The organism is Pseudomonas sp. ASL4 (genome assembly GCF_056680395.1).
The window spans coordinates 4,342,326-4,399,996 of the sequence record NZ_CM155280.1 but is presented as its reverse complement, the minus strand read 5'-3'; the positions used below and the strand labels follow the sequence as shown (position 1 = coordinate 4,399,996).

The following is a 57,671-nucleotide window of genomic DNA, read 5'->3' as shown; positions in this document are numbered from 1 at the left end:
CAGGGAACGCGACATGCGTTTGAGTTCGTCCAGGGTCTGGGTCAGCTGTTCGCGTTGCGGCGAGTCTTCGGCGAGGGTCGAGCTGGCCGAGTTCAGGGTCTTGCTGACGTCCGCCAGAGTGGTCTGCACGCCGGGCAGAGTCTTGGTATTGAATTGCGCCAGGCTTTTGCGCAGCTCGACGAGGTTGCTGTCGAGGTTGCTGGCAATCCGTTCCACCGGCAGTTGGTTGATCTTGTTGACCATGGCCTCCAGTTTTTCCTGCAATTGCTCGAGGCTGCCAGGGATGGTCGGGATGCTGACCGGCCGGGCATTTGGATCGAACGTGACTTTTTCCGCTTTCGGGTAGAAATCCAGCGCGATGTACAGTTGACCGGTCAACAGGTTGCCGTTGCGGGCCTGGGCGCGCAGGCCGTTTTCAATAAAGGTGCCCATCAGGCGTATGCCTGCGGCCTCGTCATTGGGGTCATGCATCAAGGCCTTGATCATTTTGGTATGCGCCTGGCCGAGGCGTTGCGGGTAGATCACGATGCCGACGTTGACCGGAAAGCTGCGTTTCTTTTCGTCAAAATCCAGATTGATCGCCACCACCTTGCCGATTTCCATGCCGAGGAATTCAACCGGCGCATCGACCTTGAGCCCGCGCAGGGCCTGGTCGAAACGCAGGCTCAGGTACTGCGGTTTGCCGTTGGGCGGGGCGAGGGCAGTTATCTGGTCGTCGAACAGCTCGAAGGTTTTCTCCTCTGCGGCTGGCTGATCGTTGGGGCTGTAGTCCGGAGCACGAAAGGCGATGCCACCCACCAGCAATGAAGACAACGATTCGGTCTTCACCGCGAAACCGTTGGCGCCGATGTTCAGGTCGATGCCGCTGGCGTTCCAGAACCGGGTGTTCTCGGTGACATAGGCGTCATTGGGCGCGTGGATAAAGAGTTCGAGATTGACGCCTTTGCCGTCGGCATCCAGCGCATAAGCCACCACTTGGCCGACCGGGATCTTGCGGTAATAAATCGGCGAACCAATATCCAGCGAACCGAGGTCCTGGGAATGCAGGCTGAAGCGCTTGCCAGGCTCGCCATAGGTGATGGGCGGCGGGTTTTCCAGGCCTTTGAAGTTCTTCGCGCGACCATCGGCGTGCCCGATATCGGCGCCGATGTAGTCGCCGGACAGCAGAGTATCGATGCCCGAGACGCCGCCAGCCCCGATACGCGGGCGCACGACCCAGAATTGCGAGTCTTCTCGGGTGAAGGTTTCGGCCTGTTTGGACAGCTTGATCGTGGCATCGACACTCTTTTGGTCGTTGCTCAATTCGACATCCGAGACCTGGCCGATAACCACATTGCGGTATTTGACTTCGGTCTTGTTGGCGGTCAGGCCGCTGCCGGTCTTGAAGGTCACGATGATGGTCGGGCCTTCCTGCATCAGGCTGTGCACCACCAGGGAGATCCCCACCAGTACGGCCACAATCGGCACGATCCATACCAGCGATACGCTGAAACGACGGGTCTTGATACTGGCCTGACCTGGGGCTTGCGGCCCGTCAGTGGCTTGCGACTTCATCCATGACCTCCTCGTTATTTGGTTTATCTAGCTCGCTGTCCCAGATCAGCCGCGGATCGAAGCTCATCGCCGAGAGCATGGTGAACACTACCACCAGGCCAAAAAACAGAATGCCCGGACGCGGTTCGATATCGGCCAGGGCTTGAAACTTGACCAGGGAGGCCACCAGCGCCACCACGATCACATCGAGCATTGACCAATAACCGATAACCTCGACGAAACGGTACAGCTTCGACCGCTCCTTGCGCGCCCATTGGCTGTCACGCCGAACAGTCACCAGCAGCAACGTCAGGGCGACGAACTTGATGCCAGGCACCGCGATACTGGCGATAAAAATGATCAAGGCAATGTCCCAGGCACCGGATTCCCAAAACTCCAGCACGCCGCTGATGATGGTGCTGTCGGCGCCGTTGCCGACCATTTGGGTGTTCATCACCGGCAACAGATTGGCCGGGACGTAAAACGCCAGGGCCGTGAACATATAGGCCCAGGTCCGGCCAAGGGAATTCGTCTTGCGCCGATGCAGCGGCGCACCGCAGCGCTCACATTCGTGAGGGTCGTTGGTCATGTCGCAGGCCAGGCCACAGCTGTGACACAGGCACAGGCCGAGTTCGCTGGCGACCGGAGGCGTTGTCATAAAATGTCCCACAGTTCACGGATATCGCGCCCGGCGATGCGGATCATCATCAGGCTGAGAACGGCCAGGGCGAACAGGCCGATACCGGGCAGTACATCCAGCAACCCGGCGAGCTTGATGACCGCGACCATCGCACCCAGCAGGCAGACTTCCAGCATGCTCCAGGGCCTGAGCGCTTCCAGCCAGCGCATGCAGAACCTGAAGCCCGGCGCGCGCTGGCGTGCAAGGGCGAAGCTCAATACCCAGATCAGCAGCAATAACTGGAAGATCGGCGCGATGATCATGGCGATCGCCGCCACCATGGCGATGAACGTGATCGGCCCCAGACTCAGGGCCAGCACCGAGTCCCAAAGCGTGGCGCTGTTTTTCAGGCCTTTTAGGTTGATGCTCATGACCGGATAGAAATTGGCAAAAACCCACAGCACCAATGCAGTGAAGGTCAAGGCCAGGCGCTGCTCTACCGTCAGGCCGTTATAGCGCTGGAGCACGCCGCCGCAGCGGGTGCACAGGGTTTTCTGATGTTTGGCGAGCGTGACTTTTTCATACACGCAGTCGCAGTGCTCGCAGATGATCAACTGGTCAGTCGTGGCCATGGGTCGCATTCGCAAGGAGGCTGGAAAGTCAGAGCACCTCATCAATATAGAAGTGCCTTGCGATTGAGCAAATTAAAAGGCTGAAGACTGGCAGAGTCGCCATGTTGCAGGAGCCCGTCAGGTAAGGCGCAAAACTGTGGGAGCGAGCTTGTTCGCGATGGCGGCGTGACAGTCAACAAAAATGTTGAATGTTATGCCCTCATCGCGAGCAAGCTCGCTCCCACAGGGATTGCGGTGTTAGGTCCTTAACTGATCGGCCCGGCAGTGCCGTTGTTCAGGCGCCCCCGCAGCGAGAACAACCACCACAGATATCTTCGACGTTTGCACTGTCGACCCGTAGGAGCGAGGCTTGCCCGCGAAGGCGATTTCAAGGACGCCTTCGCGGGCAAGCCTCGCTCCTACAGGATTCGGTTTTACAGGGAGGAGGGGGAGTTAACCGAGCATTTCGCGCAGCCGATACCAGAACATACCCAGCGCCAGCAGCGGTGAACGCAGGGCGCGGCCACCGGGGAAGGTCATGTGCGGCACCGCGCTGAACACATCGAAACCTTGGCTGTGCCCGGCATGGATTGCCTCTCCGAGCAATTTTGCACACCAGTGAGTCACGTTCAGGCCATGGCCCGAGTAACCCTGGGCGTAGTAGACGTTCGGGTGCTGGCTCAAGCGCCCAACCTGAGGAAAGCGATTGGCCGAGATGCCGATCTTGCCGCCCCATTGGTAGTCGATGCGTACGTTCGCCAGTTGCGGGAACACCTTGAGCATCTGCGGGCGCATATACGCCGCGATGTCCGCCGGATCGCGCCCGGAGTAGTGGCAGGCACCGCCGAACAGCAAGCGTCGGTCCGCCGAGAGCCGGTAGTAATCCAGGCCGACTTTCTGGTCACACAGCGCCAGGTTCTGCGGGATCAATTGCGCGGCGACCTCGGCTGACAGCGGTTCGGTGGCGATGATGTAACTGCCCGCCGGAAGGACCTTGCCGCTGAGCTTCGGCTCGAGCTCTTCCAGATGCGCGTTGCACCCGAGCACCACGCTGCCGGCGCGGATCGTGCCGCCGGCACAGCGAACTTGCACGGTACTGCCGTGGATGATCTCCAGCACATCGCTTTGCTCGAAGATCCGCACGCCGAGGGATTCGGCCAGCCGCGCTTCGCCGAGGACCAGATTGAGCGGGTGCAGGTGACCGGAGCCCATGTCGATCAAGCCGCCGGCATACACCCCGGAATTCACCACTTGCTGGCGGATCTGCTCCGGGCCGACGATTCGGGTTTCATGGGCGTATCCGGATTGAACCAGCTCCTCTTGCTCAGCCTTGAGCACAGCGAACTGCGCCGGCGTATTGGCCAATTCACAGAAGCCCCAGCGCAGGTCGCAGTCGATCCCGTGTTCGCGGATTCGATTGCCCACCAGCGCCACGGATTCGACCCCGGCGCGTTCCATGTAATCCACGCCTTCAGCGCCGACATAACGAGCGAACCCGCTAACGTCATGGCCAATACCGCGAATCAACTGCCCGCCATTACGCCCGCTAGCCCCCCAACCAATGCGCCGGGCTTCCAGCAGGATCACCGAGAGTCCGCGCTGCGCAAGCTCGATGGCGGTGTTCACTCCGGTAAACCCGCCGCCGATCACGCAGACATCGGCATCAAGGTCCGAAGCCAGCGTGGGGTAGGGCGCCAGTTTTTTTGCACTGGCGGCGTAATAGGAACGGGCGTGTTCGTTGCGGTACTGATTCATTTATTGGACTTCACTTTGCTCCAGGAACGGGTCATCAGTCGCATGATCGCCTGGGGCGGGGTGGTGGAAATGTAGAGTTTGTCGAGCACTTCCTGGGAAGGGTAGACCTCTGGGTTGTTCACCAACGCCACGTCCATGTACTGCTTGGCGGCCGGGTTCGGGTTGGCGTAGCCCACCGAGGCGCTGACCTTGGCGATGACTTGCGGGTCCAGCAGGTAATTGATGAAGGCGTGGGCTTCTTTGGGGTTGGCGGCGTCGGCAGGAACGGCCAACAGGTCAAACCACAAGTTACTGCCTTCCTTCGGAATGGCGTAAGCGATGTTCACGCCGTTCTTCGCTTCTTTGGCGCGGTTGGCGGCCTGGAACACGTCGCCGGAGTAACCGAACGCCACGCAGATGTCGCCGTTGGCCAGGTCCGACACGTACTTGGAGGAGTGGAAATAGGTGATGTAAGGCCGGATGCTCAAGAGCTTGGCTTCGGCTTTTTTGAAGTCTTCAGGGTTTTCGCTGCGTGGGTCCATGCCCATGTAGTTGAGGATTGCCGGGAATACTTCATCCGCCGAGTCCATCATCGACACGCCGCACTGGCTGAGTTTCTTGATGTTCTCCGGTTCGAACAGCACGGCCCAGGAATCAATGTGATCGATGCCCAACACTTGCTTGACCTTGTCGACGTTGTAGCCGATGCCGTTGGTGCCCCACAGGTACGGCACCGAGTGGGCGTTTTCCGGATCGTTTTTCTCCAGCAACGCGAGCAGTTTCGGGTCGAGGTTTTTGAAGTTAGGCAGTTGCGAACGATCCAGTTTGAGGAACGCGCCGGCCTTCACCTGGCGAGCGAGGAAGTGGTTGGACGGCACCACCACGTCATACCCGGTGCGGCCGGCGAGCAGTTTGCCCTCCAGGGTCTCGTTGGAGTCGAATACGTCGTAAATTACCTTGATCCCGGTTTTGCCCTGGAAATCGGCGAGGGTGGTCTCGCCGATGTAATCGGTCCAGTTGTAGACGCTGACGGTGGGTTGGGCTTGCGCGACGGCGCTGAACAACAATGCCAGCGTGACCGGAACCACGGATTTCAATAGACGCATATCGACACCTCTTCGGGTTGTTGGATTTTAGGCGTTGGCATTCTCCCTGTGGGAGGGGGCTTGCTCGCGAAAGCGGTGTGTCAGGCGACATCAATGTTGACTGTGCCGCCGTCTTCGCGAGCAAGCCCCCTCCCACAGGGAGAATGCAATTTCATGCGGGAGATTGCTTAGACGCTAAGCAACAGGAACTCACGCTCCCAGGAACTGATCACGCGCTTGAAGTTTTCGTGTTCGGCGCGCTTCACCGCGACATAACCGCGAACGAATTTGCTGCCCAGGTAACGCCCGACGGTTTCGCACTCTTCCATCTGGGTCAGGGCGTCTTCGATGGTGATCGGCAGGCGCAAGTTGCGACGTTCATAGGCGCGGCCCTGCACTGCAGCGCTCGGCTCGATCTTTTCGACCATGCCGAGGTAACCGCACAACAGGCTGGCAGCAATCGCCAGATATGGGTTGGCATCAGCGCCCGGCAAACGGTTTTCCACGCGCATCGCGTCCGGGGTTGAGGTCGGAACGCGCAGGCCGACGGTGCGGTTTTCTTCGCCCCATTCGACGTTCACCGGTGCCGAAGTGTCCGGCAGGAAGCGGCGGAACGAATTGACGTTAGGCGCGAACATCGGCAGCACTTTAGGGATGTACTTTTGCAGGCCGCCGATGTGGTGCAGGAACAACTCGCTCATCTTGCCGTCGGCATCGGCGAAGATCGGTTGGCCGGTGACAATATCGACCACGCTCTGGTGCAGGTGCATGGCACTACCCGGCTCGTCGCCAATCGGCTTGGCCATGAACGTCGCGGTAACGTTGTGCTTGAGGGCCGCTTCGCGCAGGGTGCGTTTGAATACGGTGATCTGGTCCGCGAGGTCGAGGGCATCGCCGTGACGGAAGTTGATTTCCATCTGCGCCGGGCCGTCTTCGTGGATCAGCGTGTCGAGGTCCAGACCCTGGAGTTCACACCAATCGTAGACATCTTCGAACAGTGGGTCGAACTCGTTGGCGGCGTCGATGGAAAACGACTGACGACCACTTTCCGCACGACCGGAACGGCCCAGCGGCGCCTTGAGCGGCAAGTCCGGGTCTTCGCAGCGCTGGGTCAAGTAGAACTCCATTTCCGGCGCAACAATCGGCTTCCAGCCTTTGTCGGTGTAGAGCTGCAGAACTTTCTTCAGCACGTTGCGTGGCGACAGTTCGATCGGGTTGCCGAACTTGTCGAAGGTGTCGTGGATCACGATAGCGGTCGGTTCGATTGCCCACGGAATCACGTAGACCGCATCAGCAACAGGCCGGCAGATCATGTCGATATCGGCCGGGTCGAGCAGGTCGTAGTAGATGTCGTCGTCGACAAAGTCCCCGGTTACTGTTTGCAAAAGCACACTTTCCGGCAGGCGCATGCCTCGCTCATGCAGGAACTTGTTGGTGGGTGCAATCTTGCCGCGAGCGATGCCGGTCAAGTCGCTGACCACACACTCGACCTCAGTAATCTTGTGATCTTTCAGCCACGTGAACAGCTGATCGAAAGGGACATTCATAAAGACCTCGTTATTGGTTTTAGTAACGCCGGGGAGGGCGGTTTCATCCGACGGACACTTCCCCTGAGACGCGTTGACGACTATCTTGGGCGAGCCTTGCGGTTCCATCTATCCACTTTAAGCAGCACCAAAACGCACCAAACGAGTGCGTAAGGTCACCCATGACAGCGTGCAATCCGTTACAAGTCCAAGCGTTCAACACCGCCGATGTGGCCGAGCAAATCCGCGCCACCCCGGGTTGGGTACAGCATTACCAGCAGATGTCGCCGGGGCATTTCGCCGGGCTGGTGCGCTATCTGGATTTGCAAGGCGTGGAGATTTACGAAGAGCACATGAACACTCGGGTCGAGCAGAATTTCAGCGCGCCGCAAGGTTCGTTGGCGTTCTGTTTTGATCGCAGCGACAACTCGCTGTACGTGTTGAATGGTGAAAGTCGCAACATCTGGATCACCCCCGAGAACTACCAGGAGATCGCCGTGGTGTTCGGTCCGGAGTTCGTTCAGCGTCATGGTTTGAATGTGGCACGGCTGGAAGGGCTGTTCATGTCGGCGCTCAATTGCCAGCAGAACGCGCTGTTCAGCCGCTGGTTAAGCGCCACGTTGACGCAACTGGCGCAGACACTCGATCCGCCGAGTCGTGAGGCGTTGACCCTGCAACTGTTGGAAGACTGTCTGTACATCCTCGACAACGCTTGTGTGCGTCTCGACCGTGGCGGTTTGCAGCGCCGTTCCGAAGAGCGAACGATTATGAAACGCGTCGGAGAATGGGCCGCCGATGCGCCGGAAGAAACCCTCAACCTGCTGGAGCTTTCTCAGGTCGCAGGGGTGTCGCTGCGCCAGTTGCAGCATGCATTCAAGGCCTTTACCGGGATGACACCGACTCATTGGTTGCGCTTGCGCCGGCTCAACAGCGCGCATCGCGAACTGCTCAGCCGCACAGCGATGGAAACGACGGTCGCCGAAGTTGCGATGCATTGGTCGTTCTGGCATTTGGGGCGGTTTTCCAGCAGTTATCACGCCTTATTCAAAGAACTGCCGAGTGAAACTCTGAAGCGTGCAGGTCGGGTTAATAGAATGAAATTTTGATTGTTTATCCGGACTCTAATAAGCCCTGTCTGTAGGACTTGTCTTGCATATGTAGCTCAATGTTTCCATTGTTGATTGAGTACAGCGAGTATTTCCTTATCAATCAATCATCTGAAAGATTTTCACAGTCTTTCAGGTGGTTTGACGCAACACAAAGGTCATCTAGCTTTTGTTCATCGATACAACGGGTGTATCGATCTTAATGAACCGAGGCAAACTCCATGGCTGTTCTTTTGAAAGATTCAGAAAGTAGCAACGACCTTCCCAAAGCGGTACTTCATCTGATATCGGGTGAGTATCCCGGTGTTGCACGCGGTGCAGGGGTTTTCACCAAAGAAGATGTCATCAAAATAAAACAATATGTAAAGAAAGGCCTTTCGCTGCCCAGCGAATTACCGGAAGTCGAGGCCTACCTTAAATACAAAAAAATTGATATTGCCGGGCTTGAGCCAAGCGACATTCAGGTTTTGTTCAAGAAAATAAAAATCCATGCTTCCAGTTGGGATGCGGTGGAGAACAAGATTGTCCAGCAAAGCATCGACTTGAGTTCGGCGGCTAAAAACATCGTCAGCAGTGGTAGTGAGGCCATTTCCATCATCAAGGAAATGCCTATCATGGAGCGGGTGAGGACCACTCTGGGCGGGCTGAGCAATACTGATCTGGAGGGCCTCAAATACACCTCTGATGACGGCGAAGTGGCTACTTCGGTGACTGAAATAATCGAGTTGATGAAGGTCGATATCAAACGTCAGCAAAGCGCAACGAAAGAGCTCAAAGACCGTATTTCCAATTTCAAAATTGAACTGGCGGGCGGGGAGTTGTCGACTGGCAAGCGCGCATTTGGATTGCAGTCCGAGGTCAAGGGCAAATATGACTTGATGGAACGAAACAATTTGCTCGAATCCATCGCCAGTTCCAAAGAAACCATTCGTACAAAAAAAGACAGGATCACCCAACTGGACAAGGACTACGACTATTACGTCGGTATGTCGTTCTCCGGTGGCTTGCCGATTTTCTGGCCGATTTCTGGTTCGATATTTGGCCCGAAAGCGGAGGCCGCCCGCAAAGAACGCAACACGTTGAAGGGCGAGGTTGATGCCCTGGAGTTGTCCGTCAGTGGCAAGGAAAGTTTGCAGAGCGCCATGGAAAGCTCCCTGTCGAATTTTGGCGATATCGGTATTCGCATGGCCGGCGCCGAGGCGGCACTTAATATCCTGAACACAATGTGGCAAACCATCCTGAGCAAGATAGATTCCTCGGCTGAACAGTTTGGACGTATCAACAATGCCTTGCGCCTGACTTCATTTGTCGCTGAGTTCGCGCAGGTGATTGACCCGTGGCGCGATGTAAAGAACACCGCCGGTGAACTGGTGGCCGTTTTTAATGAAGCCCTGGAAGAATACAAGAAGAGCTTTAACTGACCGCGCGGCCAACCAGAGGATACTGCGATGAACACTGTGACAGCGATCGACACTCACCTTATTCCATACATTGATGTAAAGAAAATAATCCAAACCATCCGTGACGTCTCGAGACTCGCCAGTTTCAGACAGGACCGGGCTGACGTTTTGCAGGACCGGGCGCAACGAGTCGCTGCGTATTTGAACAATATCGATCAAACCATGCGCGAATCGTTTCCCGTGTTGCTGACCGCGCTGAATAGCGCATCCGGGCAGAGTTATTTTGATGCGCTCGCCGAGTTGAACGACGCCTTGGCCAGGAACGATCTGACGTCGCAAGATCGGGACATGGTCAGCGAAGAAATCCTGAATATCAAAGGCAACATCGAGGCGATGCTGGCGGGAGTCGAGGCAAAGTTCACCGATCGTTCGCGCTTTCTTGAGAACGAAGTGCGCAGCTTATATAAGGTCGAGATTGATGAGCGGGCGGATGAGCCGTTGAAAGTGGCACGGGAGCGTAAAGCCAGATTGCTGGTGGCGTTGAATGATCACAGCCTCAGCAAAGCGACGTGTGTGGAGCAGCGCGACACGCTTATCAAAGCGCAGGACGTGATTCGCGAATTTAATCTGGCCGACATGTATAAAGATTACATACCTGACAGCAAAGCACTCGATGGCCTGGACATGGAGAACCCGAAAAAAGAGGCGGTGAAGCAAGGGGTTGAACTGGTTAGAAAGGTCTTGGGCGTTGTATCCGGCGGTATTAAGTACATCGAGCTTGCGACGTCACGGAACAACCTGGACAAAGAAATTCAGGCACTCACCCAATTGATGGAGGGGTTGAACAAGAACCTTCAGACCGCAGAGGATGCTTTATCCGATATCAACGCCGTCGTAGAAATTGGCCGCCAGCGCCGAGTAGTCGGTGAGGAAGTCATTGCGGTGGTGGGTGTGTGGCTGGGCTTTTCCATGAGCCTCGATAAATTGAAAAGCACGGACTACACACAATCTGAGCTGTCCAGATTTCTGAATCGCTATAAAACACACCTGGAGGGACTGACCGCTGACTACAACAGCATCATGATCAACTAAGGCACAGCCAGGGTTGACTGTGAGAGCGGCGTGCCAGTTGCGCCGCCGCTCCCACGCCGCTCCCACGCCGATCACTCAGCGCCATCGATCACTGGCTCTGTTGTAGCCTCGGTCTCCTGATGGTGAGTCGAGCCAATGAACAAGTACATGGCGGGCACCATGAACAATGTCAGCAGGGTGCCAATAGAAAGGCCGGAGAAAATAACCAGGCCCATGTCATGACGTCCCGCCGCTCCCGCGCCGGAGGCCCACACGAGTGGCGCCACCCCCAGAACCATCGCCGCAGTGGTCATCAGGATCGGCCGCAGCCGTACGCCCGCCGCTTCTTCAATGGCCTCGCGCTTGCTGTGTCCGGCACGTTGCAGTTCGTTGGCGAACTGTACGATCAAAATCCCGTGTTTGGTGATGAGGCCGAGGAGGGTGACAAGACCCACCTGTGTGTAAACGTTGATCGAAGCGAACCCCATGGTGATGAACGCCAGCGCACCGAAGAGCGCCGGAGGCACTGAAAACAGGATCACCACGGGATCTCGGTAACTCTCGAACTGGAAGGCCAGCGCGAGATAGACGATGAGGATCGAGAACAACAGCAGGCCCACAAAGCCGCCGGACTCTTGAATGAATTGGCGTGATTCACCGGAGAAGTCGGACGAATAGCCGGAGGGCGCCACGTTTTTTAGAATACCGCCCAGTTTTTGCAGCAACTCGCCCTGAGCTGTACCACTGACCCCGGAAATGGTCGCCGAGTTGAGTTGCTGGAAGTGATTGACCGATTCCGGCTCCGTTGACGTCTCGATATGCGCCACGGTGCGCGCTGGAATCATTGCCCCTGATGGCGTGCGAATGTAGTAGTCGAGAATCTGGTCCGGGTTGAGCCGATTGATCTGCGCCACTTGAGGAATGACTTTGTACGAGCGCCCGGCGGTCGAGAAGTAATTGACGTAGTTGCCACCCAATGCGGCCGACAACGCTGCGCCAACGTCTGCTTGAGTCATGCCCAGGGCGGCAATTTTCTCCCGGTCAACGACCAGTTTGGCCTGCGGTTTGTCGAGTTTCAGGTCCAGATCCGAGAAATAGAACAACTGTTGTTTCGTCGCCTCGGCCAGCACTGCTTTGGCCACTTCATTCAAGTTCTCGACCGTGTCGGTGGTGGTGATGACAAACTGCACTGGCAATCCCTGAGCGCCCGGTAACGACGGCAACGGGAACGCCGCGATGGACGCGCCGGGTATCTGACTCCACTTCTGTTGCAGTTCCAGGATCAACTGCGCCTGGGACCGATCGCGGTCGGCCCAGGTCTTCATCAACACGCCGCCCAGGCCCTGGTTCAGCGCCGGCAAACCGGTCAACTGGAACATCTGCGCATACTCAGGCTCCTGTTTTGCGATCTGGAAGACCTGATCTGCAATCCTTTCCATCTGCTGGGGCGACGCCGTCGGCGGGCCTTTGATCTGCATGAACACCAGCCCCTGATCCTCGGTAGGCGACAGCTCGCTCTTGGCGGTCATGCCACTGGCCGCCACCAGCAGGAATAGCAGGAAGCCGAAGGTCACCAGCACCGGCCAGGCATCCAGCCCGGCGGACAGCACGCGGTGGTAGCGGCCACGGAGCCAGTCGAAATACTCATCAAGCTTGCGGGCGAATTTCCCTTCTTCCTGACCTGTTTTGAACAAGCGCGAGGTCATCATCGGCGACAGGGTCAACGCCACCACCGCTGACACCGATACCGCGCCAGCCAGCGAGAAGCAGAACTCCTTGAACAGCGCACCGGTCAGGCCGCTGCGAAGGCCGATCGGCACGTACGCGGCAATCAACACCACGGTCATGGCTACGATCGGGCCACCCAACTCCCGCGCCGCGTGCAGCGCAGCCTCCAGTACACTTTTGCCTTCCTCCTTGATATGTCGGTCAACGTTTTCCACCACAATGATCGCGTCGTCCACCACCAGACCGATCGCCAGTACCAGCGCCAGCAACGTCAGCAGGTTGATGGTGTAGCCCAGCAAAAACATGATGAAAAAGGTGCCGATCAGCGACAGCGGTATCGCCACCAACGGCACAATCACCGCCCGGAACGAACCCAGGAACAGGTAGATCACTATCGAGACAATCACCATGGCTTCGGCCAGGGTTTTGACGACTTCCTGAATGGACGTGTTGATGAACGCCGTGGAGTCATAAACGATTTCGCCACGAACACCCGCAGGCAATTGCGATTGCAGTTCGGGGAACACTTTGCGCACGTTATCGGCGACATTCAGGATGTTGGCCGTCGGCGCAGTCTTGATGCCGATGAACACTGAGCGCTTGCCGGAGAACGCTACGCTGCTGTCGTAGTTTTCCGCTCCGAGGCTGACGGTCGCGACATCTTCCAGGTACACCAGCGCATCGCCGTTCTGCTTGATCACCAGTCGCTTGAACTCATCCACCGTGTGCAAATCAGTCCCGGCGGTCAGGTCAACAGTGATCATTTGCCCTTTGGTCGAGCCGACAGCGGACAGGTAGTTGTTGTTGGCCAGGGCCACGGAAACGTCCTGTGCCGAGACGTTATGCGCCGCCAATTTGTTGGGGTCCAGCCAGGCCCGCATCGCAAATTGGCGAGCACCGAGGATTTCCGCCGTCTGTACGCCTTCCAGGGAATCGAGTTTGGGTTTGATCACCCGCACCAGGTAATCGGTGATGTTGTTGGTCGGCAAGGTATCGCTGTAGAAGCCAAGGTACATGGCGTCAGTGGTCTGCCCAACGGCCACCGTCAGCACTGGTTCCTGCGCCTGCGCCGGCAGCTGGTTCTTGACCGAGTTGACCTGGGTATTGATCTCGGTCAGCGCCTTGCTGGCGTCATAGTTGAGACGCAGCGTCGCGGTAATGGTCGACGTACTGGTAATGCTGGAGGAGGCCAGGTAGTCGATCCCTTGTGCCTGGGCAACGGCCGCCTCCAAGGGTTGGGTGATGAAGCCTGCGATCGTCGAAGCGTCTGCGCCGTAATAGGCCGTGGTGATGGTCACTACGGTGTTTTCGGTGCGTGGCCACTGATTGACCGGCAAACCGAAGATCGAGCGCAGCCCCAGTATCAGGATGAACAGCGAGATGACGACGGCCCAGACCGGTCGCTTGATGAAGGTATCGGTAAATTTCATGGGACACCTTATTGTTCTTGTGGCGTCGGGGCAGCGTCGTTCAGGGGCGCATCGGTGTTATCGACCTTCACCGACGAGCCGTTTTTAAGCTTCATCTGGCCACTGGTGATCACCAGATCGCCTTCCTTCACGCCGGAGACAATGGCCACCTGATCACCACGGGTCGGGCCTGTCTGGATGAAGGTCTGTTGCGCCGTGAGCACGTCCTCGCCCTTGTCATTTTTTGTCGTCGTGGCAATGAATACGGTAGTCCCGTAAGGGTTATAGGTGACGGAAGTCTGTGGAATGGTGAGGTAATGCTGCTTGTCGCCGGACTCGACAGAGGCCCGGGCAAACATGCCGGGCACCAGGCGTTGTGCGGGGTTGCCGATGGTTGCCTCGACAGTGACGTTGCGTGTGGTCAGATCAAACTTGGTGTCGATGGACGTGACCTGCCCGGCGAATGTCTGCTTGGGCAGACCGTCCGCCGTGACGGAGACGGGTTGTCCGATGGCAATCGATTGCAACTGAGTTTGTGGGACGTTGAAGTCGATGTAGATGGGGTCGAAGGTTTGTAGCGTCGCGATCTTGTCGCCGGGGTTGAGGTATTGGCCGGGATTGACGCTGGTAATGCCGATGCGTCCGGCAAACGGTGCGCGAATGCTTTTCTTCGCTACCAGCGCCCGTTGTTGCTCGGCGGCGGCGAGTTTGGCTTTCAGGTCGGCATCGTCGGCGTCGACCAGTGCTTGCGACACGGCACGCACCGCCAGTTGAGCCTTGTCACGTTTCAGAACCGTGCCGGCCAGGTCCGCCGTGGCTTCCAGCGAATGCAACTGGGCGATGTCGGAATCGGCATTCAACTGGACGAGGAGGGCTTGGGCCGCAACTTCTTGCCCGGGTTTGAAGCCGATAGTGCGAACAATGCCGCCGACTTCAGTCGTCACATCGACCCCGCGCACGGCCTTCATCGAACCCACCGCCGAGACGCTTGGCTGCCAATCAGCGAACTGTGCCTTGATAGCGGTCACTACCGACGCCGGTTGTGGCGCTTTTGATTGGGCGATCAGCTTCGATATCTGGGTGAACTTCACGCCGGCGATGATTGCGACGATGATCAGGACCACTGCGATCATGATGAGCATCGGTCGAAGCAGCCGCCGTTTGCGCGGGCTGCCTGGCTCGGGCGACCGAGGGGGCAGGGCGGTGTCAGTCTTGACGTCATCCATGGAAGTTCTCACTGGTTCGGTTGTTCGAGTCGGGCGGCAAGCGTTTTATCTGAAGACGTATTCCGTGCTGGTTGCTGAGTGCTGTCGGGCATGATGTCCTTTAGCGACGGCAGACCAAAACGGTCAGGCTTGCCCGCCGTGGCCGGATCGACGTCGGTACGGTTCCACCAACCGCCGCCCAATGCCTGGAAGAGTGCAGTGGTGTCGCTATAACGCGCGCCCTGAGCCTTGACGCGTGCGACGATCGCATTCTGGTAGGTTTGCTGCGCGGTGAGCAGATTCAGATAATCGACCGCACCGAGCCGAAACTGAGCCTGCGCCAGGTCCAGGCTCTGCTGGGCCGCACGTTCGGCGATAACTTGTTGATTGAGCGCATCGGCATCGGCTTGCAGAGCCCTCAGTGCATTGGCCACATCCTGAAAAGCCGAGACGACGGCGCCGCGGTAAAGGGCCACCGATTCGTCATAGGCCGCTACGGCGGCGCGCTTGCGATGTTCGAGTGCGCCGGCGTCAAAGATCGGCTGGGTGATCGATCCGGCGAGACTCCAGACACCCGTGCCCGAGGAAAACAGGCGGGTGCCGGCCAGTACCTCGGAGCCCAGCGAACCGGTGATGCTGAATTGCGGCAACTGGTTGGCCACGGCCACGCCAATGTTGGCACTGGCCTGATGCAATTGAGCTTCAGCAGAGCGCACATCAGGACGTTGCTCGACGATGGCCGAGGGCAGGCTGACGGGCAGTTCCTCGGGCAGATGGAGCGAAGCCAACTCGAAGCGTTCGCCCTTGTCCTGATTCGGAAACCGCCCAAGATAGGCCATCAACTGGTTGCGCGTTTGGGCGAGTTGTTTTTGTAGCGACGGCAAGGTGGCGCGTGTTTGCGCAAGGCTTGCCTCTTGCGTGAGTACGTCGGTATCGGCGATTGCGCCCAGTTCGCGGCGTGATTTCAGCAAGTCGAGCTGGTCGCTCTGTAACTGGATAATTTGCTCGGTAGCCGTCACCTGATCGCGCAAGGAGGCCAGTGTCACGGCGGTATTGACGACGTTCGAACTCAATGTGAGGTAAGTCGCTTCGAGCTGGTAACGCTCGTAATCGGCTTGCGCAGCTGTTGATTCAATCTGGCGCCGGACGCCACCGAAAACGTCGGGCGCATAAGAAACGCTCAAGCTGGCCGAATTGACGGTCAGAATCGGGGCTGAGGTACTACCGGCCCCGGCTGAGCCGAGCGTGACCGGCGACACCTTCTCCCTGGTTTTCGACGCCGAGCCACTCAGCGAAGGAAACAGCGAGGCCTGATCTGCATACACCAGTTCGTTGGCCTGACGCAGCGCCGCTTGCGCCGCCGCCACATCAGTATTGGCGCGCAGGGCTTCTTCGACGAGCGCATTGAGCGTCGGCGAGCGGAACAGCGTCCACCATTGGCCGGGGATATCCATCCCGGTGACCAGTCGTTGCGCCGCGCCACCTGCAACGTTTCCTGCCGAGGCGGTGGTTGAAGGCAGTTTTTCCCGTGAGTAATCGGCGTTCTGAGCGACGTCAGGACGGGAGAAGTTCGGTCCCACTTTGCAGCCAGCGAGCACGGCCAGGCACAGACAACACACAAGTACGGGAGCCAGCGTGTGAGGCTTGGTAACGCGCCGGCTTGGGGATTTGAAATTAACCACTTTTTTTTTACTCTCTCGGGAATGCGGCGTTTGCACATTTGAGGAGGGACAGCCCGAACCGGTCATGCCGTTTTTTTTGTGCAAGCTGTCCAACAGGATAGGTGAGTTCGCCAGTTTTGCCGTGGTCGTAGCATGAAGAACTGGTCAGTTGGCTGGGGTCGTTGTGATATGCGACGAATCGTTTGGCCGCCCAGCGTCGGGGGGCGATTGAGATCCGATGTGACGCAGGAACACACTATTTGATGGCGGCGAGAACGCTATAACGACAGGGCTTGCCGTTGGATCTAATATTTAATCGGAATCAGGATCGTTTATATGCAGGAGGGCAATACCATGCCGACGGGACTAATTATATAACTCAACCAAACAGTCATTTAGTTTAGTTACTGAAAAGCACGCTCATACTGGTTTCATTACGAAGGGCACACAGGATGACGCACAGCCATTCCAACATTCAAGAACTTATCGTTGCACTTGAGCTGGAGCCACACGTGGAAGGCGGTTACTACCGCAGAACCTTCCAGTCGGATCACGGGGCAATGGTTGAAACCGGGCGTGGCCAGCGTTATTCGATGACGTCCATTTATTACCTGTTGACCGAAGATTCACCCATTGGCTATTTCCATCTGAACCAATCCGACATCGTGCATTACTACCATGTGGGTGATGCGATCCAGTACAGCCTGATTTTCCCGGACGGCACATTGAAAACCGTGGTAATGGGCAGCGATGTTATTGCTGGTGAATGTCTACAGCTGCATGTGCCTGGCGGCATCTGGAAAGCTTCGCAGCTCAGGGATGGTTCTACGGGTTACGGCCTGATCAGTGAAGCGGTGTCACCCGGGTTTGATTTTGCAGATATGGAAATGGGCCGCCGACAGAAACTCACGGAACAGTTTCCCCAGCATTCGGTGCTGGTTGAAAAGTTGACGCAAGGTTGATGGTGGAGATTGGCAAGCGACAGAAATCTTTCACGCAAAGAGCCGGTTCGCACGGAATGCATTTGTCGTCGAGAAGCAGGACGCTGAGCCGTCAAATCTTTGGGTAACCGGGCTAATCCTGAAATACGCTGTTACGTGTAATGTATATTATGTTAAATCTTGTATCTGGATGGAGCTTCTCACATAGGTGTCCAACGCCACTAATGTGACCGTCGCGATTTGAGGACACTTTTGCCCCCTGCAACCCAGTGCCCCTTGATCTACCCGGCCTACAGCCTTGCGCCGAGCCTTCAATACGCTTGGGATCCGACGAATTACGGACACTTTTGCTTTGATGCGATTTTCGCAACCCCTTGATTTTAAAGGCCTGCGCCATTGATCGCCTGTCTGAACATTCCTGTTCAATTCCGCGACTTTCTGGACACTCTTAGATTTTCGGCGTTCACTACCGCATTGCTAGGGCCCACTAACTCCGAGGCCTCCAGCGATATTTTGCACATTAACTCGACACAATCCGGTGTGTACGCCGTACGGCATATTCAGGACACTTTCCGAGATTTCGCAGTTTGAGAACGTTTGCGTGCTGCTTCCGCCAAATCCCGCCAAGCGTTGCACTGATAGTCTACAGCCCACGCCTGCCAAGGCCAGTCGGCATTAGCAACTCACGGATCGTCTCGATTTCGATGCTCCAAGCGCGCGTGGCCCTGGGTGGCGCCAAGCGGTTGTTTTTTCCTGAAATCGACGAAATTCTGGACACTTTCCGAATCACGCTGCGCTCCATTCTCAGGCTGAGGCTCGATTTCACTGGGTTCCAGGCGATTTGCACTTATTCTGGACACAATCCGAAAGCGCTGGAAGTGAGAATAAAGCGGACACTTTCCTGCGGGAGGCGCTCCGGGGTTGTAACTCTCCGTATTTAGACAAATATTGATCGAATAAGAGGTAAGAAAATTAAACTCATAAATAACTAAAAACTAAGAGCCTTGTAGTGATTGAGCGTGCACAGGTAGAAACTAAGAAGCTCACCAATTAATGCGTTAATAGGTAATAGGTAATAGGTAATAGGTAATAGATGAAGCAGGCAGCACTTTTTATCCAGCCGCACACTGGCTTAAGAAGTGAAGGTCGCGAGTAATTCGTTTCTCTCTATCTGTCAAGGCCGACTACCTGTTTTACAGATGAGTGGATGCTTAATGGCAGAGGTTGCGGCCGGCCTAACTTGGCGATACTATCGAACGATCCCCATTAACAAGGCCAAGCGATTGGGAGTAGGTTGTATAGGAGTATAAAACTTCCTAAAACAGCCAGATTAGGAAGTGTTCAATCGCTAAGTAATGCCAACTCTTTTCGGTAAGTTAGATGACCCGCACTCCCCGGCCAATCTTTGAGTCTCACGGTGACTTTGTAGATCAAGATTTCACCTTGGTCCGGCCATCAATGACCAACGTCGACCAGTATCTGGCTTGCTTTGAACCAAAGCTCAAGGCAATCCCGGGCTTCCTGGCGGCACGTGGCTATCTACGTTGCTATGCGGACAACGCGCTCACGTACAGCACCTATCGTGGGCACGTAGAACGCCTGCTTCTGTGGTCGTTGATTATTCGTGAGAAGCCAGTTAACGAACTGAAAAGAATTGATGCCGAAGCCTTTTTGGAGTTTTGTAAGAACCCACCGGCCAACTGGGTTGGCCCAATAATCCGCAATCGTTTTCTAGCCAATGCAAATGACACGTCATCTTCGGGCTCGGATTTAGTTCCTAATCTAAAATGGAAACCTTTTACACAGCGCTCGTCTAAACAAACTAGGAAGCTGAATGAAGATACTGAAGAAATTCCGAGTGTAGATTATCACTCTTCGAAAGGCAGCATGAGCAACGTATTCAAGATTGCTAGCGGCTTCTACGAGTATCTAGTCGAAGAAGAGATTGCCAGTTCTAATCCGTTTCGTAAGGTCACAAAAAAGGGACAGTACAGCTCATCCCAACAGGAATCGAACTCTTCTCGTGCGTTAACGCCACTGCAATGGGATTACGTTATTGATACGGCGGAAGCGATGGCAGAGGCTGAGCCCGCAAAGCATGAGCGCACCCTGTTCATTCTCATCACGATGTTCAGCATGTATCTACGCATATCAGACATTGTTGGACGTTCCAATTGGCAGCCAAGCATGGGTGATTTCCGTCTGGATGCAGATGGAAACTGGTGGTTTCACGTGGTGGGTAAAGGGAATAAGTCCGGCAAGATTGCAGTGCGTGATGAGTACGTGGAAAAGTACCTTAAACGCTATCGCACATTCATCGGGCTGAGTCCATTGCCAGGCTACCAGGAGAAAACGCCGCTTCTAAGAACGCTGAGCGGGCGCGCTGGGCTCTCTGACAGGCAAGTGCGCGCCCTCCTCCAAGCCGTCTTCGACAACGCGCTGGTACGGATGCGTGATGAAGGACGCGAGCCCTACGAAATGGACAGCCTGCGGGTGGCATCGTCTCATTGGCTTCGCCACACCTCAGCCACCTTCGACGCGCCTTTCAGAAACGCCAAGGATCTCCAGTACGACCTGCGTCACTCGAACCTGGCAACGACTCAGAACACCTACTATCACTCCCATGATCAAGAGCGGGCGCTGTCCGTGAAGCGATTGGGGACGCGGGATAGAGGCTGACGTTCAGGATTGCTTGTCGCGCTGCACCGCGCGGAGCGACCCAGCAAGCCCGTGACACTGGAGGCCAGGATTTCCAGGGAAGTGGATTAGCATTCGTATAGGCGAGAATGTACAAGCCAAGCATTGGATGGACTAGACCAGCATTAGCCACGGAATCCAGTTCACAACTTCCGTCTATGCAAGCCTCACCAATCATCTGGTGCTTCAGGATCTACAGCTAGATTTCCTTTACCGGCTCCTGCCGCGCCCTGCTCCTCGTCTTCCTCATCAGTATCCGTTACAGCCGAATCGAAGTATTCCTCATCCATACTGTCAAACTCGAAATCACTGTCGATCTCGTCATCCGAGTCGAAATCAATAGCCTCCGCTGCTTCGATCTTGACTTGGAATATAGCCGGCAGCCTAGCTTCCTGGTCATAAAAACTAACGTCAGCGTTTAGCAGTGCTGCGAAGCAGGGGTCGGCTTCTATGAAAGCGATATCTGGATTTCCGAGCCACAGCCGGCGACCTCCTTCGTAAGCCAGTAACCAGTTGTTCCCTTTGAGCGCCTGATCTGTGAGCGGTAGACCCGCTAAAGCCGCAAGATCTACCTCACCGTCGACTAAATCTGAATGAATGAGATCCAGAGCGATGAGCGAACATACGGAGCTCTCCATCTGAAGCACCTGAAGGATCAAAGGGGCGTCAAGATGGATACTGAGCTCCTTGCACAGCCAGAGGAGCCAGGCAGTCTCACTGTGGTGATTCGCGGCGGCAGCCGACTCCAACAGATTTCGGCTGAAAGCGCCCAGCGCATTCATATTTAATGGATAACCATAGCGATGGTAGGTCGCGAGGATTTGGGTGATCACCTGCAACGTGTTGGGAAATCCATACCCACATTTGAGAAAGTACGCTTCGGCGATCGCCCAGTTGGACTTCTTGACGATGGATGAGGACAGCTGCTTCAGGCCATATTTGACCAGGCTCTCGTCCTTGAACCTTGATTCAAGCGAGAACAGCATCTCGAAATAGTGGTGAATATCGTCTTTCTGCTGACGCTTTCTCGCTGAGACGGTCAGTTTCTTGAGGCTGTATTTCCAGGATTCCTGGACGAGCTCTCGCACTTCGACGATCTTCGTCTTGGAGGCGTTGATCTGGAGCTCGTAAGCACTGACGCATTTGATGATGATTGCCAGCGCCCTCTCAGCTTCCTCACGTTTGTTGAAGAAGAAAGTGAAGTCGTCGACGTAGCGAAACCCCTTCGGCCACTCACCCAATTCTGCGCAGATGGCCTCATCAATCGACACCCCGATGATTTCCGCGATGATGTGGGAGGTGTCGGGGCCAATAGGCAAGCCAATGGTTTGGCCATCCTGTGTCCCCATGCAACGGCCATCTAGGATATTGCCAAAAAATTCAGGAGTTTTTCTGGTCTTGTTCGCCTTGGCAACCGGCTTAGTGTGCAGTGCCCACGGGATGGTGTGCGTGTACACAGTGGGGAAATAGCTCGATATGTCGGTGATCAGCGCGTAACGGGCCCCTGCAGATTGGCACACGCGCTCCTCATACAAGTCGCTGAACTTCGTCAGCTCGATCGCTCTGAGACTACCGTCGGTGCCGGGTATGCTGCGAGAGATTTCGCTTTTATCGTAATGCGCCTGGATCTGAGGCCAGTACTCACAGATCTCCTTAGCCAAGGCATAGAAACTGACAGGATTAGGGATCGAGGTTGTGCGCCTGCTGTAGGAGGATCTCGCGACCGAGAATTTCTCAGACTGAGAAGCGCCGGCCTGTTTCCCCGGCGCTCCGTCCCATACAGCCTTGATCTGCTCAATGCTGTCGGCGAGTCGCTTCGTGCCGAATCCCACCGGTAGCTGAATTGGGAAATATCCTTTAGCAAGCAGATCCTGCAGCTGCATAACGCTCCTTCGCTCTGTATTTGAGGCTGATGATTTGTTCTTGGCGTAGGCGGCACACTGCCACCGCAGTACCGCGCCGCCAAAGCGGGATTAAGCGTATTGAGGTCTGACGAGATGTGAAGGAGTTGCGGTCAGAACAATGGACAAGCAGTACGTGGCTGTCCTGAGATTCTCAACTTGATCGTTGAGTGTGTCGAGCGACTTGAGCCCATGGAAGAGGTTGTTTCGCAGCCTGTAGATAATGATGAGCGTTGCGAGCAGCACATTATGCGGTTCATCGTTCTGCCCCAACAGAACACTTTCTACCAGCACCCTGCGATCTCTGGCGCGAAACTCCAATCTGTCGAATCTGGGTAGTATGCCCTCTTCATCCGTATAGCGAGACCGCCAGAAGGCCAGGCAACCGCAAACCCCCTGATGCTGCTCAGCGCTCGGTCGATACAGATCCGCAACGCGATCGAAGGCAGCGATATTCCCCTCATTGCGGCACAGATTACCCTCGAAGAAATTCCACATGGTGGTGAAGTCAGCGATGGAATGCTGAGTCTCAGGGGTAAGGCGCGAGCCGCCCGCGGTGTTATCGGAGAACCACTGTGCGGCGTTGAACTCGGCGGGAACAACCATAAATAAATTCCTTTTAGAATCGAACGTGAAATTCGAGTGGCCTCGTAAATCCATCGAGGAGCTATCGTACGCGCACAATGGCCTGTCGATTGAGCCACGATGCGGCAAGTTACTCGATGCTATCCTTCCTGACTACCTCGCGTGCCCAATACTGATACGCATCATTGCCGTCTCCCCCGCTCCGCTCGGCAAGCCTCTTCAGGAGCCGCCAAAAACGATCGCTGTGGCCTGATGCCCTCGAACGATCAAGAAACTCTTGTGCATCAGCTACAGGGTTGGTGCTTTTTTTGGTTCTAAGTCGTGCCAAGGGCTCTGCGTCGCTTAGTGCCCAAAGGAGATTCGCCGCCTGGCCCGCAGCTTTCCGGTCTGGCCCGGTGGATAGAGGATAACCATGCCGGCGAGCAGGAATACCCATCAAGTCGTCGTATAGCGCTTGGAACGAGTGGGATGCCATCGTCATCACATCGGACTCGAACGAGCACTCCAAGCACTGGGCAAACAGCTGCAGTTCATGTAACCGATACTTTGTCACAGCCCCCGATTCGTCGCTTAGCTTGAGGTCTGCCAATGGGCCCGACCTGCAGTACGGGCCGTCTGAGAGCGCTTCTTTCCCCCAGCGGGTTGAGGGTCTCACGCTTACCTCATGGTCATTGACATCAAGGTAGGAAAAACGACCATCATACTTACGACCTGACAGGCAGCATGTCCGGTGATAATGCGTTTCTCGAGCACCATCTATTCACGTACGACTGACATTCTGACCCGGTAACAGGAGCTTGCCCCACATATGGAAATTGAAGCGCTCAGCACCTATGCCAAGGGCGACCGATTCGAGGAGCTGGTCTTTGAGTTCCTGTCTCGTGAGATCAATGAAGGTCGCTTCTATGCGTTCCGACCTGAGTGCTGCAAAATTTTCAGGAAGAAGGGCTACTACTCGCGTGACCGAGAAGACTTCATCATTTTTGACATTTCTGTCGAAGTATTCCTTCCTGGTTTCGAAACCCCATCGTTGCTTGTGCTCATCGAATGTAAGAACTACAGCGGCAAAGTGCCTGTGGGGGACATCGAAGAGTTTGGTTCAAAGATACGTCAAGTGGCAGGCTTCAATGCAAAGGGTATTTTTGCGTCCGCCAGTGCGTTTCAGTCCGGCACGTTCAACATTGCTCGGAACCGAGGCTTCGGTGTCTTGCGTTACTTCGATCAATCTGAGTTTCGATGGGAGCTTCCTCGCGCCCTGTTAACCGGGGCGCGTAGCGCTAGAGCCCGTAAGCGCGCAGAGATCGAATACGCCCTAACCCAGACGGATTTTCGGCCTACCGTTTATAGCGCCTATGCCGTAACTCCTGCCGGCTTTACGGATGGTTGGGAAGGCATCTGGAAAGGCCTCGACCTTGAGAGTGCTTTTAAAGAGAACGATCTGAGTCTGATTCGTCAGCCCACGCTTATCGCAACACCCAGGGTCGCGTTCATTTCGCGGGACAGAATAGATCGATTGGCGCAGCAGGCTTTGAAATCCATTTCATACATCCGGGGAGAGGTCGATCTTACTAAGCTAGTGTCCAGGGAGGCTGATGTCAGTGGACTGTCAGTGAGCTTCATTGAGGACTCGGGCTCAGCCCTCGGCAGTATCACGTTCAGCCCGCTTGAGATCAAAATCTTCGCGGCAGATAGCCAATCCCACTTGGCCCGATTCACACTCGCCCATGAGTTGGGGCATCACTTTCTAGGCCATAAGCGCTACATGACACGGGAAGCCATCCGCGCACAGGACATTGACCAGAGCCAGCTCATCACCATCCCCAAAGGGGAAGTGGAGCGGTTGGAGTGGCAAGCAAATACGTTCGCTTCATGTCTCTTGATGCCTAAAGAGGACTTTCAGGCTGCGTTTGGGTTGTTACTACAGCATCTAGGCATCCGAAACCGTGGTCACGGCCATCTGTACCTGGACAGTCAGAGGGACAACGTCATCCAGTTTCATGCTGTGTCCAATTCCCTGAGCGAATATTTTAACGTTTCGAAAACAGCGATCCGTTTGCGCATGAGGGCGTTGGAACTGCTGGTCGAGGTTGGTCGGCAAGATTGATTGATCTGCATCTGACGGGAAGTTTATGTCGCATGGTCGGGCCGTGCTTGAGCGTACAGTCCTATATCACCTCACCACTCTTTTACACTCCGATCGATACCTAGCGCCTAGTTTCAAGCGCCAAGCTAAGGCCAGCGTACTAAACCAAGCTCCTTGAGTCGTAACGCCATTGCCGAATCGGATACTCCAAACTGCGTAGCAAGCGATACGACGTTGAGATTATTGAAGCGTTGGCATCGCGCCAGCGCCAGCTCTCGTTCCTGGGCTGGAAGGACATGAAATCCGCGTTGCGCTACGTCGATTCCAGCGTGTCGTTCGGTGGACTGTCGGTGCCCGCAGCGAGGAAGGTCGCCGAGAACCGACGGCTAGGATGATCATTCTATTCAACTGCGTTTCACAACCATCGGTGCGAACGAGTTTGATCCCCCTACCCGCTCCCAAGGCATTTCTCACGATCTTGAAGTGGTCGATCCCGACACCAATTTTTCTGCTCGCCTCCGGATGCAGTGCTATTAGCAGGTGCATTTTTTTGACAGCGAGCTTGTTGGTGATCACGCCTAATGGTGCGTTAAGCAGATAGTCTTTGAGTCGATCAAGCAGCTCTTTTTGGATTTGTACTCAAACGGCCCGAACCAGAACATTCAGAAGTCTCCCTACCTCACCGGTAAAAGTCGAAATTACAAGGCGCTGGGTGACAGTCGTATCAAAGCCAGTGAACTTCTAGTAACCGTCTCACACTACCCGATCAACCTGTCCAACCTCAGGCGCAACTTCAACCTCCGCTGCCACATTGTGGTGATGCCAAAAGGAATGTGCACAGACACGGAGCAACTGCGCTGGTCGATTTGAGATACCCGGATTGGTCGTCGAAGAAGATGTGCGACTTCAATACGCCCAGAACTTTGCCTTTCTCGATGCCACCCAGAAACAAAGCGCCGTTGGCCATGATGCCCCAGCTCTTAAGCGTTTTCATCGCACGCTCAGGGGGCGGAGCATTACCCGGATGTGCATCCGCCAAGCTGTTAATAGGTGGGCACACTACTGAAACCCATGGTGTTTCAGTTTCTCAAAGGCCCAAGGTCAATCGCCAGGCAGCGAAGGTCGGTGACCTCCGCAATCATGGTGTTGCCGGCCTCGTGATAGGCGAAAGTCCCGAGGAAGTAAAACGTGAAGTACCTTACCACTCGGGCCTGATCGAGAAGTTCATTCACATAGCGCCTCGATCGGTGCTGAGTCATGACCTCATTGGAGACCTGGAGAAAGGCTTCCTTATCCGCGACCTTGTCGAAGAACCGGAATACGAAGCCAGCCCCTTCTCTTCGCTCGATCCTTCCGCCACCGCTGTAGACGTATCCTGGGGTATCAGGTTTGGCCCAAGCCACCTTCTTGAAGTACGAACGCAGCGGTATCTCGCCTCGCCCTGTCACGTTGATGGTTACTTCAGTAAACAGTTCTTTGAGGGCTTCGCGTGTGTCGTGGTAGTAGTCCACCAGCTCTCGAAGATCACCGCTCCGGTGCTTCCGGTCGGTTCGAGTACCTTCTGCGCCACCGCCGCCACGTCGACGATTTGGCCCAGCCTCGTCTTCGTTACCTAGGACGACTCGAGGTGGACGTACTGCCGGTTGTTCTGGCTGCGTCGGGGGAACAAATATATCGATGATCGAGGTGAGTTGGCGCTTGGCCAGGCGGGTGCGTGTTTGTAACTCCGTTTCTCCTGGTAGCGGTGCATCGCTACCCTCATCCTCATCGGGCAGCACCCACTCGCACTCTGCATGATGGGCATAGTGCTCGTTGTCCTTGTAGTGGGGAGATTTGACGCGCGCTGTGTCGGTTGGGTGGATGTCGTAATTGACGGCTGTGATCTTAGGCACCACCTTGAGCATCCTGCATTCCGGTGATGAGCACTGGAACACAAAACGGCTGCGGGGTTGGTTTTGATTGAAGTAGGCCTGACGCGCGCCTCCAATGGTCAATTCCTCCCCCAGTTCCACACAATACGCACGGGTTATCCTTCGCTTCGTTCGCATCCCCAGCCTCAACCCAAAAGCTAGAGACTAACGCGTTGGGTATAGCGCGCCAAGGCCTGACATAGAGCTATTAGCTAAGACTTTGGTCTAGCCATGCTCCGTTGAGAACCTCCGATATAGGTCAAGGGTTTGGCCAGATCGCTGGCAATCCCTTGACCAGATGCAGGCCTGTCAGGAGGCGTCTCGCTCCGGCTGGTCAACTCCCTCACGGGAATTTATAGTGGTCGGCTGTGCATCGGCCGCGGCTTTATCGTTTTGTCGTAGGTGCCGAAAATAAACATCAGGTCGTTGTCCTACACCACTGTCTGATCAGCCTCAGTTGCGATCACATCCTCCGTTGTAGCATTGTTGGTAATGCCGAAAGGAATGTGCACAGACGGAGCAACCGCGCTGGTCGATTTAAGATGCCCTGATTGGTCATCGAAGAAAATGTGTGGTTTCAATACGGCCAGAATTTTGCCATTCTCGATGCCCCCCAGAAAGAAAGCGTCGTTGGCCATGACGCCCCAACTCTGAGGGTATTCATCGCATGCTTAGGGGACGGAGCATTAGGCCCAAAAGCGCCGCAGAACAGGGATTTGATCTCGAAAACGATATCAACACCGAACACCGCCTCAACACCCTCGACCTCCAAAGTACGCGCGCTTGGTCGTACTCCTCTCTGTCCAGTTTCGCTCTAGCTACGTCAGCCAGAGCGCGCCATAAGTCCTCGTAGCTCGGTGCCACTCTCGAGCATGGTAGACAGATCAAGGGTCTGGAACGCCTCTACGGTCTGGGGCGTGGCTTCTGGGTAACGATAGAACTCTTGTGGCAAAACGAATCCTCATGGGGTGGCGACTGGTAATGGGTGTCGAGCTCGAACGTGATCAGTCAGCTATCCCTAGGCGCGGAGCAAACTGGGCCGCTACCAATTTCCGGGGGATAGCTAATAATTGCCATTTGCCACTATACGAATCAGAATACCGTTCCGAATGGATTCAGGCACGTACGATCAGGGTATGGGAATGATAGTTTCTGGAAGAATCATCAACGAACAAGGATCGGCCCAGCTCTTTCTTATTACAGCGAAGCGCCCACGATTTTATTTGCCTCCGAGCGCGCGTGGCGGCAGTCATAGTTCCCGCATTGGTTGTGAAATCCAACGATCTCCCGCTACCGCTCTGCTCCATCCCTCAGCTCACTCCCAGCGGCAGCGTGCGATCGATGCTGCGCCAGCATCCCCCTACGCTAGCGCCACGTTCTCTACCCTATCAACTGCACCACCGGCGTCAACGACACCTGGTATTGGGGGATGGACACTGCTAGTTCCTCTTCTTACTGCTAACCAACCATGGGCCGCATCATGAGTTCTGCGATACCTGACTCTCAGCGAGACGAAAAGCCGGCCGCTGATCGATACAGTGCTCGGGAACAAGGCTTGGGCTACATTTTTCAGCCCCGCTTTGCGTTGTTCCAGGCGCTGGATCTCCCAGAAGACACTGCAATCCTCATCGAGAAAGAGGACGACCTGGATTTTGAGGATGCTTCGGGCACCAAAACGCTGGCGTCATTGAAGCACAAAGCGGTCGGTGACCGGCTGAATGACCTATCGGTCGACTTCTGGAAGTCCGTCAATATATGGCTTACGCGATATACCGGTAACGGGAGGATCGAATCAAATTTCCAATTTTTTTTGTTCACGACTTCGACGGTAGCACCTGGATCCTTCCTAGAGTTTTTCCTTCACGGCGCCGATACCACTGATGCTCTGCCCAGTCTTTGGGAGGTGACTCAGGCAACTCTGCACTCCAGCGAGTCTAAAGCGCTACTGAAGGTGAAAGGGCTCCTCTCAACCCTGTCCGACCCGGAGAAGGAAGACTTCGTTTCGAGGATTACCATCGTGGACGACGTTCCGCGGATTCAAGACCTGCCGGCACTGATTAAGGGGCAGAAGATGCGCGTTATCCGCTCTGAACATCGGGAAGCGGTGTTTGAGCGTCTGGAAGGCTGGTGGAACGACATGATCATCCAGATGCTCTGCGATACTGACTTTGATCCGATCACCGGCTCTGATGTGTCGGAGAAGCTTCATGCATTCAGCGAGGAGTATCGAGCCGATAACCTCCCCATCACCTTCGAAGACGCAGAGCCCGAAAAGCCGATTGAAGAAGCCACCGACAACCGGCTGTTTGTTCTCCAACTTCGACATTTGCACCTCAGTCCGAGTCGGGTCAGAAACGCAATACTCGATTACTACCAGGCCTTTGAACAGCGATCGGCTTGGGCGCGACAGCGTCTTACAGGTGCAGAAGAAATCGAGGCGTACGAGCAACGTCTGACCAATGAATGGAAGAGACACCGGGACATCATCTTCGACGAGGCATTCGAAATGCCAGAAGAAGATTGCTCTGACTCTCGCCTCGTAGCTGCGGGGAAGAAGCTCTACACCTGGGCAGAGATCGAAGCACAGAAACTGGAACATCTTAAGATCCGCGCCCGTGTTACAGCTCCTTATGTAGTGCGCGGCAGCTATCAAATCCTCGCGAATAAACGACCGAAACCGGCCGTTTACTGGCATCCGAGACTCCTGGACCACCTTGCTAACAGCACAGGAGATTCGGAATGAACCGGTGGGATCAGCGTCCGTTTGAGACCAAAAACCTCTTCAATCCGGCCTTCTGTGCAGTAATCCTGATGCGCTCGATCAAGGCCTACGCCGCGGAGGATTCCCGAGGAATGCCGTTTTCACTTTCACTTCTGGTACTGCCGCTGGCGCTTCAGGAGGAGTCACGAACAGTGCTCCTTCAATACGTCAGAAGTTACTTGCTCAAGGCAGTCTCTGTGCACCCCCAATTGCTGATCGGGTTCCCAGAGCGCGTAGCAGAGATGATGCCTTATGCATTCGAGGCCTTTGGGATTGCGCATCAGGCGGGCTGTTTTGAAGTCACTCCCGAGGGTCGTCTATTGCCTAAGGCGCGCCGGCTCAAGTCGACAGTCGAAGGCACCGAAGAGTCAGTGGCATGTCAGCAGGCAGCCATTTTGCTGGGCAAAGAGTTCGCCCGAATCGCAGACAGGGTAACGGTCTACACGGCATTTGGAATCCGACCATGAAAATTAGCTCCATCCACATCTACAGCCATGATGGTCAACGTCGTGATGTTAACTTTGAGATCGATGGCCTCAACGTGATCACCGGGCGCTCTTCGACGGGTAAATCGGCGCTTTCTGACATCATCGAATATTGCATGGGCCGCTCCGAATTTAATGTGGCCGAGGGTGTGATTCGGGACAAGGTGTCCTGGTTCGCTGTCATCTACCAATTTGAAGATGTTCAAGTACTGGTGGCCAAACCTGCGCCCCCTAGGGGAGGCGACAGCTGCCGGATGGCAATGACGCGGACGGGGGAATTTGTTTCCCCTCCCGACTATGTTGAATTGATCGCAAATACAGATGACATCGCAGTCACGTCGCTGCTGTCCCGCCATCTTGGCATCCCAGAGAACCGCACTGAGGTTGCTGAGCAGCACACCCGGGTCAGCTACGAAGCTTCGATCAAACATGCCTACTACTACCTCTTTCAGAAGCAGGGCCTTGTCACCAGTAAAGACCAGCTTTTCTACCGTCAGAGTGAGGCCTTCCAACCCCAGGCAATCAAGGACACGCTGCCCATCTTGTTGGGAGCCTCTACGAATGAGCGATATGAGTTGCAGACGAAGCTGCGCACCGCTCAACGTGATCTTAGGGCTCATGCGAAGCTGGTCGATCAATCTAAACAAGTGATCGGGAACAGCCGTAACATGGCCATTGGGTTGATTGCCGAAGCCAAGGCCGTCGGCGCTCTGCCAGCCGATCTTCATGCCGATGAGATTGATCACATCCTTGTGGCTCTCCGCACGGCTGCCCAGTGGGTGCCTGTGGCAATGCAACCTCAAGCTGAAGATAAAGCTCCGAAGCTGGAGCTGGGGTTGGCGAAACTGCGGAAAGCTCGGCGCGAAATCAAGGCAAAAATCGAAGCAGGCCAAAACTTTGAACGCAGAACTGGTGGGTTCGAGCGCGAAGCTGCTGAGCAAATCGACCGCTTGGCGTCCATCAAAGCCCTACCCAAAAACAGCGCAACCGGTCAATGGCAGTGGCCTTTCGCAGAAAAGAACCTGGGTATGGATACGCCCATTGCCAACGCACTGATCAGTGAGTTGACGTCTCTCGAAGTCGAAATGCAGACTGTAATGGGCCAGCGCCCTCACCTGCAGGACTACCTCGCAGAAGAAACGCAACGGCTGCGAGACACGAATCAGCTCATCACGGAGCGAGAAGCTGAGTTAGCAGCAGTGATCGCTGCGAATACGTTGCTTGCTCAAGCACAGAAGCAAAGTGACGCAGCCAAATACGTGGCAGGTCGCGTCAGCCTCTTCCTGGAAGGCTACGTGCCGGACAGTTCATTGAAGCAGCAACAGGCTGAGCATCGGCGCAAAGAGCTTCGGGTCGAGGAGCTCGAGAAAGCATTGGCAGACATCGATGTCGATGATCGCTTGGCCTCGATCCTGAACAGCATTTCAGCCCAGATGGGCGTCTACAATAAACGCTTTCAATCCGAGTTTTGCAATCTTCCGGCACGGCTCGACCTGAAGCGTCTGACGGTCGTGTTTGATCGGCCTGAACGACAAGTGCCGATGTCCAAAACTGGAGGTGCTGAAAACCATCTCGCTTACCATCTATCTGCGCTGCTGGCGCTTCACTGGTACTGCGCCGAGAGCAAAAGCCCGATGCCTCGCTTCCTGATGATCGACCAGCCCACGCAGGTGTACTTCCCATCCGAGGAGGTCTACAAGTCCGCGGACGGGTCAGTGGAAACGACCGAACAGTCCGATGCTGACATGGACTCGGTACGCAAGCTATTCAACCTGCTTTACAAGTTCACGGTCGAGGATGTGCCTGGATTCCAGATCATCGTGACTGAACACGCGAACCTACGTGATGATTGGTTCCAGCAGTCGCTGATTGAGGAACCCTGGAGTAAACCACCAGCACTTGTACCAGAGGATTGGCCACTGAAGAATCCAGCAGCGCACTAAGCCCCACCCGCCTCTCATGGCCAATCAAGGGAGTCGGATTAACCAAACTCCCCCTTCTTCTTTTGATAATGGATGAATCATGGCCCTTTCAGCAGAACAGTTGTTTGAGCAGTTGAAGCAAGCGATCGAGCGCTCGGTCGCGGAGGAGTCTTTCGCAATAGCCACATCGGCAGCGGAAGCTGGAGGAATGGTAGGAGGCGAAAAGAATGAAAACGTCACAACATTGGAGTACCAATACCAGTACACCGACTCCGCCCAGGCCCAAGTCATCCTGATAGTAAAGTCTTGGGATACCAGCTCCCCATTCCAGATCAAGCCCGACCGCAATAAGATGACCGTGGAGTTGATTCGCGACGGTCATACTGAGCAAAGCTTCACAGATTTGTATGAGGACTAATTGACGATCGCGTCGCGCAGAGGCCTGACCTGGAATCCCGGATTACACCGGTTCGAGCTTCATTGATAGCAGGGTCGGTCGCTTCGCGAGCCCACGCACGTTGGAGAGGTGACAAATGAGCACCAACCTCGTGCACATGGCCTGCCGCTTATAATCAGCAAACGCTGGCGACTCACCGCCCTACACCACTACCTGATCTATCTCAGTCGCGATCACATCCTCCGTTGTAGCATTGTTGGTAATGCCGAAAGGAATGTGCACAGACGGAGCAACCGCACTGGTCGACTTGAGGTGTCCGGACTGGTCATCGAAGAAAATGTGCGGTTTCAATACGGCAAGAATTTTGCCTTTCTCGATGCCCCCCAGAAAGAAAGCGTCGTTGGCCATGACGCCCCAACTCTTGAGGGTATTCATAGCGCGCTCATGAGACGGAGCATTCCGCGCCGTGACGATCGAAACGCGAATACGGTTTTCGTAATTCGGGTTTTGTTTTTTGTGCTTTTCCTCGACCGATTGGATCTTGGAAATCCGCACCATAAATTCTTTCAGCGGCCCAGGGTTATGGGGCTCCATGACGTTTTTCACTTCATGGGCATGAAACACTGACAAGCCAGATGCCTGCATGATCGTTTCAGATTCGTCGCCGGCGAGTACGCCGTCAAAGTCGAATGCGATGCGCAGGGTTTTGTCGGCTTCGTCGTCTTCGAATTTCGAGTCGAGCACTTGGCCCGCCGGATACCCGGCTTTAATAGCGGCTTCCACGTCTTTTTTGTCACCAGACAAAAACAAAGCGATATTCAGTGCCGGTATGTACTCGTAGGGAGATTTTCCTTGCATGAAAATCGCCCTGGTCATTCCGAGTCCGTAGTGCTCGATAGTCTTCAGTACGCGCAGCCCGGTATCAGGATCATTTCGCGAAAGAAGAATGACCTCTACTAGCGGATCCTCAGGATCAACGCTCAAGTCATTCACCGACAGCAGACGCTTGATGAAGGGGAACGCAATCCCCTTAGGAAGCGGGACGTGGAGGTTTTCTTGCTGAAATTTGCGGTACTCCTCCTCTCCCTGGCTCTGAAACACGGCATCCGACGCCACCAAGTCGAAAACGGCGCTGGAAGCCACGCCTATTACCAAACGATTTTCTAGGTCATAGGGCATTCTTATAACTCATCTAAAATCAGGTTTACCAGGGTTAAGTCAATCTGCACATTTAAGCAGCCTCTCGTTAACGCGCAGCCTTTAAGTAGCTGTTTTTATATATAAAACTTGATACTTGTCAAGCGAAAACCTCTTGCAAAATAAAAACTTACCATGCTAGCTTGTTCATACAACAATAAAAAAGGGTTTATGCAATGGAGTCTTATTCCATCCACGTTGAACATTCAGAAAACACAAAAACTGCTTTTGTGATATTTAATGACTTAGGTGAAGTTCCGCAGTCAGTGCGCGAGTGCAGATTCCAAACTATCGGCTGGATATTATATGTGTTCGACAAAATGCGGGCGATCGTTGATGAGTGGGACGAAATTGTCCGTGAAAGCAATGTTTCCGATGCGTTGGGAAATCTGGCGTCGTTGGACTGGGAGACTGCCTGTGCTCTTGTGCGAGCTGAAACTTGGCGGGAGCGTTTCAACCTTATTTGGCCGCTATTGAGCTATCAAGACCAAGCACTTGCACTCGGGTATGACTATGACGACGAGGATAATAAAAATTATTGGCCTGGCTTTGACTCGTTCAACATGATGTTTCACGATTTTATGCGGAAATCTCCACTCCGTAATCGGAGGAAAGCATGCACCGAAGCGAATTGCTAATAAATTGAGGATCTGATCATGTCTACCTTCTCCATAGATGTTCGTCTATTACAAACTAATGCTGGGCACGTGTTAGAAACAGAGCACACCACAGAAAAAAAAGAATCGATCACACGTTCGATTTTTCAAGGCATCGGCTTGCTCTATCACATGGCCGACGCAGTTACCCTTCGCCAACCTAACTATGCTCACGTTGCAATTGATTTTTTCAATTCTCGACTGTACGGATTAGGAGGCAAACTTAACATAGGAGATGTATTGCTCTCTGCGGACAGCTGGAAAGATAGAATGTATTACGCATGGATTGTTATCGATAAAAAATCCAGGGCAGACGCATTAAAACTTGATTACAGCAAATTCCAAAATTATTGGCCGACACTTGATTTTTGCGCTAAAGACTGGAGTTTCGAGGTCGAAGAATGGATGAATGAACCAGATTAATTGGATCGGCATCAAACCTGCGATAAAAACCAGGGTGTAACTCATATCCTCTCACCGCGTTTGAATGTAACCAATGCCTCAAGCGCTTCTGTAAGGCTCATGCCCTCCTTCTCCTTTTGGATGAGAAAATCCGCAACGAAGGTCGCAGGGTCATCCGCTGTAAAATCCGGATAGCCTGCCGCGGCTGATTTGCGCGCACTTTCGATCACCGATTGCAGTCCTTCGCGCTCTGCTAAGGTTTTTCCTGAATTTTTCATTTGGTGGTTCCTAGAACAAAGTGTTCCGATGCTCGCCTGAGCTACAGAATAACCCCGGCAAGGAATGACTTCAGCAGCCGCGTTCGAAAGCTGCAATTCTTAAAGATCGACGAATCGCTCTGCTCATGACGCTCACAAAGCTCCGCCAATGCATGCATCACTCGCGGGTATACTCCTGCTGTCACACAGAAGAGCGTTAAAACAGAAGTGCCTCCGGCCACTAACAATGGGTCTCAAGGGAGTCAGAAAATGAATTATGTAGAGCTGGTTCAGCGCCAGGCCGAGCAGGTATTTGGCAACAAAGCGAAAGCGGATATTTGGCTGAATCAGCAGAAAATAGAATTCGGTGGACTCTCTGCGCTGGAGCACGCTCAGAACGAAGCTGGATATTTAGAAGTCAACGATGCGCTTGAGCGAATCCGCCATGGGTTCTCCTTCTGATCGTGAACACTCACTTTCCAATGGCAGAGGAGTAATCATGATCGTCATTGACCTCAATCGAAACGACAGCGATGCACTCCTCCGCCACATCGATGTTTTTAGGCATGGATCAGGTGACAAGCGCGAAGACGCTCGCTTGCGGGACGCGCTACTCGAATTACGCACTGTCTTGAAGGCACACCTCGAAGGCACCAGTGCCCCAGGATTTGTGGCATCACAATCAGTGCTTCAGTAACGCCCATGCGGATGATGCGGAGGGCGCTTGTATGAAGATCAACACGCCTCTGGAGGGACAACTATGGAAGCTGGCGGTGGCCACAATGGGTGCGGAGCGCTTGGAGCAGTCGATCGCTGATCTCCTCAGGGGCCATGTGAGAGCTCGCAAGGTCAACATGTACGGGGTTCTGCGCCTCGAATGGGTAGATCTCGAAGCACCTGGAGGCGTTACGCAAAGGTCAGCGCCTGGCAGGTGCTGAATTGGCTTTTTACGGGGACGATCCAACTAAAGTCGCCATACTCGACTGCCATTGCGCTCATTTGCCGCGCGGCATCGTCTAAGCCTTGCCGCTGGAGGTACTGCCGGCAGAGATGCTTGAGTGGCGCATGCAACTCGATGAGGAGTATGAACCGTACTCCAGGACGACGTAAACCTGGATCTCTGATCCCGTCCCTGCATGCTTCAGAAGTAGACACACTGAATTGCGACCCGCATAAGCGAAGTAGGTGTCAGCAGGCGCAATTTGAGCCGCGGCGCAATCCTGAACGGCCTTTACTAACGTCTACCCGAAGTGCTTTTACAAACCCGAAATTAGGGAAGTGCCCGTCTCCTGATTGAAGAGCGCAGATCGATTTAGGGAGGCGATCTGTAACGTAAAAAGCATGCAAACCCACGTCAAACCCTGCCTTTTTTTGCCCGCAAAATTGCATCTGTTAAACACGTTATGACAGTCGTTGTTTGAGCCATAGCGTGGGTCACAACGCTGTTGGGAACATTGCAGATCAAAGAAGAGGCAACACGTATGCAACAGAAAGGAAGATTCAAATCAGCCGCCCAGGTATTGGCCGAACTGATGCTGAAAGCCTTGTTTCAAGAGCTTTTCAGGGCGATTTTCAAGTCGTGGTTTTAGCGAAGTATCTCTTTGCGACGGTTCTGACAAAGAGCTGACTTACAAATCGCCGAAGAAAAAAAGGCCCGCATGCGGGCGGGCCGAAAGGGAAACCAAAGTATGCGCCTCTCCTAAACCAATGTGAGTTCCGATCAAAGTGATCGGTTTAACAGCGAATGCTCACTGAACACTCACTGCTATTTTTCCAAACTGACCGTTTGATTCCATGTAGCGGTGGGCACGGTATGGATGATGTTCATCACCGCCTACGGCGGTCTGGTTGAAAAAGCCAAGCTTTCTGAAGGAGAGACGGTCGTTATCCCTGGCGCATCCAGTGGCGTTGGCCTAGCCGCAATTCAGATTGCCAATTCTTTGGGTGCAATCCCCATCGCGCTGACGCGAACCAGTGCCAAGCGCCAACAGCTGTTGGATGCGGGCGCAGCATTTGTTATCGCTACCGAAGAGCAGATCTTGTAAGTGAAATACGACGGGCCAGCCTTGGCAGAGGTGCGGATGTTCTTTTCGATCCGGTCGCCGGGCCGACTATGCTCAAGCATCCTCGATGCCATGGCGAACAAAGGTGGCCGCCTGGTTATTTGCGGTGCGCTGATTACCGAAAAGACTGAGCTTCCCGTCCTGACATTACTCACAAAACTACCGATCGTTTACGCCTACGGAATCTTCGAAACCACTGCCGATCCAGCGCGTCTTGCGGCCGCGACGCAGTTTGTTCGTGATGGATTTGCCCGGGGAGTATTTAAACCCAAGGTCGATGAAAAAGTATTCAGCTTTGACCAGATCGTAGCGGCACATGAGTACCTGGAAGCCAATGACCAGTTCGGTAAAATCGCGGTGAAGGTCGCCGATTGATTCGTTCTATTTGTGAATAAAAATGCGCCAGTCCGTCTGGCGCATTTTTTACCTGAACCACCCGCCCACTTTTCGGCGATGAGTTCTGCAGACGCTTTGAACAGTGGCTGTTATGGTTTCAAGCCGCATCGGGCCATGGCGGCTGCTTTGCAAGGGCGTCGATTTCCTGATGACCTGATCTCAACCCTGGTCGACCTATTTCCTTTCATTGCCAGACAGGTTCACTCAAGCCCAAGCGATGTCAGGTACTGCCCCATGTGAGTACGAACGAGCGTTCGTGTAAACGCCACATAGGCCTCCTGCGGATCAAGCATTACTTCAAGATCATCGAGGTCAGCACCAGGGTCATTTCCGCTCTCAATTGCAGCCACGATATGCCGGATTGCTGCCAACACCACACGACGATGCCGTGCGCGCATTTGAAGCAGTTCCAATCGGGCAAGCCCACAGTAATGAATAGTCGCCCGTCCCTTTTCACTCTGAACAGCTCCATGCTGCGCCGGCTCCACCCTGCCATCGTCTAAAAAGACCAAGTGTTTATCCGGATCGTCGAGGCAAGGATGGAGTAGCAGAGGTTCCTCCCGGGCCAAGCTTGCGGGGCCTTTCGCGCGATTCGTTTCACTCACCAGCGGGAAGAAATTTGCCTTGCCAATAACTCTGTCTACTTCATCGTAATCAGGCTGCGTTCTCGGTCGATTACAATCGGCACAGGAAATCAAAAGATTCGACCATTTTGCGGCAAGCCAATGATAACCCGGCTTAGGCGCGGGCACTGGCCCGAACAGGGCTTGAACAATGACCTTTCCCTTCGGTCGGTAGTGTTCGACGTCACCAGATTGCGTGCCCGTTAGTATCGATTCGCAAAATGCACATTTACGACCAAAGAGCTCGTTCAGCCGCCCTTTCACATCTTTGTGCGAGTACGCATCAAATTTCAGTTTCTCGTTACTTTTCAATGCGGCTCGATTATGTCTGATCTCCCGTGCAGCCGCGGCACTCAGCCCTGGAGGTGCGCTAATGTCAGGCCGCTCGATTTTGATCACCGTTTAATCTCCCGACTCGGCGAGATGGTTTTCATCAGGCGCTGCAGCTTGGTCACCGTGGAGTCAGACAGGTTCTTTGCACTGACACTCGACTGCGTCGGCACCTCTGGTAACCACTGTAAATCCAAAAGCTGCAATGCCATTTGTTCTCGCCGGGTTGTGCCCAAATATCTGACGTCGGTGAGGTTCTGGACAAGTTGCTCTAACCAAATTTCTTCTTCCGGGGTTCGGTTCACCATAGTGAGCAATTGCTCATATTCTCGAATCTGATCATCGACCATAGGATCCGCGGTGCTTCGAAGCCCGAAGTGTTCGGAAGATAAAATTTGTTCGATTCGTAGCTTCTCTACAGACGGCAAATCATCCATGGCGTATACGCGGCGTTCCTTGTCACGCATGAGAACAGCCACCTCCCCATCGCGTAATCCTCTTAAACACAGCGGGTCATGAGTGCTGTAGATAAATTGGGTACGAGGGAACGCCTCACGTAACGCACTGACACAACGCAGACGCCAAGCTGGGTGGAAATGGTTTCCAAGCTCGTCGATAATCACAATACCTTCTGCCGATTCCATCGACTCAAAAACAAGGTAGAGCACCTTCATGATATCCACCGCCATTCCTAGCATGGACTGGTAGCCGTCACTCAGTTCGCGGATTTTTCTTCCGGGATCTCCCGCTAAAACTACTCGGACAGTGTCGCCATCGCTTACGACCCGGGGCTGTTGCTCTTTCGGGAGAAGGTGTTCCAGAACAGCATTTACATCTGCCATGCGGGCTGGTTCGAGACTGGAAAGCCATGTTTCAGGATCAGTGAGTGGCAAAAAGGGATCAAAGAGGTTGTCGATCTTTGCATGTCTCTCCCCTTCTTTGGATTTGTGTTTCCCCCGAGGAAGCAATCGACTGGCACCGTACGCGAGTACAAGAGAACTAGACTTATCAGCACTGAATTGAATCTGCCGATTCCGTTTCAACGACATAATCAAATCTTCATCTTGCCCAGCAATCGACACCCGAACTTCGCCGGTAAATGCGTCATCGGGAAGAAAGTCGTTGCTCGCTTGGCGCAGGCGTTTTGTGTAGGCTTTACCCGATAGAGCCATCGCCAGTGCGCGCAATACCGTACTTTTTCCAACGCCGTTCTCGCCCAGCAATGCGAAGCAAGGTGCCTTAGGCGATTGGGATTGGCTCAAATCCAAGTCAAGGTGGCGAATCGGCCCAAAATTTTCGATCCTTATCCGCTCGACGTACTGCGCGACGGCGCGATAGCTATCAAGTCCAATTTCATCCTCGGTCGAGATGGGGGCAGAGATTCGAGGGTTGCCTTGCTCAAGCGCCTTCCTCCTCCTCCCCTCCGCCAATTGTTGTTTTGCGAACTCGGAATGTTGAGATAGGCGCAAGCGCTGACGCCAGACACCAGCATAGGGAGCCGTTACCGAAAAAGGCTCTTGTCGCTCAGCTGCACTTGCGGATTCGAATTGGTTTACAACGTCAAGGCGGGCGCTCACCAGGCCCGGTCTGTTCAATCGAAGTAAGTTGATCGTCTCTTCGCCTCGCTTAGACAGACCGACCACCTCGCCATTGTCAAGGAACACCAGGTGCTCGTCCGGAACATCATTGCAGGGATCGATAAGTACGGGTTCTTCAGAGGCCAAGACCTTGTCATAAGGCAGGCCTGCTCTTGCGCGAGGGCCGAATACGGGAAAGCGGTTACTTTTATTTCGATTGCAGGTAGGACAAGCCAAATAGGTGTTTCGCCAGTCCAGAACCATATACCAGTAGACATGGTGTTGCTGACCCTCACTCCTTTCGAGAATAGCCCAAGGTCGAAAGTGCTCGATATCTCCTTCTGTGGCTGCCCCGAGGCTTGATTCGCAGTAACAGCATTTACCGTTAAATATCTCCACCAGATAGCTGCGTAGAAGCTTCAGGGTGTTCGTTGGCATCCTCGTCTGTCCCCGATTCATCGATACCAACTTTCTGTAGCCGTAGATATCCGGATGTGCCTCCTCAGGGACGTTAGCTGAGTAGGGCAGCATGAAGTCAGGGCAAGGGGGGCGAAGAATGGGGGTCATATTGCTGTCTCTGACGTCTTGGTTGAAAGGATTTGTCGTCGCTGTGCGTTGTAGGTGGCGAGGGCCCACAATTTTTTATAGAGCTCTGGTGTGAGTTCGTCGAATCACTCGACCCCTAACGTGTATTCGCTACCGCCCGCTCTTTTGCATCATAAATCGTAGAAACCGAAGGCAGAATCAACAGCATGGCAAAAAACCACCTCGTCACTGCGACCGAGACCATCGAAAATGGAGGCGGTGAGATCGCTGCTTTTTTGTTGTCCTCAAATATAGAGATTCGTCGCACAAAAAATTTTTCAAGGGCTTGATTGAAAATATATTTTTGTTGACATGGCTGGAACAAGAGATTCGAAACATCGACCCGACATACCTTGCCTGATCAAACAGTTGTCGTTTTGCCTGCCAGTTCAGCCATTCAGAGATAAGGAATGGCGTAATTCAAAAACTCTTGCTGTGCAAACCTGTTCGCATCCCATCGCTTGGGCGGCACTGGAGGGATGTACCGATAGTCTGCAACGGTAAGAACCAGTCGTTTCTTCGCCCGGGAAATCGCAACAAAAAAAGCGGATCTCTCATCCGTGATGTTCCCGAAGAAGGACTCCCTTTCAACGCCCAATACCACTACCGAATGAAACTCCAGGCCCTTTGATTTGTGGATGGTCATCAGCTTGACGGATTCGTCATCAACGAAATGAGCCAACACCGCTGCAGGAGTACGCAGCTCCAGAAAGAGAACCTGTAATCGTTCATAGGCCTGCTTTACGAGTTCTCTCAATCTGTCCCCGTGCCTGTATTCGTGAGAAAGCATGCAGACCGTGTCGCGACCGATTAACGCCAGGAAGTCATTGGCCCATTGTCGCATTTGCTCAAAGGTACAAGCGTCTCCAATTCTGCGTGCGTCTTCACGAACTTTGGCCACATGGTTGCGCATGCGCTGTTGCACCCGATAAGCCGATCCTTCATCCATTCCTGAAACATTCAGTACGGACGATAGCCGCGCCTGCGCCTCTGCTTGGCCCTCACCGACAACCACAAGAAGAAAATCCAGTATGAGACGAACTACCGGCTCGCTGGAAAAGTCCTGCAGTAGCTGTTCGTTGCGAAATGGTACTTGCAAGCCCCTTAATCGCTCCATCAGTGGGTGCGCATAGAGTTCCAGCTGCTTCGAAACCAAAATGCCGATCGATGATGGCGCAATCCCCTCCTCTTCAATCCAATGCAGCACCAAAGCTGCGACATTTTCAGCCTCCTCCAGGCACGTTGCATATTGATTAATCGAAATCTGCCCTTCATCACCAAGGAGATCCTGGTCATCGACCGCTGAAGCTGGCTCCATGATTCGCACCATAGCGTTTTGCATTCTTCGCAGCCGAGGCGCCGACCTAAAGTTGTAGAACAAGGTCAATGGCCGGGCTTGAAAATCGTCCATGAATCGTTTGAACACGCCCTCAAGCGCCCCGGCCCACCCCATGATCCTTTGCTTATTGTCCCCGACAGCAGTTAACCGTGCGCCCGATCCCAGAAAGGCCTCCTGAATCAGTGTGTATTGCGCAGAGGTGCAATCTTGGAACTCATCTAGAAACACGTGGGTATAGGTCAGTCGAACCGCGTTTCTGGCCATTTCGCTTGACCGTAAAATCTTGATAGCCAAGGGCACCAGATCATCAAAATGGATCTGGCTACCAGGGTTTCGAGTAGTCCCGACGCTGTACTCGGGGACGAGTGCATCACGCCCTATAAGCAAAGGCCTGAATTTATCAATAAGGCTCTTGGCGAAAGCATGGAAGGTCTGGCTGTCCACCCGCCTGCCATCAACTTGACCACAACGATCCATGACCCGTTTCTTAAGGTTGCGAGCTGCGTCTGTTTTGAACGAAATCGCTAGAATGCGTTGGGGATACCAGCACTGCCCAGTGCTCAGTAAAAAGTGAGCCCGCTGTGCCAGCACTTCTGTTTTTCCTGCTCCAGGGCCCGCCGTCAGCGCGACAGATTGCTCGTTCTCGAAAATGGTGGCGAGGGCGTTGCGCTCGAAATCCATTCCATTTTCCGCCTTCCAGTCAGCAGGAGAAATCATTCCGGCAAGCTCTCCAGCTTGCTCTTAACCATGTCTATCAGACGGCCGATAGACGCAGGCATCCATTGGAGTAACTGCTCATCGGAAAGCGTTGCCAGAGCAGCGATATGTTCCGCGGGCTTACTGCCCAATTTGAAGCGAGCATGATAGGCCGCAAAATAGCTCTTCTGCAGGTCGCTGTACTGATCCAATGCAACCGGTACCTTGCCAAGTACGGACATGGCCACCGCAGGCGTAGGAATAGCCAGCTCTCCCGGCATGATGGCGTAAGCCGCAGGAAACTGGGTCATCAGTGAAAAATCCAGGTCAAGCGGAGCCGAATAGAAAATGCATTTAGTCTCTAACCAGTTCCCCCATGAAATACCAGCCTTCGACGTTAGTACATGATCCACGCCATCCCATTTCGGGAGTTTCTCGCCGTGCTTCTCTTTGGCGTCTACAACCCCGATCGCACCCAATTGATCGACGGCATACTTCAGCCGACCCCATCCCGCTTGGTGTCGACCAAGATCCAAGTCGAGTAACGTGACAAAGGGGATTTGCAGGCCGTTGAGCAGCCTCCAGAAATGATTCACATGCCTACCACCTAATGGCACGACAACGACTGAGGAATCGTCTTCAGCGACGCCTGCCGCTTGCAACAGACGTGGAATCACAATCTCCTCGCTGTCCCCTTCACCCAGGACGACCAAGCGGGAAAAGTAGAGTTCAGGAAATGCCTTTACTGCCTCTTGCACAAATTTGTGGGCCACATCTGCCTTTTCCGGCATGACAATTTGCGCCACCTGTGTGTGGCGACCGGCAGTCAATCGCAAGTAGCGGATGTGCTCGGGATCAACCCGTCGCAGCAGTGCCGGAGCGTGGGTAGCGATAATGGCTTGTCCATCATCGCCCGCTGAAAACTCTTTCAATGATTTGATAACGCGACCTAGATAATGGGGCGACAAGCTGTTCTCGGGCTCCTCCATGGCAATCAGCGTGAAGTGCGCGGGACGTAGCTTCAAAACGTCGAAGGCTTTCAGGTTGCCCTTCATTACTTGACTTGCGATAGCCTGCGATGTCAGTACCAAGGTGATGTACAACAGTGATTGTTGCCCATCGCTGAGCCTTGAAAAATCGACCTTCGCTGCGTCATGTCCAGGCGTAAATCCAACAGTCAAATGACGCAGCAAACTGTCCATCTCATTTCGTTCGAAAGAAATGGAGGGCTTTGCGTAAAAGGTACCTTTGTGCAGGCCGGCCCACGTCGAAGCTAGCGCCTTATCGATACCACCTATTGCGGAGTTATCGGCTAACAACTGGCTGATCTGCGCGGTGAGATCAGCTATACCACCCTGCTCCGCTTGCCAGTTTGCAGAGCGTAACAGCCGTCCAAGCAATGAGTTTGCAGCGTATGAAATATGATCAGCGGGGTTTCGTCTTGCGGGGAGGTAGTGGACTTGGATTTCATTGCGATCGTGCTTACCAACAGGCATCGTTCGCGTAGGCTCGTCGGTTCCATCCACCGCGATAACATATTGAAGCAACTCCTCTATATCGCCATCCTCATCAAGCTTGGCTGTCAGGCGAAACCGAACTCTGGGCACAGAATCCACCGCGGCGAGGATTAGGTGAGAGTAATTGGTAGGGATGGTGGGACGCGGCCCAGTCCCCGGCGCACATAGTTCGGGAAACTCAAATTGAGCCTCGATCCATAGCGTAGAAGGACGAGAAGCAGACCCTCCGGCGGTGGATTCTTGAGTATGGAAGTCTGAACGCTCCACCCTTCTTAACTGTGGATCGGTGGCGAACATCCGGGCCAGTGCCTGCAGAACCGCAGTCTTACCCGAGCCATTAGGCCCAAGCAGATAAGTTAAGTCATCAAACGGAATGGTCGATGGGGCTGGCCCAAACGACTGGAAATTTGAGAGCCTTAATTGGGTAAGCTTCATTGTGCGTCTCTCCCTTTGCAATCTTCTTGCTTTCCGAGCAAGCAATGAGGCCTTGTGGTCGGCCACTCGCAACAGTACACCGCCGAATCCATGCCCCTTTTCTACAGAACGCAGGCTCTGAAACAACGGGGTTAAACGGCGGCGTCGATACGACATGTGATTTGGTTTTAAGAATTGCTTCTGGCGTCCGTTATACCCCAAGCAATGTCGATCAACACTGCTATTTCTTAAACCATGATTCGCTGTATGAACGCAAAAACCAGGCGGGTTACCTTCAGCAAAAGGTGACAGCTACCTCCCGCTTAACTCTCGATTGAAAATCGCTTCCAGCTTGACGAGCTTTCAGTCTCGCCCATCTCTGAGTAATCTGATTGTCAAAAGCACCTCGAGCAGGCTGTACGTCTTTAGTCTAAAAAACGATTTGTGGAACATAAGTTCAAGGTAAGGAAACGCCGATGACTGATTTAAAAATCCTGTGGCAGCGGGAGCGCGCACGGCGGGAATCATTTTGGAGTTTGGAGGGGCTACGGCCTGGCGACGCCGAGTCGCTGCTTCGGAATCGCGCGAATTTGAGGTGAGACGATGAAGGCCGAGGGGAAATCGCCGCTTGGAGGCTGCCTTGGAAAGTCTCCACTAGGAATTGATCGAGCACCTTCTCGCAGACCAGGATTAGCCAAATAAAGCACCCGACTTCGATCTTCGCTCTGACCGGTTACCCCTAAGCAGATAACATTTGTGTGCGGCTGAGACCTTAACTGCCAAGCGGGTATTCCGGCACATTGAAACTACTCTGTCTTTCTGCTGCTCACTTCCGGACTGAAAACCTCATTCGGGTAAAGCAGCATCAACTGCCTGGGGCTACGCCATCGATTCGGCCGTTCGATGCTCCCTTCAGACGGGCTAAGCCCTGCTTGATATAACCGGCGTTTCTGTCAATCGTTTCCAATGCACCGCGAACGTTTTCCCCTACCTCAGCAACTCCGCGTGCTTCGGCCTGAAGCGTCAGCTCCGTCACGGCCGCCTCCAGCGCTAGATGGTTTTCGTAAATTCGTTCCAGCACATCTGAAAGAGAATATTCACCCGACATTTAGTATGACTCCTTTCAAAAAAACCCAAGTTCGAATATGTGACGCTGCACCGCCACCCCGTGCAAGGGCAACGGTGCCAAGCGAGACGGTACTTAGTCTCGCTTAGTACCCAAGATCGCAGCCTCCGCTACATCCAATTCGCGGAGCATATCCCGCTTGGGCTTGCAATCCGCATAGCCTGATGTGAGCGCTTTACGCACCCTCTCGATAGCGGAAAGTTGACTTGTTGCACGGTCATAAGTCACGTCAATGCTCCCCCCATAGTAGAGGTCGTAGAAACCTTCCTCGCGCTCTTCTGCGCGATACTCCTCATGCATCCAATCTTCCAAGATCGAACGCACTTGGCCAAGCTTGCTGGCTGCCCGTTGAGGCATGCGCGAAAGAGACAATTTTTTGAGTTCAACCGCTGCCTTGGCATGGTTCACCATGGTCATGGGCTTGGCTGGACGCCACAGCGATTGATGTCCAGGCCTGAACAGATACTCGACAGCGTTTTTACTGTACCCATACGTGGTGCCTGGTCGAGGTTTTCGCTGAACACCGCTCGCCGCTCTCTCAGGGCTGACAAACTGCGAGTAGTAGTCATCACGCGGGCCTGTCCACGACTCATCATCGGTCGCTGTCGAAATAGCTGGTAGGGCTTCAACAATGGTGGCGACTCGACTCAGCAAGCCTGGGTCGCGCGCGATAAAATGAGGAGTAGCATTGCCCGGATAGTAGAGTCCAGTCCAAGTTGGCTTGACCAGATGCAGTCCATTTTCATGAGCCCAATTTGCACGCTTAACGACTGAAGACTCCTCATTTACGTGGCCATAGGGCTCATCAAGGACGATCCAGGCACCTGAATCAGGATCAATCCAGTGTGAGAGATGATCACGGCTAGGCAGGCTTTCTACCTTTTCCATCGCCTTCAATTGCGCGTTATTGGTGGCAGGTCGCAATGAGGTAGCTTCGATGAATTGCAGAGCCAGAGCCGCGCGCACGATAAGTTCACGAGCACGTTGCTGATTATCTGCGTTCGAACGCATTTCCAGGTGGTCGGAGCACTCGATCCAAAATCTTTGCAGGTTTTGTCCCTTAGCGCACTGATGCTTGGCGAGGAAATCCAGCAGCTTGCGGGGCAGCAAGATTTCAAGCGTTTCCAGGCCCGACGTGCTCGGTTTGGAATTCGTATCTCGCCAGTATGCGGAGATGAACACCCTATGACCCTGAGGGCGCTGCGAAGAAGGAGTTGTCAACGCGTGACGTGCGTGATGAAAGTTTTCGAAGCCCGATGATTGAGCCGCGATGTCCAATGCTTTGAGGTGGGTATGTCCTGACTTGCCAATTGCCTTGGCTTTTCGCTTGATACCGCGCAGGGTGCTAGGTTGCGTTTCAAATGCGGGAGTATTGACGCTCATGGTTTCTCTCCGACCCCTTTTGCAACGCCACCCGCCTACGCCACCATGGGGCCTTGAAAAGAATCATGGCCTTTGAGATTACTTTTTAAAGGGTAGTGCCGTTTTCAGCTGTCACTGACGGGTGAGGTGCGCCTACCCAGCGCGCAATTAGCCTAACAAAGGCCAGGAGTTCAGCGCAAGCATTTGAAAACAGATCATTGAAGACAATCAGGTGTATTGACGGAATGCCTGTGCGGCGACTGTGCTATATCCGCAACACCGTCGGGCTGGCTTAAAGAACAGCCGGCTCCCAGGCATTGAAGTGCTTCAACGCGTCCAAATCTCCGATCAACTCCTTCGCCTTAGCCAGCCGCTCCATGACGACTGTCCGCTGCTCAGGGCCGAGCTTTTGCGCAGATCGCTCGATGTCGTCAAAGAAGGCCTGAATGCTGTTCACCTTTGCCCAGGTCTGAATCACAGTCTCCAGCCGATCGCGGCTATCCTGGATTACCTTCAGTCGACGTTTTTCCTCTTCCTGTCTCTGCCTTTCCTGCATTGCCAATTGGTGCTGCTGCCACTCGAGTTCCCTCCTCTTGCGTTCGACTTCGACTTTATCCGCAAGCACGGGGGCCTCGGCAATCAAGAGTTTCACAATGCCCGGGAGTTTGCTGACTAAGTCGCCGGGTTTTTCCTCGCTCCAACGACGAAGCCACTCTGCTCGGTAGTATGGGGAGTAAATTTGCAGGCATAGCCGACCGCAGGGCATGTCGGCGCTCATTACCCACCCATCCGGATAGGGAGAGCGACGTTGGTTCACTGGAAGCGAGCTCAGGCGCACGTATTCCTTGTCTACTCGCTTAACCGGTACGTACTCACTGATCTCAAAGATGGTCAGCCCAAAAACAATCGTTCCGATGTAAACCACCGTAGGACGTTGTGGTTGCCACAGCGCAGGATGCATGTACCTAGTTGAGGCCGTCTCCCGATGATCAACAGACTCGCGATTCATGTGCGCAGCAGGGTCGCTGAAAGCCACGACCAAGCCTTCTTTCATTAACGCCAAATACAACTGGTTGGCAAAGTCGACCGCGTGGGCGAGGCCGGTACGACTTACAATTACATCTGCCATGGAGTGCTTCGTGGGTCGTAAATAACCGTTCTCGCTTTCCCGAACCTTCTTAAAATGTTCTTCAATACCCACCAGAAGCGGGTGTCTCCGGGGAAGCGTTGCTGCGGTTACAGATACTGTGCGTCTCGCGCTGTGAGGCTCTCTTGGTAAAGGTCGGGAAACTTGAAGAGGCGCTCCATTTCGACTCCACGCAGTGAGATCACCAGGCCGAAGCTCAGGCAAAGCTGGACTAGCTTTTCCCTTTCCCACTGCGACTTGAGCCCAATACCCAACCGGCGGACGAGGAATATTCAAGCTGGTAAAAACTCGAGCCAGGTAGCTCGAGGACACCCCATAGCGTTCGCCGATTTTGGTCATTGGAATCGACCACGCGAGTTCGTATAGCGTCTCTCTAGTTACTACATCTTCCGACGAGTCGTCGACTGGAGCATGAACCTCTGGTGTGTTTTCCATGGATAGGCGCTTTGGTCATTAGTTTGGGTTCGACTGAATCATCCTAGCCCATGCGCTGTGGGACTCAGCACTGCCAGAGTTCGACCAGCATTTCATCTGCCTTTCAAGACCGAATCAGTGTGCTTCATCGCGAAGACGGAAACGACTCCCGCAAGGTGATTCACCGTTTGTGCAAGATTAGGTGTGGGCCGAACGTACTCATCCGACTTGCCATGGGAGACGCTTCTACTGTTGCGTATTGTTCCCACACCTTGGCAGATGGTGCCAACACCCTGGAGCATCTGCGAAGTCGCCGCGTCTATCACTGACGTCTCCCGGAAAATCTTCAACAGCATTTTCACGAGCTTCTCGATAGAGTCTTTTTCGTAGTCCGCCGCACCCAGCATTTTCAGGCATTTCTTCAATACGGTTTCGATGTGCGAATAGCTCAATGTTATGCAAAGCTCGGGATCCGTGATAACCGATTTTCGGGCTTTCAGCCAAGACTCAAAAAGCACCGGGCTACCACTAAAAAGCTGATCGTGATCCGCGTCAATCTGCGCCTTTTCCGCAGTCACAAATTGGGCAAGCGACCTCACCACTGAGGATGTTTTTTCGAACTCTTTCTCTAGGTTTTTTCCAAGGTCAACCAGGAGTGAGTTCAGCACGTCAGGATCGCTCACACGCCGTTGCCAATCGGCACCAGCACCCTCCAGCGTGTAAATCGTCCAATAGGGATCCTCCCAACTCGGACGAGGTTCATCTTTAGCGCCTATAAACAGTTTCTGACCATTGAATCCGAGATAGCCTTCGGTATGCCCAATTGGATCACCTTCGGTGTCGGTGAATTCACTAAACCTTATCGTCCTGCTGTTCCCACCACAGCCCAGGCCCTCAACCAATTCCACCAGTTTTTGCTCAAAAGACTTCAGCCCTTCGAGCAGTAAACGGTGCTCAGTTCGAACCCTGTTAGATTGAGCAGCCAACTCCGCGAATCCATCGTCAGTCATGATTTTCTCCGTCACAGTACGCATTTTGGAGGTTGAAAAGGAAAGCTATTGCAGCGAATCACTGCCCTCCCCTGGCAATATATTTTTGCCTGGTAAACGCCTGAAACGCGTTACGACACAAAATTTGATTTATGGGTCGATCTTGCGACGCAGCCACGACAATGGCCACGCAATGCAGAAGACGATGTAGAGAAGTGTTCGCATAAGAGCTCGCACCGGCCACCATGCAGGCGTCCATTTAACCTTGAGTTCAAAGGTGCCCTTTGGATTGAAATGAGTTAGTGGATGAGTGAGGAAGCTGTGCCACAAACCATCGTCTGATATCAGCGCGCGTAAATTTTCAGGCACAAAGAAATCCGAGTGGCCGAAATCAACGTTGCGGACATTGAGAGCCCTATCTGAGGCATAGCCTACTGTTCCGCCCGGGCCCGCCCCCGGAATGGTGTATTGCGAAAACGGTACGGCCGTGTCCTTCGCTCCGACGTGATTTAAGACGGCTTCCACCCGACCTGCCGCGATAGGGCTCTCCCAATCAAAATCAGGACGTACGATGCTGCCGGCAGTGATGACGCGCCCGAATTTTAGATCTTCGAATTTAGGATCCTCTAATATGAGCGAGAAAAGACGGGTGCCGAAGCTATGCGCGATGATGTCGGGGCTGGAGGGACGCTGGCTATTCGTAGCCTGATTGATCGCAATTCTGATTCGCTCACCTAGCTGCCTTGCTAGCCTTCGATGGAGCGGTTTTATCAGGACGTCTACTGTCGCCCAACCATATTTATATATGAGCACTGGAGCTGAGTAGCGAAGTCGGTTGGCGATCTGCCAACTGAACTCCTCCTGCCAGGGGGCACGACTGTTCATGCCATGGATGACAATGACCCACCTTATATCGCGGCTCGTTTCACCCACGAGATGGTAGAAATGCTCAACGATGACCGTCTCGCCCTCCTGCTGATAATCAGCATGGCAATTCGGGCACATCGTGATCGTTTTAGGTGTGCCGGGCGCAAACACATGAGGGCAAAGCGGGCACCGATAAGTCTCGATTCTCCGAACTACTGCTGATGCCACGAGTTCTCCGAAAAAGGCGTGCAGTGCCTGGTCGTTCTCATGCACACCGACCGCTTGCGCGAAATGTGCCAGTGTGAATTCCAGGCCGTCACCCGATTCTAGACGCCGACTGATTTCCGCTTTCCAGCGGCTCTCCTGCGATTCTGAAGTGATCATGCTTCGTTGTTGTACCTCCACAGGGTCTCAACAATTTTGAATACATCCTCCCGCTTGCATTGGGCCCAAATCCTGAGTCTCCCTTCACTGCCATAGACTTGAACTGCAATGCGACGACTCGTCCCGTGTTCCTCAGCCACAAAATGAAGCATGCCCTGTGCCCTATCGAATTGGCTGGCATCCACTGCACGGAGTACGCCCCGAACGGCTTCCACGGATTCAATGCCTCCTTCAGCCAGAGTTGACGCCATCTCCACATAGCCGCTGTCGAGCTCGAACCGGGTCGAATGCACGCCCCTATCATCCCTGGCGGCTACCTTCACCGCTTGGCTGAGCTGAATCCTAACGAAGGGAACATTGGGGCAACCGATTGCAACCAATGCCGCATGGATATCTGCCAGGACAGCGCCATGGTCAATCTCTGGATTACGGTGAATCAAGATCGCGCAATAACCGTCACCGTATCGCCATTCGTAGCGAACGACGCTTCGATCGAAGCGTTGTCGATAGGCATCAAAACGATAACGCTCCAATGCTTCTACCTTGATAAAATCCTTCGGTTTCCAGCGATTCCACCCTTCTTTGCTTTGATGCCACTCCATCGATAGTCCGACATCTCCCAGGCCAATATGCTTGAGTTCGAGCCCATCCGGGAAATCCAGGCTAGCGCTGGAGCCGAGCATTCCAGCATGCGGACTGGCGGCGATGCCATTGGCAAGCAGAGCAGCGTCGATTTCTGGGGGTTGAAATAGGTAGAGGTGCTGATCGCCCCAGCCTTCTACTTCCGCAAGCCAGGCTTCCAGCGAGCCTTGAGTAATGTTTTCTTCATCAATGGCGTCATCAAGGTTGTTCGCGAAATCTTCTTTCGTCACGCCGATCTTCGCGCCGCTCTCCCGTAGCAGCTCCTTAATGAAAGAATTTCCTTGGGCGACGACTACCCGGTGAACCAATTGCTTGAGTTCCGGCTTGCTCAGCTCCACGGTCGTACCCTCTAATATTGCGCACCTTCGTATCGGAGTGACGGTAGCGAAAATCCCGCCCTGGCGATATAGCCATGAGCCATCATGCGTTAAAATGAAATCATCACCGACTCTGCTCCTCAGACCGCTCACGATGCGCTTTAGATCGCCTGTCCAAAGCGCCATGTCGACCCGTGATTGCGCCACGGTTGCAAAGCGAGGTCAGAGAATCCCGCTAGATATCGATGATTGGTGATGCCGGAGGTATTAAAGTTAACGATGAGATGAAGGTAATGGATAACGCACAACAGTCACTGACCCGCACCTACCGCGACATTCTTGAAGACCACCCCCTCCATTGGTTCGACCGTAGCCGCGCACACGAACCTGAGTTCGCCAAACTTTCAGGGTTGTTCCTCCCGGGAACATCGCAGGCATTTCTGCAGGCCAAGTGTCGGATCATGGTGGTCGGTCGTGAAACTCGACGCTGGAACGTGGTTAACGACAAGTCACCTTTCCTCGATCTGGATGACTATGTACAGAAGGCTATGGCCAAACAACAGATACACCTGGGCAGAGACCTGAACGCATCACCTGACAAAGGGGCCAGTTTCTTCAACCTGCTACGCGCGCTGGCAGGCAATCACGGTAGTGAAGGGATTGCCTGGGCAAATTTGTTCAGCTTTGCCTGGAATGGCAAGTCGCCGATGCGCTGGAAGCACTTCCCTCGCCTGCTTGATCTATCCGAACGGCTATTAAAGGCTCAGATCGAAACTCTCAAGCCAGACGTAATTATCTTTGCCAGCGGTGCCAGTAGCGCAAGGTTCCGCCAGAGGTTCTTCCCTCACAAAGGTGAGCACAGTGTCTGCAGCAAACTCGCTGACTTCCGTGAGCAAGGCATTCCCATCAACCAGCTGTGGGAGTTTCGCCTGAACGAATCGACTCAGTGTTATCGCATTCAGCATCCAAGCAGCATTAGCACGGCGTCACGGCAAGCGCGGCGCTTTTTGCTGGAGCATATGCTACGAAACGCAACCCACAGCAAGGTGGGCCAGGGATCACTCGTCGATGGACTGTGAATCGCAACACTAAAGACTTGGGATTGCCCCTGCGGTGCCTCAGGCGGGCCTTAACCCTGTTGAACCTACGCTAGACGCCGCTAATGGATGGCTCAGAATTCACGCAGGTCAGCCGATCTGACGGAATGTGCTCGTGCAAAGGTTCGGTGCAATGAGAAATCTAAATGAGCTGCAGATTGGCACGGGTTATCGAACTGATTGTCGTCATGCTCCGCTCCCGACTATGCCTCCAACGCTCGTATACCAGGCAAACTCGTGGAAAACACTGAATCAGGCCATCATTGCCCATGGCGATCAGGTAGAAATGGTTACTGCCCAACACCACTGGCCAATGTGGGGTTAGCAACGCATCGTCAGATTCATTGCCGCGTCACCAAGTGGCCAGGTTACAGACCTAAATCCATGCCCAACTGATCCTCCTTCATTTCGTCAGAGGCCAAGTCATTGACCACGAGATGCCATTGCAGCTGCTGACGCAGATGATTTGTTAAACGCGATCCGATCTCAATGTAGTTCTCTGAGACGCTGGCATATAAATCTCGACTGCTCACTACGTTTTGCAATACCTGAACGCACGGTAACCCGAGTTCGGATACGTGCACTCGAGTCGGCCAATCATATATAGGTACACGCTTGTAGCTGGTGAGCGCCTCTTCAACCAGCCGCACAAATTCAGTGACACCACATGTCTCATACACTGAACACCAAATGGCTAAATCACGTTCCCTATACATCACTTTCCTTTATTGCGAGGCTTTGCGTGGCATGAGCCGGTGAAACCCGAATTGGACGAAGATCAGAAAGCTAGCCTGCATCATTCATCATCGAACACGAGCGGCACGTTCAGATCAACGTCTACATCACCGACTAGCGAGGTGATACGTGCGATCAACCCTCAGTGCAACGGCTGCAACCGTTCGGGCCGGTGAAAAATGTCAGCGCTCAACAAAAAGTCAGCATCTGGACTACTGCCCAATACTCTTTCAAGAAGCTCCCCGTTCGGCGTCGTGTTTGTCAGCGCGTAAAAAAAGGAAACCATTCAGGTGAGCACGCCGTGTTCGAGCTGTCCGATCAGATCGATCACGGCGCTCGCGCCCTCATCGGTAATGAGCATTTCCAAAGGTGCCTTTGAGTTAAAACAACGCAGCGGCGAGAGTAAGAAAGCCCTGGCTGCCTGGACATCGCCTTCGAACAGTTCGCAGGACGCTTGTAGAGCAACAATCAATCCATACAGACGTCGGCTCTCGCACAAAGAAAAAAAACCTACAGTCGTCGCGTTCAACAAGAGTTCGGAAGAAATACCCATGTGCTTACCAAGCAGCTCTTCATCGATACACAACATCTCGGCTAGAGATTGAAATGAGGGAAAAGGCATACGGCGCCTAACGACATCGTGAAGTTCAATGCTTGGCGAAGGCAAATTCACAGTGACCCAAATGTCTGTTTTCATGGATTCAACAAGGTGCTTTCCGTGAGCTCATGCGCAGTCGCCTGAGGGTGACCAGTTGACGTGATCGAGGCATCGTACGCTGAGCCAACGTTCCCCTCCCAAAGTACCAGCTTGCCCGCAAACCTCGCAGGTCGACATCGATCTCTCTTCTGAGCAAGCGACCAACTCTCGGCACGTCGTATCACCACCAGAATAGTAAAACCGCAACCCCCCGAATTTTTCCTTGACCTGACGGACTTGGATTGGCGGCAGCTCAGGGTGAGTATCCATGTGAGTTTTCAGGGTGCGGCATAGCTCATCTATCAAATCCAGCCAGCCCGGCAAACAGGCGATTTCGCGAAGTGGCGCGTGGGAGAAAAACTCCGGATAGCGATCGCGCAAGATCGGCAACAGATTTTCAACCATAGGTTTTCTCTACTCGCTTTATGTCAGCGGCTATTGCCTCAACAGCGGGCAAGCTCACATGCTTGCGCGCGCCTCGGCCGGCCAAGATGAAGATCGTATGTTTGCTTTCAAAAATGCAGCCATCAAATTCCCGTTGAAAATCACTGAGGATGCTGTCGCCAGGCTGGAGTTTGCTCTGGCTATCGAAAACCGCTGCTTGGGCATACAAGAGAGTTGCCTCAAGGCCTTGCGTTTTGATTTCACGCTCTTGAGATTCCGGGAGCATGACATCCAACAACATCCAACGTCGGACGATGCAAAAAGGCTTTTCTCTGAAGGTATCAGCGGCCAGTTCGATTAGCTCATCGTCACCAAGTTTTGAGCCACCTAGGGAGCGTGCTGAGCCAAACAGTAAATCGCCCAGCAGGTCTATATCCGTAACTCTTGTATTCATAATCTCGCTTTAACCTACTCTTGCCGCGAGAACCCAGCCAAGAATCATTTTCCCGATCCCCGTTACCACCTAGATAACCCGAAAGCTTTTTAGCGCCGCGTATCCGTATTCGCAGATCGCTCAGTGATAAATCCGATTCATGTAAATATTGTTACCGCCAAACGCCCAACTGACCACGAGGTACCGACTCCCTGCCACGGTTTGAAATAATGAATAACCGTCGATGAACAGCACGTTCTTTATCGTGGACGTCCGCATGCTTGCTCCCTCCCGAAACCGCCCCGTGCTGTCGCCATAGATCGTTCCCATCAATACGGGTGGACTGTCGACGGCTGCGAACAAAAACGCGGTGATGGGCATACCGAAATCCTTTTCCATTGCCTCGGCGACCACTGCCGGAATGGATGGTGCATGCTGTTGCTCAGTCATCAAGCAACACGCCTGCAAGGTCAGCCGGGGTATGTATTTCGTTGTCTACTACACATATCATTCGTATCCCCCTATCTTTTCAACATAGAACTGAGCCGAGCCCGCTTACGGCCCATGGGTAGGCGCGCACTCAGGAAAGATCAATCACAAAGCCGTGATCGAAACCCGTCCGCTCACCTGGGTAACCTCTAGGGTTCGAGACCACACGACAGCCATCCAGCGTGATATCAACCGCGCGGTGGGTATGTCCAAAAATCCAAAGATCCGCTTTATCCAGAAGCTCGTGCCAACGGTTTGAGTAAGCAGCACTCAAATGCCCTTCATGTTTATCACCCATTACTTCAGGGATGGGTGCGTGATGCGTCACGACGACAGTTTTGCCATCGAATGGCTCATCAAGCTCCTTGGAGAGCCAAGCGAACGACGCGTGGTTTCGACTGATGAGGTCGGACGGGCACAGCCGGCGATAGTTTTCTCCAACCCGAATGACTCGAAAATCATTCATCCAACTCCATGCTGTTTGGGTCGCCGCAACCACGTTTCCGGTCGACGAAAAATCAGTCCACCCACTGGCGCAAAGGAACCTTGTTTGATTCCAAATAAAGGTCTCGTTTTCCAAGACATGGACGTGCTGTAACGCGGCTTCCTTCATCTTGCGCAGCGTGTCATCGATGTGGCCGCCGTAATATTCGTGGTTGCCGCTGACATAGATCACGGGACACTCAAAAGCTTCATTTGCCCACTTCACCCCTCTCGCTTTGACATCAATGTCGCCAGCCAGCACGACCAGGTCGAAGTCTCCTGCTACAGGCTCGAACGGAGAAAATTCGTAGTGCAGATCTGAAAGCACATAAAGCTTCATCTGTATGATGATCTCGATTTACAGCTAAATTGATGGAGCGAATAACGGAGCGGGACTGAGCTCTCGCAGATTATTAATCCGCAAACGAGCCGAATCGATCCACTCGTATGAATATATACATTTGAGTGGATCATGGCAATCACGGCATACAGATCTGTTTTAACGGAACGGAAAAATGTCTGTGCGCACCGCATTCGCCGTAGCACTGAAGCTTTTGCGAACAAAGCGTGGCCTCACACAGCATGAGCTGAGCCAGAAGGTCACTCAGTCGCATGTAAGCCGCATCGAAAATGAAATGACCTCCCCCAGCCTCGAAGCCATCATTGAGCTCGCCAGAGTTTTGGAGCTCAGCCCTGTTGCCCTCATGGCACTGGTGTGTGGTGCACAAGACGAACTGAGCGCCGGCGATGTCCTGAAGATCGCTGAAAAGGATCTCCAGGATATGGCGCTACTGCAGGCTTCGATTCCGCTGGAAATTGAAGAGACGCCTCACCCTCGCGTTACCGCTGCGGCAAAAATGCGAGAGGAAGTTCAAGCGCTCAAAGAGCAAGGCCTTTCGCAGGCTGAAATCGCGAGGGAGCTGGGAATGGCAAAGACCACGGTTCAGCGTCATTGGCATCGCTCTGAGTAGGGCTAACACATTTAGCAAATCCAGACGCTGCTGCATATTTTTTGACACACACAGCTCCGCTCCGAAAGCAGAAGCCGTCAGATCGAAGAGTCCAAGCCATCAGTGCTGGGATTTTTCGTTGTATTTTGAAAAAGCACGGAGAAGATGATGCGCACTGGATCAGCGCATTTTAATGCGCTGTCATCCCTCATTCATCACGTATTAGTGCATTATAATGCGCCAATCACTAGTTTGTGATGACCAAAGAACTCACCGTCCAAGTGTTCGCAAATGGCGCCTGGCAAGATACCTGCGTTCGCAGTGCGAAGAGCACTTCTATCAACAATCTGGGACTCGCCTGAAGGAATGGGGGTGGATATGAAAGAGATGACCCTAGAAGAGCGCAAGGCCTACATTCAAGCAGTGGCCGATGAGGTCGCCCAGGGGAAACTGACGCTTGGCGGCGCCGTTAAGCGTCTTCGTGAAAATCTTCTGGGCGTGAGCCAAGAGCGGTTCGCACTGGCCAGCAAAATTTCAAAGCGGGCTCTGTCGCAGCTGGAGGTCGATAGCGGCAATCCGACTCTCGCGACCCTTGAAGCTGTATTCAAGAAGTTCGGCCTTCAGATAAGCTTAGCTCGCCTTAATCCTGTCGATCTCAACGCCGCAGCCGCCAGGAAAAGCAAGGTTGGCTTTGGCATTCCCACAGTTACTCCTGCGCGGCCTCCCTTCCCTT

Annotated in this window: 49 protein-coding genes and 4 pseudogenes (2 of these 53 cut by a window edge); 19 read left to right on the top strand and 34 right to left on the bottom strand. The window is 53.9% G+C overall.

Going from position 1 to position 57,671, the window contains the following annotated elements:
- The 6 genes from AC1MEW_RS19755 to AC1MEW_RS19730 all read right to left on the bottom strand — a co-directional run.
- Positions 1-1,554, bottom strand: the 5' portion of a protein-coding gene (locus tag AC1MEW_RS19755) for a PqiB family protein (protein WP_201203692.1). 102 nt of this gene lie to the left of the window's left edge; 1,554 of the gene's 1,656 nt are visible here — the first part of the coding sequence; the start codon lies at positions 1,552-1,554; its stop codon lies beyond the left edge, outside the window.
- On the bottom strand, positions 1,535-2,191 hold the full coding sequence (locus tag AC1MEW_RS19750) for a paraquat-inducible protein A (RefSeq protein WP_480423264.1): 657 nt from the start codon (positions 2,189-2,191) through the stop codon (positions 1,535-1,537). The genes AC1MEW_RS19755 and AC1MEW_RS19750 overlap by 20 nt, the downstream gene beginning before the upstream one ends.
- A complete protein-coding gene (locus tag AC1MEW_RS19745) occupies positions 2,188-2,784 on the bottom strand; it encodes a paraquat-inducible protein A (RefSeq protein ID WP_322268447.1) in 597 nt (198 codons plus the stop codon). The genes AC1MEW_RS19750 and AC1MEW_RS19745 overlap by 4 nt, the downstream gene beginning before the upstream one ends.
- 432 nt (positions 2,785-3,216) lie before the next feature.
- Positions 3,217-4,518, bottom strand: coding sequence for an NAD(P)/FAD-dependent oxidoreductase (locus AC1MEW_RS19740; RefSeq protein ID WP_323570631.1), 1,302 nt, complete (start codon positions 4,516-4,518; stop codon positions 3,217-3,219).
- Positions 4,515-5,603, bottom strand: a complete 1,089-nt coding sequence (locus tag AC1MEW_RS19735) for a polyamine ABC transporter substrate-binding protein (RefSeq protein ID WP_322268448.1) — start codon at positions 5,601-5,603, stop codon at positions 4,515-4,517. The genes AC1MEW_RS19740 and AC1MEW_RS19735 overlap by 4 nt, the downstream gene beginning before the upstream one ends.
- 167 nt (positions 5,604-5,770) lie before the next feature.
- Complete coding sequence (locus tag AC1MEW_RS19730) at positions 5,771-7,129, bottom strand: glutamine synthetase family protein (protein ID WP_201196915.1); 1,359 nt, start codon at positions 7,127-7,129, stop codon at positions 5,771-5,773.
- A gap of 161 nt (positions 7,130-7,290) precedes the next feature.
- Here AC1MEW_RS19730 and AC1MEW_RS19725 point away from each other — a divergent pair, with 161 nt between their 5' ends.
- The 3 genes from AC1MEW_RS19725 (at position 7,291) to AC1MEW_RS19715 (ending at position 10,706) form a co-directional block, all read left to right on the top strand.
- Positions 7,291-8,214, top strand: a complete 924-nt coding sequence (locus tag AC1MEW_RS19725; RefSeq protein WP_322268449.1) for a helix-turn-helix domain-containing protein — start codon at positions 7,291-7,293, stop codon at positions 8,212-8,214.
- Positions 8,215-8,435: 221 nt separating this feature from the next.
- Positions 8,436-9,635 carry an alpha-xenorhabdolysin family binary toxin subunit A gene (locus tag AC1MEW_RS19720; RefSeq protein ID WP_201257473.1) on the top strand — a complete coding sequence of 400 codons (1,200 nt, stop codon included), beginning with the start codon at positions 8,436-8,438 and terminating at the stop codon, positions 9,633-9,635.
- A gap of 27 nt (positions 9,636-9,662) precedes the next feature.
- Complete coding sequence (locus AC1MEW_RS19715) at positions 9,663-10,706, top strand: alpha-xenorhabdolysin family binary toxin subunit B (RefSeq protein ID WP_201257472.1); 1,044 nt, start codon at positions 9,663-9,665, stop codon at positions 10,704-10,706.
- A 71-nt stretch (positions 10,707-10,777) separates the two neighbouring features.
- On the opposite strand, the gene AC1MEW_RS19710 is transcribed toward AC1MEW_RS19715, so the two are convergent.
- From AC1MEW_RS19710 to AC1MEW_RS19700, 3 genes are all read right to left on the bottom strand, one after another.
- On the bottom strand, positions 10,778-13,843 hold the full coding sequence (locus AC1MEW_RS19710) for an efflux RND transporter permease subunit (protein WP_201257471.1): 3,066 nt from the start codon (positions 13,841-13,843) through the stop codon (positions 10,778-10,780).
- A gap of 8 nt (positions 13,844-13,851) precedes the next feature.
- Entirely contained in the window at positions 13,852-14,964 is a 1,113-nt protein-coding gene (locus tag AC1MEW_RS19705; RefSeq protein ID WP_480427293.1) for an efflux RND transporter periplasmic adaptor subunit, read from the bottom strand.
- 92 nt (positions 14,965-15,056) lie between these two features.
- Complete coding sequence (locus AC1MEW_RS19700; protein WP_480423262.1) at positions 15,057-16,775, bottom strand: efflux transporter outer membrane subunit; 1,719 nt, start codon at positions 16,773-16,775, stop codon at positions 15,057-15,059.
- 365 nt (positions 16,776-17,140) lie between these two features.
- Between AC1MEW_RS19700 and AC1MEW_RS19695 the strand changes: the two genes are divergently transcribed.
- Entirely contained in the window at positions 17,141-17,650 is a 510-nt protein-coding gene (locus tag AC1MEW_RS19695; RefSeq protein WP_480423260.1) for a cupin domain-containing protein, read from the top strand.
- Positions 17,651-19,009: 1,359 nt separating this feature from the next.
- Positions 19,010-20,308: a tyrosine-type recombinase/integrase gene (locus tag AC1MEW_RS19690; protein WP_480423259.1), complete on the top strand. Its 1,299-nt coding sequence runs from the start codon at positions 19,010-19,012 to the stop codon at positions 20,306-20,308.
- Between the two features lie 185 nt (positions 20,309-20,493).
- Here the strand turns inward: AC1MEW_RS19690 and AC1MEW_RS19685 are convergent, their stop codons facing one another.
- A complete protein-coding gene (locus AC1MEW_RS19685) occupies positions 20,494-22,209 on the bottom strand; it encodes a reverse transcriptase domain-containing protein (protein ID WP_480423257.1) in 1,716 nt (571 codons plus the stop codon).
- Between the two features lie 90 nt (positions 22,210-22,299).
- Complete coding sequence (locus AC1MEW_RS19680) at positions 22,300-22,833, bottom strand: hypothetical protein (RefSeq protein ID WP_480423255.1); 534 nt, start codon at positions 22,831-22,833, stop codon at positions 22,300-22,302.
- A 787-nt stretch (positions 22,834-23,620) separates the two neighbouring features.
- On the opposite strand from AC1MEW_RS19680, the gene AC1MEW_RS19675 reads away from it, so the two are divergent.
- Positions 23,621-24,916, top strand: coding sequence for an ImmA/IrrE family metallo-endopeptidase (locus AC1MEW_RS19675; protein ID WP_480423254.1), 1,296 nt, complete (start codon positions 23,621-23,623; stop codon positions 24,914-24,916).
- A 125-nt stretch (positions 24,917-25,041) separates the two neighbouring features.
- Here the strand turns inward: AC1MEW_RS19675 and AC1MEW_RS19670 are convergent.
- The 5 genes and pseudogenes from AC1MEW_RS19670 to AC1MEW_RS19650 all read right to left on the bottom strand — a co-directional run.
- Positions 25,042-25,182 (bottom strand): annotated as a pseudogene (locus AC1MEW_RS19670) (ImmA/IrrE family metallo-endopeptidase); the annotation flags it as partial.
- 184 nt (positions 25,183-25,366) lie between these two features.
- A pseudogene (locus AC1MEW_RS19665) lies at positions 25,367-25,441 on the bottom strand (hypothetical protein); the annotation flags it as partial.
- A 212-nt stretch (positions 25,442-25,653) separates the two neighbouring features.
- A pseudogene (locus tag AC1MEW_RS19660) lies at positions 25,654-25,913 on the bottom strand (5'-nucleotidase); the annotation flags it as partial.
- Between the two features lie 61 nt (positions 25,914-25,974).
- On the bottom strand, positions 25,975-26,799 hold the full coding sequence (locus AC1MEW_RS19655; protein WP_480423253.1) for a hypothetical protein: 825 nt from the start codon (positions 26,797-26,799) through the stop codon (positions 25,975-25,977).
- A 437-nt stretch (positions 26,800-27,236) separates the two neighbouring features.
- Positions 27,237-27,493 (bottom strand): annotated as a pseudogene (locus AC1MEW_RS19650) (5'-nucleotidase); the annotation flags it as partial.
- Between the two features lie 867 nt (positions 27,494-28,360).
- Between AC1MEW_RS19650 and AC1MEW_RS19645 the strand changes: the two are divergent.
- The 4 genes from AC1MEW_RS19645 to AC1MEW_RS19630 all read left to right on the top strand — a co-directional run bounded on the left by AC1MEW_RS19645 (position 28,361) and on the right by AC1MEW_RS19630 (position 32,391).
- On the top strand, positions 28,361-29,548 hold the full coding sequence (locus AC1MEW_RS19645) for an ABC-three component system protein (RefSeq protein ID WP_480423251.1): 1,188 nt from the start codon (positions 28,361-28,363) through the stop codon (positions 29,546-29,548).
- On the top strand, positions 29,545-30,033 hold the full coding sequence (locus AC1MEW_RS19640) for a three component ABC system middle component (RefSeq protein WP_461959818.1): 489 nt from the start codon (positions 29,545-29,547) through the stop codon (positions 30,031-30,033). The genes AC1MEW_RS19645 and AC1MEW_RS19640 overlap by 4 nt, the downstream gene beginning before the upstream one ends.
- Positions 30,030-31,994, top strand: a complete 1,965-nt coding sequence (locus AC1MEW_RS19635; protein WP_480423250.1) for a DUF3732 domain-containing protein — start codon at positions 30,030-30,032, stop codon at positions 31,992-31,994. Before AC1MEW_RS19640 ends, AC1MEW_RS19635 begins: the two co-directional genes overlap by 4 nt.
- Before the next feature lie 79 nt (positions 31,995-32,073).
- Positions 32,074-32,391, top strand: a complete 318-nt coding sequence (locus AC1MEW_RS19630; RefSeq protein ID WP_480423248.1) for a hypothetical protein — start codon at positions 32,074-32,076, stop codon at positions 32,389-32,391.
- Between the two features lie 180 nt (positions 32,392-32,571).
- Here the strand turns inward: AC1MEW_RS19630 and AC1MEW_RS19625 are convergent, their stop codons facing one another.
- Positions 32,572-33,549: a 5'-nucleotidase gene (locus tag AC1MEW_RS19625; RefSeq protein ID WP_480423247.1), complete on the bottom strand. Its 978-nt coding sequence runs from the start codon at positions 33,547-33,549 to the stop codon at positions 32,572-32,574.
- 194 nt (positions 33,550-33,743) lie between these two features.
- Here AC1MEW_RS19625 and AC1MEW_RS19620 point away from each other — a divergent pair, with 194 nt between their 5' ends.
- Positions 33,744-34,205 (top strand): hypothetical protein, encoded by a 462-nt coding sequence (locus tag AC1MEW_RS19620; protein ID WP_480423246.1) that lies wholly within the window; start codon positions 33,744-33,746, stop codon positions 34,203-34,205.
- Between the two features lie 18 nt (positions 34,206-34,223).
- Positions 34,224-34,646, top strand: a complete 423-nt coding sequence (locus AC1MEW_RS19615) for a hypothetical protein (RefSeq protein ID WP_480423245.1) — start codon at positions 34,224-34,226, stop codon at positions 34,644-34,646.
- 41 nt (positions 34,647-34,687) lie between these two features.
- Here AC1MEW_RS19615 and AC1MEW_RS19610 read toward each other — a convergent pair whose 3' ends face one another.
- Positions 34,688-34,903, bottom strand: coding sequence for a hypothetical protein (locus AC1MEW_RS19610; protein WP_480423244.1), 216 nt, complete (start codon positions 34,901-34,903; stop codon positions 34,688-34,690).
- 249 nt (positions 34,904-35,152) lie between these two features.
- On the opposite strand from AC1MEW_RS19610, the gene AC1MEW_RS19605 reads away from it, so the two are divergent.
- From AC1MEW_RS19605 to AC1MEW_RS19590, 4 genes are all read left to right on the top strand, one after another.
- Positions 35,153-35,344, top strand: coding sequence for an antitoxin Xre/MbcA/ParS toxin-binding domain-containing protein (locus AC1MEW_RS19605; RefSeq protein ID WP_480423243.1), 192 nt, complete (start codon positions 35,153-35,155; stop codon positions 35,342-35,344).
- A 37-nt stretch (positions 35,345-35,381) separates the two neighbouring features.
- Entirely contained in the window at positions 35,382-35,579 is a 198-nt protein-coding gene (locus AC1MEW_RS19600) for a hypothetical protein (RefSeq protein ID WP_480423242.1), read from the top strand.
- Positions 35,580-36,702: 1,123 nt separating this feature from the next.
- The gene (locus AC1MEW_RS19595) at positions 36,703-36,927 is read left to right on the top strand and encodes a hypothetical protein (RefSeq protein WP_480423241.1); all 225 of its coding nucleotides are present in this window, start codon (positions 36,703-36,705) and stop codon (positions 36,925-36,927) included.
- Between the two features lie 36 nt (positions 36,928-36,963).
- Positions 36,964-37,320, top strand: a complete 357-nt coding sequence (locus AC1MEW_RS19590; RefSeq protein ID WP_480423240.1) for a zinc-binding dehydrogenase — start codon at positions 36,964-36,966, stop codon at positions 37,318-37,320.
- Between the two features lie 221 nt (positions 37,321-37,541).
- Here the strand turns inward: AC1MEW_RS19590 and AC1MEW_RS19585 are convergent, their stop codons facing one another.
- The 10 genes from AC1MEW_RS19585 to AC1MEW_RS19540 all read right to left on the bottom strand — a co-directional run bounded on the left by AC1MEW_RS19585 (position 37,542) and on the right by AC1MEW_RS19540 (position 51,691).
- Positions 37,542-38,363 carry an HNH endonuclease family protein gene (locus AC1MEW_RS19585; protein WP_480423239.1) on the bottom strand — a complete coding sequence of 274 codons (822 nt, stop codon included), beginning with the start codon at positions 38,361-38,363 and terminating at the stop codon, positions 37,542-37,544.
- Positions 38,360-40,438 (bottom strand): AAA family ATPase, encoded by a 2,079-nt coding sequence (locus tag AC1MEW_RS19580; RefSeq protein ID WP_480423238.1) that lies wholly within the window; start codon positions 40,436-40,438, stop codon positions 38,360-38,362. Before AC1MEW_RS19580 ends, AC1MEW_RS19585 begins: the two co-directional genes overlap by 4 nt.
- Before the next feature lie 415 nt (positions 40,439-40,853).
- Positions 40,854-42,512 (bottom strand): UvrD-helicase domain-containing protein, encoded by a 1,659-nt coding sequence (locus AC1MEW_RS19575; protein WP_480423237.1) that lies wholly within the window; start codon positions 42,510-42,512, stop codon positions 40,854-40,856.
- On the bottom strand, positions 42,509-44,443 hold the full coding sequence (locus AC1MEW_RS19570) for an ATP-dependent nuclease (RefSeq protein ID WP_480423236.1): 1,935 nt from the start codon (positions 44,441-44,443) through the stop codon (positions 42,509-42,511). The genes AC1MEW_RS19575 and AC1MEW_RS19570 overlap by 4 nt, the downstream gene beginning before the upstream one ends.
- Before the next feature lie 844 nt (positions 44,444-45,287).
- Positions 45,288-45,530, bottom strand: a complete 243-nt coding sequence (locus AC1MEW_RS19565) for a hypothetical protein (RefSeq protein ID WP_480423235.1) — start codon at positions 45,528-45,530, stop codon at positions 45,288-45,290.
- Positions 45,531-45,623: 93 nt separating this feature from the next.
- Complete coding sequence (locus AC1MEW_RS19560) at positions 45,624-46,931, bottom strand: DUF5623 domain-containing protein (protein WP_480423234.1); 1,308 nt, start codon at positions 46,929-46,931, stop codon at positions 45,624-45,626.
- A 271-nt stretch (positions 46,932-47,202) separates the two neighbouring features.
- Positions 47,203-48,111, bottom strand: a complete 909-nt coding sequence (locus AC1MEW_RS19555; RefSeq protein ID WP_480423233.1) for a hypothetical protein — start codon at positions 48,109-48,111, stop codon at positions 47,203-47,205.
- 473 nt (positions 48,112-48,584) lie between these two features.
- Positions 48,585-49,481: an abortive infection family protein gene (locus tag AC1MEW_RS19550; RefSeq protein ID WP_480423232.1), complete on the bottom strand. Its 897-nt coding sequence runs from the start codon at positions 49,479-49,481 to the stop codon at positions 48,585-48,587.
- Positions 49,482-49,610: 129 nt separating this feature from the next.
- Positions 49,611-50,711, bottom strand: coding sequence for a hypothetical protein (locus AC1MEW_RS19545; RefSeq protein WP_480423231.1), 1,101 nt, complete (start codon positions 50,709-50,711; stop codon positions 49,611-49,613).
- Complete coding sequence (locus AC1MEW_RS19540) at positions 50,708-51,691, bottom strand: hypothetical protein (protein WP_480423230.1); 984 nt, start codon at positions 51,689-51,691, stop codon at positions 50,708-50,710. The genes AC1MEW_RS19545 and AC1MEW_RS19540 overlap by 4 nt, the downstream gene beginning before the upstream one ends.
- 224 nt (positions 51,692-51,915) lie before the next feature.
- On the opposite strand from AC1MEW_RS19540, the gene AC1MEW_RS19535 reads away from it, so the two are divergent.
- Entirely contained in the window at positions 51,916-52,749 is an 834-nt protein-coding gene (locus AC1MEW_RS19535) for a hypothetical protein (protein ID WP_480423229.1), read from the top strand.
- A gap of 386 nt (positions 52,750-53,135) precedes the next feature.
- On the opposite strand, the gene AC1MEW_RS19530 is transcribed toward AC1MEW_RS19535, so the two are convergent.
- From AC1MEW_RS19530 to AC1MEW_RS19505, 6 genes are all read right to left on the bottom strand, one after another.
- Positions 53,136-53,483 carry a hypothetical protein gene (locus tag AC1MEW_RS19530; RefSeq protein ID WP_480423228.1) on the bottom strand — a complete coding sequence of 116 codons (348 nt, stop codon included), beginning with the start codon at positions 53,481-53,483 and terminating at the stop codon, positions 53,136-53,138.
- Positions 53,484-53,788: 305 nt separating this feature from the next.
- On the bottom strand, positions 53,789-54,199 hold the full coding sequence (locus AC1MEW_RS19525) for an antitoxin Xre/MbcA/ParS toxin-binding domain-containing protein (protein WP_480423227.1): 411 nt from the start codon (positions 54,197-54,199) through the stop codon (positions 53,789-53,791).
- 27 nt (positions 54,200-54,226) lie between these two features.
- Complete coding sequence (locus AC1MEW_RS19520; protein WP_480423226.1) at positions 54,227-54,604, bottom strand: hypothetical protein; 378 nt, start codon at positions 54,602-54,604, stop codon at positions 54,227-54,229.
- The gene (locus AC1MEW_RS19515) at positions 54,597-55,037 is read right to left on the bottom strand and encodes a DUF6957 family protein (protein WP_134100503.1); all 441 of its coding nucleotides are present in this window, start codon (positions 55,035-55,037) and stop codon (positions 54,597-54,599) included. Before AC1MEW_RS19515 ends, AC1MEW_RS19520 begins: the two co-directional genes overlap by 8 nt.
- A gap of 120 nt (positions 55,038-55,157) precedes the next feature.
- Positions 55,158-55,466, bottom strand: a complete 309-nt coding sequence (locus AC1MEW_RS19510; RefSeq protein ID WP_134100500.1) for a hypothetical protein — start codon at positions 55,464-55,466, stop codon at positions 55,158-55,160.
- 130 nt (positions 55,467-55,596) lie between these two features.
- Positions 55,597-56,328 carry a metallophosphoesterase gene (locus AC1MEW_RS19505; RefSeq protein WP_480423225.1) on the bottom strand — a complete coding sequence of 244 codons (732 nt, stop codon included), beginning with the start codon at positions 56,326-56,328 and terminating at the stop codon, positions 55,597-55,599.
- Positions 56,329-56,503: 175 nt separating this feature from the next.
- Here AC1MEW_RS19505 and AC1MEW_RS19500 point away from each other — a divergent pair, with 175 nt between their 5' ends.
- Together AC1MEW_RS19500 and AC1MEW_RS19495 are read left to right on the top strand one after the other, a co-directional pair.
- Positions 56,504-56,959, top strand: coding sequence for a helix-turn-helix domain-containing protein (locus AC1MEW_RS19500; protein ID WP_480423224.1), 456 nt, complete (start codon positions 56,504-56,506; stop codon positions 56,957-56,959).
- A gap of 357 nt (positions 56,960-57,316) precedes the next feature.
- A protein-coding gene (locus tag AC1MEW_RS19495) for a helix-turn-helix domain-containing protein (RefSeq protein ID WP_480423223.1) crosses the window boundary here: on the top strand, positions 57,317-57,671 show its 5' portion. Its footprint extends 20 nt past the window's final position; 355 of the gene's 375 nt are visible here — the first part of the coding sequence; it begins with the start codon at positions 57,317-57,319; its stop codon lies beyond the right edge, outside the window.

Bases quoted from the DNA above. Each gene is read 5' to 3' on its own strand.
- AC1MEW_RS19730 (WP_201196915.1), bottom strand. From the start codon at position 7,129: ATGAATGTCCCTTTCGATCAGCTGTTCACGTGGCTGAAAGATCACAAG.
- AC1MEW_RS19620 (WP_480423246.1), top strand. From the start codon at position 33,744: ATGGAGTCTTATTCCATCCACGTTGAACATTCAGAAAACACAAAAACT.
- AC1MEW_RS19510 (WP_134100500.1), bottom strand. From the start codon at position 55,466: ATGACTGAGCAACAGCATGCACCATCCATTCCGGCAGTGGTCGCCGAG.
- AC1MEW_RS19515 (WP_134100503.1), bottom strand. From the start codon at position 55,037: ATGAATACAAGAGTTACGGATATAGACCTGCTGGGCGATTTACTGTTT.
- AC1MEW_RS19525 (WP_480423227.1), bottom strand. From the start codon at position 54,199: ATGAAAACAGACATTTGGGTCACTGTGAATTTGCCTTCGCCAAGCATT.
- AC1MEW_RS19580 (WP_480423238.1), bottom strand. From the start codon at position 40,438: ATGACCCCCATTCTTCGCCCCCCTTGCCCTGACTTCATGCTGCCCTAC.
- AC1MEW_RS19575 (WP_480423237.1), bottom strand. From the start codon at position 42,512: ATGATTTCTCCTGCTGACTGGAAGGCGGAAAATGGAATGGATTTCGAG.
- AC1MEW_RS19530 (WP_480423228.1), bottom strand. From the start codon at position 53,483: ATGTATAGGGAACGTGATTTAGCCATTTGGTGTTCAGTGTATGAGACA.
- AC1MEW_RS19560 (WP_480423234.1), bottom strand. From the start codon at position 46,931: ATGAGCGTCAATACTCCCGCATTTGAAACGCAACCTAGCACCCTGCGC.
- AC1MEW_RS19675 (WP_480423254.1), top strand. From the start codon at position 23,621: ATGGAAATTGAAGCGCTCAGCACCTATGCCAAGGGCGACCGATTCGAG.
- AC1MEW_RS19570 (WP_480423236.1), bottom strand. From the start codon at position 44,443: ATGAAGCTTACCCAATTAAGGCTCTCAAATTTCCAGTCGTTTGGGCCA.
- AC1MEW_RS19705 (WP_480427293.1), bottom strand. From the start codon at position 14,964: ATGCTCATCATGATCGCAGTGGTCCTGATCATCGTCGCAATCATCGCC.
- AC1MEW_RS19725 (WP_322268449.1), top strand. From the start codon at position 7,291: ATGACAGCGTGCAATCCGTTACAAGTCCAAGCGTTCAACACCGCCGAT.
- AC1MEW_RS19520 (WP_480423226.1), bottom strand. From the start codon at position 54,604: ATGGTTGAAAATCTGTTGCCGATCTTGCGCGATCGCTATCCGGAGTTT.
- AC1MEW_RS19545 (WP_480423231.1), bottom strand. From the start codon at position 50,711: ATGATCACTTCAGAATCGCAGGAGAGCCGCTGGAAAGCGGAAATCAGT.
- AC1MEW_RS19750 (WP_480423264.1), bottom strand. From the start codon at position 2,191: ATGACAACGCCTCCGGTCGCCAGCGAACTCGGCCTGTGCCTGTGTCAC.
- AC1MEW_RS19505 (WP_480423225.1), bottom strand. From the start codon at position 56,328: ATGAAGCTTTATGTGCTTTCAGATCTGCACTACGAATTTTCTCCGTTC.
- AC1MEW_RS19635 (WP_480423250.1), top strand. From the start codon at position 30,030: ATGAAAATTAGCTCCATCCACATCTACAGCCATGATGGTCAACGTCGT.
- AC1MEW_RS19550 (WP_480423232.1), bottom strand. From the start codon at position 49,481: ATGACTGACGATGGATTCGCGGAGTTGGCTGCTCAATCTAACAGGGTT.
- AC1MEW_RS19690 (WP_480423259.1), top strand. From the start codon at position 19,010: ATGACCCGCACTCCCCGGCCAATCTTTGAGTCTCACGGTGACTTTGTA.
- AC1MEW_RS19715 (WP_201257472.1), top strand. From the start codon at position 9,663: ATGAACACTGTGACAGCGATCGACACTCACCTTATTCCATACATTGAT.
- AC1MEW_RS19590 (WP_480423240.1), top strand. From the start codon at position 36,964: ATGTTCTTTTCGATCCGGTCGCCGGGCCGACTATGCTCAAGCATCCTC.
- AC1MEW_RS19700 (WP_480423262.1), bottom strand. From the start codon at position 16,775: ATGACCGGTTCGGGCTGTCCCTCCTCAAATGTGCAAACGCCGCATTCC.
- AC1MEW_RS19565 (WP_480423235.1), bottom strand. From the start codon at position 45,530: ATGTCGGGTGAATATTCTCTTTCAGATGTGCTGGAACGAATTTACGAA.
- AC1MEW_RS19740 (WP_323570631.1), bottom strand. From the start codon at position 4,518: ATGAATCAGTACCGCAACGAACACGCCCGTTCCTATTACGCCGCCAGT.
- AC1MEW_RS19685 (WP_480423257.1), bottom strand. From the start codon at position 22,209: ATGCAGCTGCAGGATCTGCTTGCTAAAGGATATTTCCCAATTCAGCTA.
- AC1MEW_RS19745 (WP_322268447.1), bottom strand. From the start codon at position 2,784: ATGGCCACGACTGACCAGTTGATCATCTGCGAGCACTGCGACTGCGTG.
- AC1MEW_RS19625 (WP_480423247.1), bottom strand. From the start codon at position 33,549: ATGCCCTATGACCTAGAAAATCGTTTGGTAATAGGCGTGGCTTCCAGC.
- AC1MEW_RS19680 (WP_480423255.1), bottom strand. From the start codon at position 22,833: ATGGTTGTTCCCGCCGAGTTCAACGCCGCACAGTGGTTCTCCGATAAC.
- AC1MEW_RS19630 (WP_480423248.1), top strand. From the start codon at position 32,074: ATGGCCCTTTCAGCAGAACAGTTGTTTGAGCAGTTGAAGCAAGCGATC.
- AC1MEW_RS19610 (WP_480423244.1), bottom strand. From the start codon at position 34,903: ATGAAAAATTCAGGAAAAACCTTAGCAGAGCGCGAAGGACTGCAATCG.
- AC1MEW_RS19735 (WP_322268448.1), bottom strand. From the start codon at position 5,603: ATGCGTCTATTGAAATCCGTGGTTCCGGTCACGCTGGCATTGTTGTTC.
- AC1MEW_RS19640 (WP_461959818.1), top strand. From the start codon at position 29,545: ATGAACCGGTGGGATCAGCGTCCGTTTGAGACCAAAAACCTCTTCAAT.
- AC1MEW_RS19600 (WP_480423242.1), top strand. From the start codon at position 35,382: ATGATCGTCATTGACCTCAATCGAAACGACAGCGATGCACTCCTCCGC.
- AC1MEW_RS19605 (WP_480423243.1), top strand. From the start codon at position 35,153: ATGAATTATGTAGAGCTGGTTCAGCGCCAGGCCGAGCAGGTATTTGGC.
- AC1MEW_RS19710 (WP_201257471.1), bottom strand. From the start codon at position 13,843: ATGAAATTTACCGATACCTTCATCAAGCGACCGGTCTGGGCCGTCGTC.
- AC1MEW_RS19595 (WP_480423241.1), top strand. From the start codon at position 36,703: ATGTTCATCACCGCCTACGGCGGTCTGGTTGAAAAAGCCAAGCTTTCT.
- AC1MEW_RS19695 (WP_480423260.1), top strand. From the start codon at position 17,141: ATGACGCACAGCCATTCCAACATTCAAGAACTTATCGTTGCACTTGAG.
- AC1MEW_RS19535 (WP_480423229.1), top strand. From the start codon at position 51,916: ATGATTGGTGATGCCGGAGGTATTAAAGTTAACGATGAGATGAAGGTA.
- AC1MEW_RS19615 (WP_480423245.1), top strand. From the start codon at position 34,224: ATGTCTACCTTCTCCATAGATGTTCGTCTATTACAAACTAATGCTGGG.
- AC1MEW_RS19720 (WP_201257473.1), top strand. From the start codon at position 8,436: ATGGCTGTTCTTTTGAAAGATTCAGAAAGTAGCAACGACCTTCCCAAA.
- AC1MEW_RS19655 (WP_480423253.1), bottom strand. From the start codon at position 26,799: ATGCTCAAGGTGGTGCCTAAGATCACAGCCGTCAATTACGACATCCAC.
- AC1MEW_RS19500 (WP_480423224.1), top strand. From the start codon at position 56,504: ATGTCTGTGCGCACCGCATTCGCCGTAGCACTGAAGCTTTTGCGAACA.